This is a genomic window from Streptomyces sp. NPDC001415, from assembly GCF_053597395.1.
This window is the reverse complement of sequence record NZ_JBSFIE010000005.1, coordinates 57672-113870: the sequence shown is the minus strand read 5'-3', so window position 1 is coordinate 113870 and position 56199 is coordinate 57672. Positions and strand designations below refer to the sequence as shown.

Sequence of the window (56199 nt, the reverse complement as noted above, 5' to 3'; positions counted from 1 at the left end):
AGCAGGGGGAGGCCCTGGGTGACGCCGTGGACGTGGCCGAGCAGGCGGTGGGGGCGGAGGTGCGCGGCTTCAGCCTCTTCCTGCCCGCCTGGGTACGCACGCCGTCCCGGCGGCGCCTCGTCGCGGCGGTGGCCACCATCGACAGCGAGGTGCACCGGCTCATCAGGGAGCGGCAGGACCTGTCCCGCGCTGCCGAAAAAAAGCCCGACGACCTGCTCACCAGGCTCCTCGCGGCCCGCGACGAAGAGGGCCGTCCGCTCTCGCCCGGGGAAGTGCGCAACGAGGCCGTCACCCTCTGGGTGGCCGGCCACGAGACGACCTCCACGGCGTTGACCTGGACGTTCCACCTGCTCGCCCGTGCACCCGAGGCCCGCGCCCGCCTCGAATCCGAGCTGAGGGACGTGCTGGCCGGACGGCCGCCCACCATCGACGACTACGAGCGCCTCACCTGGACCCAGCAGATCGTCAAAGAAGCCCTGCGCCTCTATCCGCCGGTGTGGCTCATCCCCGCCGTCGCCCGCGAAGGCGCCACGCTGGGCGGCACTCGCATCCCGGCCGGAACCATCGTCTGGTGCAGCACGTGGACCACCCACAGGGACCCCCGCTGGTTTTCAGCGCCCGACCGGTTCCGCCCGGAACGCTGGGGCGCCGATGCCCCGGACCCGGTGCCCGACCACGCCTGGTACCCGTTCGGCGGCGGCCCGCGCACCTGCCTCGGCGCCCGCTTCGCCCAGGTCGAAGCCGCCCTGGTGCTCGCCACCCTCGCCCAGCGCTTCCACCTCGACCTGCCCGACACCGAGGTGCCACCACGCGTCGGCCTGCTGCTGCAACCCGCCACCCCGCTCCACGCGACCCTGCGAGGCATCAACCGGCGTACGGGCCTTGCCAGTTGACCTCGCCGGCGGAGGGGGTGCGCTGCGGGGATCGGGGCAGGGATTAATCGCGTGCCGCGCCGGGCTCGGTCCGGATACGGTGACGAGGCAGGGGCGCCCGGTGCGTAGGAGATGGGTACTTCGGGGTTCAGTGGTCCGGGTTCGAACCCCGGCGGCCGGGAGTGATCCCGGCGGTGGTGTAAGCAGCACGCTGGATTTATGCACCCATGGCCGAGCTTGATCTCGGGCGCCCCCTGCCCAGCACTGGCCACCCGTCCATTCTCTGACTATGGTCAGAGAATGGACGCAGGGCAGATCGAGCGCGTACGCCGTTTCAACCGCACCGTCACCGAACGCGTGGGGGTGCTCCACGACCGCTATCTGGGCCGCGACCGCCCCATCGGCGAGGCTCGGCTGCTCTGGGAGATCGGCGAGCAGGGGCAGGACGTACGAGGACTGCGCGAGCGCCTCGGGCTCGACTCCGGGTACGTCAGCCGGCTGCTGCGTTCCCTGGAGAGCGACGGCCTGGTGACGGTCGAGCCGCAGCCGCAGGACCGGCGTGTGCGTACCGTCCGGCTCACCGACGCGGGCCGCGCCGAACGGGCCGTGCTCGACCGGCGCAGCGACGAGCTGGCGGGCTCCCTCCTTGAGCCGCTCAACACCGCTCAGCGAGCCCGCCTGGTCGAGGCCATGGCCGAGGTCGACCGGTTGCTCACCGCCGCGACGGTCATGGTGGACGTCGTCGACCCGGACAGCCCCGACGCCAAGCACTGTCTGCGCTCGTACTTCACCGAATTGCAGGAGCGGTTCGACACGGGCTTCGACCCGAACCTGAGCCTGCTGCCCGACGCCGGTGAACTCCGGCCTCCGCACGGCCTGTTCCTCGTCGCCCGCATGCACGGCGAGCCCATCGGCTGTGCCGGTCTGAAGCTGCCGGCCGGTGCCCCGGCCGAGATCAAACGCATGTGGGTCGCGCCCGCCGCGCGGGGCCTCGGCCTCGGCCGCCGGTTCCTGACCGAGCTGGAGGCACGCGCCGCCGAGTACGGCCGTGACGTACTGCGCCTGGACACCAACAAGGCACTCAGCGCCGCGATCGGCCTGTACCACGCGTGCGGCTTCGAGGAGGTTCCCGCCTTCAACGACGAGCCCTACGCCCACCATTGGTTCGAGAAACACATCTCCGGGCCCTCCGCGCGGTGAGGTGGCGCCGGCCCTGTCCCTGTCCCGTCAAACGCTCTGGAGCACGGGGCATGAGCCGCTCCGGTGATGATCAGTACTGTGCCGCGACCAGCTCAGCCGCCTCCTCCTCGGTTGCCACCGAGGGCGGGGAACCCTCCAGCGGCTTGCGCGCCGTCTCCTTCATGGCGAGCGCGGCCACCAGCCCGACCAGTCCGGCCAGCATCGTGTAGAACGCGGGCATCAGGTCGTTGCCGGTGGCTCCGATCAGCCCCTGGACCACCAGCGGCGTCGTGCCGCCGAACAGCGACACCGAGATGTTGAACCCGATGGAGAGGGAGCCGTAGCGGATCGCGGTCGGGAAGAGCGCGGGCAGCGCCGAGGACATCGTGCCCAGGTAGCAGACCAGCGCGAGGCCGAGTGCGAGGAGCCCTGCGAAGACCGCGGCCGTACCGCCCTGCTTGATCAGCAGGAAGCTGGGCACCGCGAGCACGATGAAGCCGAGCGAGCCGCCGATGAGAACCGGCCTGCGGCCGACCCGGTCGGAGAGCCGCCCCACGGAGTTGATGAGCGCCATCAGCACGATCATCACGACCACGATGGACATCAGCCCGCCCGTCTCGTCGAAGCCGAGCGTCGAGAGGTATGTCGGCATGTACGAGAGCAGCATGTAGTCGGTGATGTTGAACGCGGCGACCAGCGCCAGGCACAGCAGCATCGCCCGCCCGTTGCCGAAGAGGATGCGCTTGAGCGGCACCTTCTCGTGTCCGGCGGTGGTGGAGCCCGCCTCCTCCAGCTTCTTGAACGCGGGTGACTCGTCGAGCCTCAGGCGCAGGTAGAGGCCGACGAGCCCGAGCGGCCCCGCCACCAGGAACGGGATCCGCCAGCCCCACTGCTGCATCGCGTCGTCGCTGAGCAGCAGGGTGAGAGCGGTCACGAGCGAGGCGGCCACGGTGTAGCCGATCAGCGTGCCGAACTCCAGGAAGGAGCCCCAGAACCCGCGCCGCTTGTCGGGCGCGTACTCCGCGATGAACGTGGCGGCCCCGCCGTACTCACCGCCGGTCGAGAAGCCCTGGACCATGCGGCACAGGATCAGCAGGACGGGCGCCCACACACCGATGGTCGCGTAGCTGGGGATCAGGCCGATGGACAGCGTCGCGGCAGCCATCATGATCATGGTGAGGGCCAGGATCTTCTTCCGGCCGACCCGGTCGCCGAGCGGTCCGAAGAACATGCCGCCGAGCGGCCTGACCAGGAACGCGGCGGCGAACGTCGCAAGGGACGCGATGACCTGCATGGTGTCGCCGGCGCCGGAGAAGAAGACCTTGCCGATGATCACGGCGAGGTAGGAGTACACGCCGAAGTCGAACCACTCCATGGCGTTGCCCAGCGCCGTGGCTTTGACCGCGCGTTTGACGGCGGCCTCGTCCGTGACGGTGATGTCCGAGCGCCGCAGTACGGGATTCCGTCTGCGGTGGACCGCCCGGAACAGCGAACGGTGCCTGGCGACTGCCTCGGGCGGATGATCCTCGGTGCTCAGCACGCAGCGACTCTTTCATCAGGGAACAGAAGGGTGCGCTCTACATGGAACTACCTCGGCGCGACGCGGTTGCGCGGTGAAAGTCCCCAGTCGCCGGACCTAAGCCCCGGAGCGGCCACGGGGCTTAGGTCCCCCATCGCAGCAAAAGGGACTCCAGGAGCTGGGGTGCCCCGGGAGGAGGTGGCCGAATCCACTGGATTCCCGGCCGAGTTGTCCATCGATCGCGTCGCCGGAGGCCGACGCGAATTCACAGCTCCGTGGTCGGATCCCTGCACGGCTTTCCAACTCCGGAAATGCGAGCGCGTTTTTCGGCCACTCAAAACGCGAGTGGCGGCCACAAGCGCGAGCGTGACGCGCACCTCCGCGCCACGCTCGTTGCGCTGGGCATTCATCAGCTCACAGCCTGCAGCCGATGGCTCAGTCCTCGAAGGCGTCCTTGGCCTTCTCCTTGGCCTGACGGGCGTCGCCCTTGGCCTGGTCGATACGCCCCTCCGCGGTGCGGCGCTCGTTGCCCACCATGCGGCCGAGCGCTTCCTTTGCCTTGCCCTTGGCCTGCTCGGCCTTTGCCTTGGCCTTCTCTTCGCTCGACATGGAAATACCTCCACATGCGGTCGATCGCGTAATCCGACATGGATACGCATCGCCGTTCCAGCGGATCTCAAACGGGTGGACTGAGTAAAAGATGGTGGCGGCTCGGACAATGCCCGCAGGGCCCGGGCGGTGAACTCGTCGAGCGGGTAGAACAGCTCTATGGCCAGTTCCGACAGTGTCACGTCGGCCGGGGCTCCGAACGTGGCCATGGTGCCGAACAGGGACAGCTCGCCGAACGGGGTGCGCACCCGCAGCGGCGCCTGGATCGGGCTCGGCCGCACCGCCGGATCCCCGGGCTCGGCCGCGTCCTCGCCCGGGAGTGCCGGGTACCCGCTCACCTCCTCGTACAGCGCGAGCGGATCCGCGTCGCCGGAGGCGTGCACCTGGCGCTGGAGCCGTTCGAGGAAGAGCGTCCGGACCTCACCGAGGTTGGCAAGACGTGCGGCGAGCCCCGTGGGGTGTCGGCGTTCCGCGACCTGAACTGCCTTGTGCCGAAGCCCACTTCGGCCCGTTCCGGCCGCTGACGAATGCGGCCGGGGTGGCGCATGCTGGTGGTGAGGACGGGGGAGGGGGATGGCCGCAGTGCGCGATACGGGCCGGGCGGGGCGCACCTCGATGTCGGCCGCGCTGTTCACGGTGAGCGGCTGGGTGCTGCGTGTCGTGGGGATCGTCTGCGCGGTCGTCGGCTACGGCCGCTGGAAGTCCGCGTCCCATCCCGGCCCCTTCTCCGTGCCCACCCCTTGGTGGCAGACATACCTGGTGTTTCCCCTCCTTCTGGCCGGTGGAGGCGTGCTCTTCCTGCTCGGCCAGCAGGCGGGGGTGCACGGCCGACGGCGACGCGCGGGACCCGTCCGTGCCGCTGACCTGGCGGCGGGGTCGTTCGTTCTGTATCTGCGCTCCTTCGAGGACGACCGTCGCCGAGCCGGCCTTGAGGAATCCCGTGTGCGGGGCATCGCGAGCCTCTTCTCCTTCGCGTACGTCTCCGGGCTGACGGAAGAGGAGCAGCTGACCCGGGTGCTGGCGCCGGTCGCCCCGGTCGTCGCGGTCGGCGAACCGGGTGAGCGCCTCCCTCTGGCGGGGGCCCGACGGCTCTACCTGCCGCTGGACGACTGGCAGGACACCGTGAGCCAACTCATGGGCAGATCAAGGCTCGTGGTGCTCACGGCCGGGCTGACCGCGGGGGTCCTGTGGGAGGTCGGCGAGGCCGCCCGCAAGCTGCCGCCGCAGCGCCTCGTCGTGCTGGTGCCGATGGACCCGGGTGAGTACGGGACGTTCCTCGACCGGGTCCGCGCGACGATGCCCAGGCGCCCGGACGGCACGCCGTGTCTCGAACTTCCCGACTGGCCGCCGGACCCCACCGGCAGACCCGTCCACGAGACGGTGTTCAAGGGGGCGATCTGGTACGGGCCCCAGGGCGAACCCCACTTCGCGCGCTTCGGCGCGTCGGGCAAGCGCCCACCCCTGCGATCCCGGATCCGTGCCGAACTCGGGGCCGGCCTGCGGCCTGTCGTCGACCGCGCCCGGCCTGGTGCGCACAGGTAGTTCCGTGGAGGGCGGGCTCCGTCCCCTCGCCGGCGTCCGAGCGGCAGGTCGCTGGAGCCGGCGGCGTCGGCTCCAGTGGCCAGGTGGAGCCGCTGCTCCTCGAACAGCCGGGCCGGGCTCAGACCGCTTGGAGCTGAGCCAACGTCCGGCGCAGCTCCTCCCGCAGAGTGCGTCCTGCCGCCTCGGCGTCGCCCTCGGCGATGGCGTCCACGAGGGCGGCATGCCCTGCCTCCCCGTGGTTCGGCTCGTCGGTCCTCAGGTCGAGGAGCTCCACCAGGTCGATCAGGCCCTGGCGCAGCGCGGGGACGAATTCGGTGAACAGGGCAGTGAGAACGGGGTTGTGCGCTGCGGCGACCACCGCGGCGTGCAGGGCGATGTCGGCGTCGACGAACTCCGCGTCGCTGCCGCTCACGGCGCTGCGACGCCCGGCCAGCGCCGATGCGAGGGCGCCGAGATCCTCATCTGTGCGCCGCCGGGCCGCCAGTTGAGCCGCCTCGACCTCCATGACCATACGGACCTCGTAGACATCGGCCACGGCCGCGCGGCGGAGCTGGGTGGCCCAGTCCTCCTTGGGCCTGGTGGCGATGACGAAGACGCCGGAGCCTTGGCGCGCCTGTACAAGACCCGCCCCGGCCAGTGCGCGCAGGGCCTCGCGCACCGTCGAGCGTCCCACGCCGAGCATCTGCGCGAGGGAGGTCTCGCCGGGGAGCTTCGTCCCGACGGGCCACTCCTCCCCGACGATCTGGTCGCGCAGCCGGTCAGTGGCCTGCTCGACCAAGGGAGTTGGCCGCAGAGCACCCAACGGCATCCGGGGTCACCTTCTTTCAGTTCTCAGGTTGTCTGAGGAGTTCAACTGTGGTTACTGTACCGGCATGTTGCTGCGCGAGCTCCTCCTCGGCCGCCGCTGCGGGGTCTGACACGACCGGCACCCCGCAGCGGGTGTCTGGCTGCGCCGGTCGCCACCTGGCCGACCGAAAGAAGCTCCGTCTCATGAATTCGTCCAGCACGAGGACGTTTCCCACGCTCCGCACGCCGTCCGGCGCCGTACCGCAGGGCGCTCCGGCCTGGAATCCGCAGCGCCCGAGCGCGATGCCGCACCACCGCTACCGGCCCGCGCACGACCGGGTCGCGCTGCCGCCGACCGATCGGACCTGGCCGTCGCGGCAGCTCCAGGCGGCCCCGCTGTGGGTGCCGGTCGACCTGCGCGACGGCAACCAGGCGCTCGCCGAACCAATGGACACCGAGCGCAAGCGCCGGATGTTCGACCTCCTGGTCACCATGGGGTTCAAGGAGATCGAGGTGGGCTACCCCTCGGCGAGCCGGACCGACTTCGACTTCGTACGCCATCTGGCAACGAGCGGCGCCGTACCCGAGGACGTGACCGTCTCCGTCTTCACCCCGGCCCGCCGCGACCTGATCGACCGCACCATCGACTCCGTCGAGGGGCTGCCCCGCACCCTGGTCCACCTCTACACCGCCACCGCGCCGGTATGGCGGGACGTGGTCCTCGGGCGCTCCCGGACCGAGGTGCACCAACTGATCCTGGACGCGGGCACCCACCTGATGCGGCGCGCCGAGCAACTGCCCGGCGCCGACGTCCGGTTCGAGTTCTCACCCGAGGTCTTCAACCTCACGGAGCCGGACTTCGTGCTGGAGGTCTGCGACAGCATGACCGAGCTGTGGGAGGCGAGCCCCGACCGGCCGGTGGTGCACAACCTGCCGGCCACGGTCGAGATCGCCACCCCCAACGTGTACGCGGACCAGATCGAGTACATGCACCGCCACCTGGCCCGGCGCGACTCGGTCATCCTCTCCGTGCACCCCCACAACGACCGCGGAACCGGTGTCGCCTGCGCCGAACTCGCCGTCCTGGCCGGGGCGCAGCGCGTGGAGGGCTGCCTGTTCGGCAACGGTGAGCGGACCGGGAACGTGGACCTGGTCACGCTGGCCCTGAACCTGTACGCGCAGGGCGTGAACCCGATGATCGACTTCTCGGACATCGACGCCGTGCGCGAGGTGGTCGAGCACTGCAACCGGCTCCCGGTCCACCCGCGCCACCCCTACGGCGGCGACCTCGTCCACACCGCCTTCTCCGGAACGCACCAGGACGCCATCTCCAAGGGCATGGCCCACCACACGAAGCGGGCGGTGGAGCTGGGTGTCCCGGAGCGGGAGGCACCGTGGGAGGTCCCGTATCTGCCCATCGACCCGAGCGACATCGGGCGTACGTATGAGGAAGTCATCCGCATCAACTCCCAGTCCGGCAAGGGCGGTATCGCCCATCTGCTCCGCACCCACCACGGCCTGGACCTGCCCAAGGCCATGCGTCCGGACTTCTCCCGCACGGTGCAGCGGGCCACCGACGCCGGCGGCCGGGAACTCTCCCACAAGGACCTGTGGGAACTGTTCCGAACCACCTACATCACACCCGGCGCGGACGGCTCCCTCACCCTGGCCTCCTGGGAAACGGGTGAAGTCCGGCCGGGCCGGCACGAGTTCACATGCGTCCTGCGCATGGACGGCGAGGAGCGCACGCTGCACGGAACGGGCAACGGCCCGCTGTCGGCCCTCGCCGATGCCCTCGCGACGGCCGGGATCGGCGTCGACATCCTCACCTACGCCGAGCACTCCACGGGCACCGGGCCGGGCAGCCCCGCCGTCAGCTACGCCGAGTGCCGGGTGGGCGACGACGTGTACTGGGGTGCGGGCTGGGACACCTCCATCCTGTCCGCTTCGGTGCATGCGGTCATGGCCGCCGTGAACCGCGCCGGGCGGAGCTGACCATGGGCGCGACCCCCGTGATCCGGGTGAACAACGTCGACGTCGTCCGCGACGGCAATCCGATTCTGCGCGACGTGTCGCTGACCGTACGGCCGGGAGAGCACTGGGCGCTGCTCGGCGCCAACGGCGCGGGCAAGAGCACCCTGCTCAGCCTGCTGGGTGCCCTCGTCCATCCCACCCGGGGCACGGTCGAGGTGCTGGGGCACGCACTGGGCCGAGTCGACCTGCGCCAACTGCGCACATACATCGGGCATGTCGACCCACGGCATCCGCTGCGCTCCGCGCTCAGCGTCCGTGACGTGGTGCTGACCGGGCTGACGAACACGAGCGAGTGGGTGCCGCGCTGGACGCCCACGGCGGAGCAGGCCGCGAGGGCCGGGGAACTGATCACCCTGCTCGGCCTCGGTGAACGCCGTGAGGCACGGTGGCCGACCCTGTCCCAGGGCGAGAGGGGCCGGGCGCTGATCGCGCGGGCGCTCATGCCCGGGCCGCGACTGCTCCTGCTCGACGAGCCCGCGACCGGCCTCGACGTCGCCGGACGGGAGCAGCTCATCGAGCGCGTCGACGCCCTCCAACTCGCGGACCAGGAGATGTCATCGGTCCTGGTCACCCACCATTTGGAGGAGCTCCCGCCGGGCACGACCCATGTGATGCTCCTGCGCGAGGGCCGCGCCCTGGCCTCCGGCCCGGCGGACGAAGTCCTGACCAGCGAGGGGGTGAGCACGTGCTTCGCCCATCCCATCCACCTCACCCGCGCGGCCGGCCGCTGGAACGTGCGGGCGGGCCGGGCGGCCCGGGAGCGAGTGGGCTGATGGGGGGGCGAGGGGTGCACGCTGGCGGGCGTGCGTGCACCCCTGTACGGAGGTGATCCCTGTCATCCCGGCGGCGTACGAGGCGGCACTGACAAGGAGCCTCGCCGCTGTTCCGCGACGCCCTCTCAGCCGCGGCCGAAGAGCCGCTTCAGGCGGCCCGGGCGGTCCGCGGCCGGTGCGGTGGGACGGTGCCGGTGGTCCGGTTCGGCGGTGCCGTTGTCGACCGGTCGCGGTTGTGCCGGTTCGAGCTCTCCGGTGATCCCCGCGTCTTCCTCGGCGTCGCGTGCGGCCATGACGCGGGCCAGGTCCAGTGCGGACGCGTCCATCCAGGGGCAGCAGAGCGTCAGCGCGCAGATCGACTGCAGGATCGTCACCTCGCGCTGTCGGGTGCTGGTGCCCACGTCCAGGAGTCGCTCCAGCAACTGCGTCCCGATGTCGGCACGCGTGTCGGGGTTGGTCCAGGCGATGGCGACCAGGGCGAAGGCGGCCGCCTCGTTGACCCAGTCCTCGGAGCCGAGGAGCAGGTCGAGCAGCACTTGGCGGCGCTCGGACTCCGCCCAGGGCTGGTCCGTGCGGTGGTGCGCGATGCCGAGGCAGGCGAAGGCCTGGACGGCGCGGACCCAGAGCTCGGGCTGATGGGCGAGGAGAGCGCGCCCCAACTCGTCCTCGCGCGGCGCGGGCGGGTGCGCGAGGGCGCCGAGGAGGTCGGCGAGCGGAAGGCCGGCGAGCCGGACCGCGTGGTCGTACGCCGCGGGCAGGGTGGGCCATCTGATCTCGGCGGTGGCTCGGATCAGTTCGGCCGCCTGTGCCGACGGGGCCGGGACGGCGGGGCGTGGGACGAGACCGTCGTACTCCCATATCCGTGTGCCGACTTCGCGCAGAGGCCGGCGCGGGTCGGGCTCGGGCAGCGACTGGTACTCGACCGTGGCGCGCGGGAAGGCGAGGCGCATCGCCAGCTGCGAGCTGGGCGGCTCCAACTGGGAGGCTGTACAGGCGAGTTCGCTGTCCCGGTTGCAGCTGGACGAGTTCAGGAACTGGTGGAGGACGTTGACGGTCGCCTCCATGGCGGGGTGGACCATGCCCAGCCAGGGCCGCTGTCGACTGAACCGGGCCAGCACGTCGGCCGCGTAGTCGTGGTCGGGGTGAGCGCGGTGATGGTCGGACAGAGCGAGCAGATGCGCCGTGTCGCCGTCGAGCTGGTGACGCAGGCCGTGCAGGGCGGGGGCCGCCTTGGGGTGGTCCGGATCGGCGGCCAGGGCTCGCTCCAGCCAGGGCAGTCCCTCGCCCGGGCGCCCGGTGGCGCCGTACACCTCGGCCACATCGACCGCCAGGTAGTGGTCGAACTCCCGAGCCAACTGCGCTTCCCAGACCGCGAGGGCCTCGTCGGGACGGTCGTCCGAGCGCAGTGCGTTGCCGAGCATCACGGAGGGCAGATATCCGGGACCGGTCCGCTGGGCGTGCTCGGCGAGCCGGACGGCCTCGGCCGTGTCGCCGAGCCGCCGGACGAGGCCGGAGGCCATCGCCGACAGCGGGACGTGGCCGGGGTGCCGGGCGGCGACGGCTCGTACCAGCTGCTCGAACGGCCGCACCGCGGGCCGCTGGTCCTTGGGCAGGGGGTCCGGCAGATGACCCGCGACCCGCGTCACCGACTGCGCCAGCGCGTCCGGGTCGAGCAGTTCCGCCAGTTCGGGATCGGTGAGCCACGCCGTGTCGGCCCACGGCGTGCCCGGGGCGAAGCCGATGGCCGAGGCGATGAGCCCGACCGCGGTGTCCCGGTCCCCGGCGGCCGCCTCGACATGGGCCCGGCACACCAGCGTGCCCAGGTACATCTCCCCTTCGAGCGGGAAGAGGTCCCGGGCCGCGGCCGCGCCGCCCGCCTTCGCGCACAGCTCGGCCAGGGCCTCGTGCAACTCGGGCAGTTGCGGCTCGCCGAGCATGGCGTCCGCCAGGTGCTTTGCCGCATGGGGCAGGTCATCGCTGTGCAGGGCGAGCCGAGCGACGGACACCTCTCCCTCCGCCGCCAGCCGTTCGTCGCCGCACTCCGGGTGCTGCATGCCCCACTCCCCACCTGAAAGCCTGTGTCCGAAACCAGGACCGTGTCGAGCGCAGAGGCTATCCGTAGGGTCCGAACCGCCCGGACCAGGGCCCCACCGTCGCAAAACGGTTTGACCGCGGGCCGCATCCGGCGGTGGGATGGCGGGCCATGAGCGCAGCACAGATGCACCCCGGCCAACACGCCCCGGACGACGACCTCGTACGACGGCTTGTCGCCGGGCAGATGCCGCAGTGGGCCGGGCTCGCGGTGCGGCGGGTTCCGTCCGGTGGGACCGTCAACGCCATGTACCGGCTGGGCGACGACATGGTCGTACGGCTGCCGCTGATCAAGGGCGGAGCCTCGGACGTACTGCTGGAACAGGAGTGGCTGCCGCGCCTCGCGCCCCTGCTGCCCACCGCGCTTCCCGAGGTGGTCGGCGTCGGGGAGCCCGCCGAGGGGTATCCCTGGCCGTGGTCGGTGTATCGGTGGCTGAGAGGAAAGAACCCCGAGGCGGGGGCGCTCACCGAGCCCGTGCCGCTCGCCAGGGATCTCGCCGGGTTCGTGACGGCGATGCGGCGCATCGACCTGTCGGGGGCGCCAACAGCCCATCGTGGAGGGCCACTTGGCTTGCTCGACACCGATACTCGTGCGGCGATCGGCCAACTGCGTGACATCCCGGCGGAAGGCGTCGACTGCGATGCGGTGACGGCCGTATGGGAGGACGCCATGCGGGCCCCCGCCTGGGACGGCCCGCCGGTGTGGCTGCACGCCGATCTCATGCCGGGCAACCTTCTGGTGGACGCCGGCCGGCTCACCGGAGTGATCGACTTCGGGTGCCTGGGGATGGGCGACCCGGCCTGCGATCTGTTCCCCGCATGGAACCTGCTCCCGGCCGAGGCGAGGGAAGTCTTCCGTGAGGCGGTCGGCGTGGACGACGCGACCTGGAACCGCGGCCGGGCGCGGACACTGTCGCAGGCCGTCGTCGCGCTGCCCTACTACCGCACGACGAACCCGGCGATGGCGCACAACGCCCGCCATGTGATCCGCGAGGTGCTGGGTGACCAACAGGCGCTCTGTATACGGTAGTTGAGGGTTCGTGGCTGTGCCCCGGCCGGGCCGTCGACCTCTCCAGGGCACAGTACGGCGGCTCAGCCGAGCGGCTTCTCCAGTACGGACTTGCGGTGGCTGAACGTCTCGATCGAGTAGCGGCCGTGGTAGCTGCCCATGCCGCTCTCGCCGACCCCGCCGAACGGCAGGTCGGAGACCGTCAGATGGGCGAGCGGCAGGCCGAACCCGAGCCCTCCCGACGACGTCTCGGCGGCCAGGCGCTCACGCGTGGTGTCCGAGTCGGTGAAGGCGTACAGGGCCAGCGGCTTGTCGCGGTCGTTGATGAACCCGATGGCCTCGTCCAGGCCCGCCACGGTGACGATCGGCAGGATCGGGCCGAAGATCTCCTCCCTCATGACCGGGGACGTGGGGTCGACGTCGGCCAGGACGGTGGGCGCGATGTACTTGGTGGCCCGGTCGGCGGCGCCGCCGGTCACGGCGCGGCCCGAGTCGAGCAGCGAGCCGAGCCGGTCGAAGTGCCGCTCGTTGACGATCCGGCCGTACTCCTTGGAACTCTGCGGCTCGGGGCCGAAGAGGGCCTCGACCGCGCGGACGAACTCCGGCTCCAGGGCGCGGGCGGTTTCCGGGTCGGTCAGGACGTAGTCGGGTGCGACACAGGTCTGGCCGGCGTTGAGGAACTTGCCCCGGGCCAGCCGGTCGGCGACGACGGCCAGGTCGGCGCCGCGGTCGATGAACGCCGGGGACTTGCCGCCCAGTTCGAGGGTGATCGGGGTGAGGTTTTCGGCGGCGGCTCGCATCACGATGCGGCCGACCGTGCCGTTGCCGGTGTAGAAGATGTGGTCGAAGCGCTCGGCGAGCAGCGCGGTGGTCTCGGGTACGGCGCCCTCGGCGACGGCGACCGCGGCGGTGTCGAGGTACTGCGGCAGCAGCCGGGCGATGGCCGCGGAGGCGGCGGGGGCCAGCTCGCTGGGCTTGACGACGACCGCGTTGCCGGAGGCCAGCGCGCCGAGCATCGGCGTCAGCAGGAGCTGGACCGGATAGTTCCAGGGGGCGATGACGAGGACCACGCCCAGCGGGTCGTACTGCGTCCAGGCCGTCGCGTCCGCTCCGAGGTGCGCGGGAACCGGCGCGGACTCCGGGCGCAGCCACTCGGCGAGGTGCTCCAGGGTGTGGTCGATCTCGCGGACGGTGAAGTCGATCTCGGTACGGAAGGCTTCGGTCGAGCTCTTGCCGAGGTCGGCGTGCAGGGCCTGCGCGAGGTCGGCACCGTGGATCGTGAGCATCTCGCGCAGTCGGCGCAGCTGGGTGGTGCGCCACTCGACGGGCTTGGTGCGGCCGGATCGGAAGGTGGCGCGCAGCCGGGCGACGATCTCGGCGGGCTGCTCGGGGGTGTGGTGGTTCACGGTGCCTCGCTGGTCAGTGCCGGCCTGACTGCCCGGGAGGGCGGGCAGGTCGAGCCGTGCCGAATAGTTCGATGCATACACCAACCATTGAGGTTCGCCAATAATTCCGTGAATTCCGTGCCGGCGGAAAATACTTTCGGTGAGCGTCCGCGTGCGGACGGCTCCCGTCATTCACGGTCCCCGGTGCTGGGGGCGGAACCGGCTCGCTCGGCTACATGCGGGGCTGGCCGTAGTACCGCGCGAACTGTTCGAGGTAGGAGGGCTCGCCGGCGTGCTTGGCCGCGTCGTACTCGGGAGCGCTTCTGATCTGGTCCTGCGTCCGGGCCACGTAGACCGTCTCCGTGGTGGCGTCGATGCGCTCGATGGTCCCGACGGGCAGGAGTACGTGTCTGCCGAAGATCCAGACTCCGGTGTCGACCACCAGGTGCGCGGCACCGACCGCGTCGGAGTGCTTGTCGATCTTCCCGATGTGACCGTCGGTGGCTTCCACCCGGTAGCCGACGAGGTCAACTCCCGCCCTGTATCCGGCAGTTGGCCGGTATTCCCAGATCTCGTCGCTCACCATGTCGCCTCTCCGCCGCGCGGGTACGGGCCGTCGCCGATTGCCGTGAACGTACGTCGGTGGCGGGAGCGCTGCACCTCGGCGCGCCTACCGGTAACTCCGTGTGATGCTCCGGGGTGCGGATGGCGGGGCGTCGGGTCACGATGGGAGCCGCTCCCGGGCCGGGCCACCCTCCGACGGTGACACCGGCGCCCGGAGGGGCGTCGACACCGCCACACCCCCTCGTCCTTCGTCCGATCCCGGAGCAGATGATGCTGTCGCCCCACCGTTACGTCGTCCATGAACTCCTGGCCCTCCTGCGCAGCCGGGAACGCAGGGCCGCCCAGTCGCCGGGGGACACCCGTGCGCGACAGGCGCGGGACGACGCGGCGTACACGCTGTGCGTCCTGATGGGGGAGCGGAGCATGCCCGCCGCGGTGGAGGCGGCCGAGCGCTACCTCGCACACAGCCGCGGCGTGGCGCTGCCGGCCGTCGCCCTGGCCCCCGACGGGGCTCGCTGACGAGCGAGGCCCACGCCCCGGTCTGAAATTCCTGACCGTTGGTGGAGGCCGGGGCCCGCGCTCACGGTCGTCGAGCAGGGAAGACAGCACCTGCCAGAACCGGTCAGGAATGGAGAAGCGCGGCTACCGGGCCGCAATTAGCGTGGTCGTCATGAGGCACACCGGGGCGGTGTGACCCACGAATCCAGGAGCGATCATGACCACCACCGGCTCTTCCACCCAGGGCATCAAGACCGTGCTGCACCCCGTCTCCGACCTCGCGGCGGCCAAGGCCGTGTACACCGCTCTGCTCGGCGTCGCGCCGCAGAGCGACGAGCCGTACTACGTCGGATACGAGGCCGAGGGCCAGCAGATCGGACTGGTACCGGGCGGCGCGGAGCAGGGAATGGCCGGGCCGGTGGCGTACTGGCACGTGCCGGACATCGAGGCGAAGCTCGCCGAGGTGACGGCCGCCGGCGCGAAGCTGAAGGACCCCACGCGCGATGTGGGCGGCGGCCGCCTGGTGGCCACCTTCACCGACCCCGACGGCAACGTCCTCGGGCTGCTCCAGGACCGATGAGCGCGGACCGCACGCCGGCCGGAGAGGCACCGCGCCGCCCCGGCCGGTCCCGCGGATCACGTCGGACCATTGCCGCGGCCGCGGCGACGAAGTAGAACCGTACGTACCGCTCGCAGCTGCGCGCAGCGCCGGGCGGGCCGAGTCGGGCGACACCGGCGGAGACCGCGCAGGCGGCCCGTCCCACAGATGGAGAACGCGATCAGCATGGCCAAGAGGACGGACATACAGTCGCCCGCGCCGCACGCCGCCGACAGCCACGACATGATCCGTGTGCACGGCGCGCGTGAGAACAACCTCAAGGACGTCAGCATCCAGATCCCCAAGCGCCGCCTCACGGTGTTCACCGGGGTCTCCGGCTCGGGCAAGAGCTCGCTGGTGTTCAACACGATCGCCGCCGAGTCGCAGCGGCTGATCAACGAGACGTACAGCGCCTTCGTGCAGGGCTTCATGCCGACCCTCGCACGGCCCGAGGTCGACGTCCTCGACGGCCTGACCACCGTGATCACCGTCGACCAGCAGCGGATGGGCGCCGACCCGCGCTCCACGGTCGGCACCGCCACCGACGCCAACGCGATGCTGCGCATCCTCTTCAGCCGCCTCGGTAAGCCGCACATCGGCCCGCCCAGCGCGTACTCCTTCAACACCGCGTCGGTGAAGGCGAGCGGTGCGATCACCGTCGAGCGCGGCAACAAGACCAAGGCGCGGAAGGCGACCTTCAGCCGCACCGGAGGCATGTGTACGCGCTGCGAGGGCCGGGGCGCGGTCTCCGACATCGACCTCACCCAGCTGTACGACGACTCGAAGTCGCTCTCCGAGGGCGCGTTCACCATCCCCGGCTGGAAGTCGGACAGCCAGTGGACCGTGCAGGTCTACGCCCAGTCCGGCTTCGTCGACCCCGACAAGCCGATCCGCGAGTACACCAAGAAGGAGCTGCGGGACTTCCTCTACGGGGAGCCGGTCAAGGTGAAGGTCAACGGGGTGAACCTCACCTACGAAGGGCTCATCCCCAAGATCCAGAAGTCGTTCCTGGCCAAGGACAAGGAGGCGCTGCAACCGCACATCCGGGCCTTCGTGGAGCGCGCGGTCACCTTCACCGTCTGCCCCGAGTGCGACGGCACCCGGCTCAGCGAGGGTGCCAGGTCGTCGAAGATCAAGCGGATCAGCATCGCGGACGCCTGCGCGATGGAGATCCGCGACCTGGCCGAGTGGGTACGCGGCCTCAAGGAGCCTTCCCCAAGCTCTTCGAGCAGGGGATACCCCATGGTCGCGCCGCTGCTCAGCGCGCTTCAGCAGACCCTCGACTCGTTCGTCGAGATCGGCCTCGGCTACCTGGCGCTCGACCGGCCCGCGGGCACCCTGTCGGGCGGTGAGGCGCAGCGCGTCAAGATGATCCGCCACCTCGGATCCTCGCTCACCGATGTCACGTACGTCTTCGACGAGCCCACCGCGGGCCTGCACCCGCATGACATCCAGCGGATGAACGAGCTGCTGCTCCGCCTGCGGGACAAGGGCAACACGGTGCTCGTCGTGGAGCACAAGCCGGAGATGATCGCCATCGCCGACCATGTCGTGGACCTCGGACCCGGCGCCGGTACGGCGGGAGGCGCCGTCTGCTTCGAGGGCACCGTCGAAGGGTTGCGGGCCGGTGGCACCATCACCGGGCGGCACCTCGACGACCGGACCACCGTCAAGGAGACGGTGCGCGAGTTCAGCCACGCGCTGAAGATCCGGGGCGCGACGGCGAACAACCTGCGTGACGTGGACATCGACATCCCGCTCGGCGTGCTGACGGTCGTCACCGGTGTCGCCGGTTCCGGCAAGAGCTCGCTCGTGCACGGTTCGATCCCCGCCGGCGAAGGGGTGATCTCGGTCGACCAGAGCCCGATCAAGGGCTCGCGGCGCAGTAACCCGGCCACGTACACCGGACTGCTCGACCCGATCCGCAAGGCGTTCGCCAAGGTCAACGGCGTGAAGCCGGCGCTGTTCAGCGCCAACTCCGAGGGCGCCTGCCCCACCTGCAACGGCGCGGGGGTCATCTATACCGACCTCGGCATGATGGCGGGCACGGCCACCACGTGCGAGGACTGCGAGGGAAAGCGGTTCGACGCCTCGGTGCTCGACTACCACCTCGGCGGCCGCGACATCAGCGAGGTGCTCGCGATGTCGGTGACCGAGGCCGAGGAGTTCTTCGGCGCGGGCGAGGCGCACACCCCGGCCGCACACCGCATCCTCGAACGGCTCGTGGACGTCGGGCTCGGCTACCTCACCATCGGCCAGCCGCTGACCACCCTGTCCGGCGGCGAGCGGCAGCGGCTCAAGCTGGCGACCCACATGGGCGACAAAGGCGGTGTGTACGTCCTGGACGAGCCGACCACGGGCCTGCACCTCGCCGACGTCGAGCAACTCCTCGGGCTGCTCGACCGGTTGGTGGACTCCGGCAAGTCGGTCATCGTCGTCGAGCACCACCAGGCGGTCATGGCCCACGCGGACTGGATCATCGACCTCGGCCCCGGCGCGGGCCACGACGGCGGCCAAGTCGTCTTCGAGGGAACCCCGGCCGAGCTGGTCGCCGCCCGCTCCACGCTCACGGGGGAGCACCTGGCGGCGTATGTGGGTGGGTGACGCGATCAGAGCATGCCCCCTGTGGACCCTGTGCCCTCTGTGCCCCCTATGCGACGAGGCCGAGGTTCGGGTCGATGTCCGCCAAGTCGCAACTGGCGTCCCAGAGTTGAGCTGCGACCGCCGTGTCGGTGAGATGGCTCCACAGGGGCTCGCGCCGCGGTTCGCCGCGTAGGCCGAAGACGCGCGGGCCCCAGAGTTCGCCGCCCTCGATCCGCGGATCGAGGACGGCTCTCACCGCGGGCCACGCCCCGGCGTGCTTGCCCTGGACGACGAGACCCGCGGGCAGGCCGCGCAGCCGCTCGCCGGAAGTCCGCACCTGAACAGGTGGCCGCGAGGGGGTGAGCGAGTCCAGTGCGCCACCGGGGTGGACCACCACGCTGGTCACCGGGCTGCCGACCGCGCGCAGACGGCGGTCGAGTTCGAGGCCGAAGTGCATCTGGGCCAGCTTCGACCGTCCATATGTGCGCTTGGGCCGGTAGCCCTCGGTGGATTGGAGGTCGTCCAGGTCGAGTCGTTCGGACTTCGCCGCGAAGCTGCCCACCGTCACGATGCGGGCGGCCGGCGCCGCCGACAGCAGAGGTGCGAGCCATCGGGTCAGTGCGAGGTGCCCGAGGTGGTTGGTGGCGAACATGAGCTCGTGGCCGTCCCGGGTCTCGCGGCGCGGCGGATCGTCGAGAGCCACCCCGGCGTTGTGGACCACCGCGTCGAGACGGTCCAGCTTCAGCGCCTCCACGGAGCGCCGCAGGGACGCCAACTCGGCCAGATCCAGGCGCACTTGGAGGATCCGCGCACCAGGAACCCGGGATTGGATCGAGGCCGCGGCGGCCTCTGCCTTCGCCGGGTTCCGGCTGCCGAGGACGACGGTGGCCCCGGTTCCGGCGAGCTGCTCCGCGACGAAGTAACCGATGCCGGCGTTTCCACCGGTCACCAGGAAGTTCTTGCCCTCGGCGCGCGGCGGTCGACGCACGTCCCATGGTTGGTGCCGGGGTGCTGTGGCCTTCATGAACGCTCCTTGAGTCCGGGTCTTGGGGCGCGGACGGACGGGTTCCCCCTCGGCCGCGGGCCCTCAACCTCACACTCCCGACCGACATCTCACCGATAGCTCGCCGATACGCACCCACGTGCCGGGCGCCGAAACGCCGGGCAGCCGGCGCCGACCGGGGAGAAACGCGACATACCTATACGATCTCGGCCGCACAGGGTGCCGCGAGTTCGGGCCCCTCCACAAGCCGCCGCGTTGCGCGGGATGCGGAAGGAACTCTCCAGTGATGAGAACACGGCTCGCTCGGTCGGTGACCACGCTCGCGTCCGCTGTCGCGCTGGTCGCCGGAAGCGCGGTCTCCGCTTCCGGCGAGCCGGCACGGCCCCAGCCGGACATGGCCGGAGTGCGCGCCGCGTTGCAACGCGTGACGGAGGCGGGGGCGCCGGGCGCGTTCGCCGTGATCCGGGATCATCGCCACCCACGGTCCGATCGGACGCTGGACGTCGGCGAGGCCGACCTGGACGGCACGCCCATGAGGGCCGACGCGCGGTTCAGGGTCGGCAGCAACACCAAGATGTTCACCTCGGTCATCGTGATGCGTCTCGCCGAACAGGGCCGCATCGACCTGGACAAGCCTTTGCGCGACTACCTGCCGACCGGCACACTGCCGGGGAATTGGCCGATCACCGCCCGCCAGGTGTTGGAACACCGTGCCGGGGTGTACGACCACATCAACGACCTCCTTGAGCAGAGCGGCGAGGAAACCACGGCCGCCTTCGAGAAGCGCATCCGGAACACCGTGTACGAGCCCCGGGATCTCGTCGCGCTCTCGGTGAAGCACGGGTTGCAGTACGCCCCGGGGACCGCGTACGCGTACTCGAACACCGGCTTCGTCCTGTTGGCGCTGGCCGCCGAGCACCTCACCGGACGTCCCTACGCCGAGCTGTTGCGCGAGCAGATCTTCGCGCCGCTCGGGCTGCGCCGGACGTCCTTCACCGTGCCCGGGAAGCGCATCACCGGCCGGCACATCACGGGCTACCTGACCCATGACGACCGCGGCAAGCCGCTCCTCGACTCGACCGAGCAGACCGCGTCGTGGATCTGGAGCGCGGGCGGCATCGTCTCCTCCGCCCCCGACCTCGACCGCTTCCTGACCACTCTGCTCGCCGGGAGCGCCGGAGGACTGGTCTCCGACGACTCGCTGCGGCAGATGACCAGGGTGCTCCCCACGAGCACGGCGAAGATCAGCTACGGGCTCGGGGTGCGGGAGATCTCGCTGTCCTGCGGCAGGGTGCTCGGGCACGGGGGAATCGTCCAGGGCTATCAGTCGCAGGCGTTCTCCACGCCGGATGGAGCACGTACGGTCGTCGTCTTCGCCAACGCCTCCAACAACGGTGCGGTGACGGAGGGGTTGATGGACACCCTTGAGCCCGCGTTCTGCGGCGAGCCTCCGGCCGCCGCCCCCCACCGCTCACGCGTCGGTAACGCGGGCGACGCTCCTGTGATCCCGGCTGTCGAGGATCCGCGCATCTGAGAAGCAAGGGGCCCGGCCTCGGCGGAGCCGGCACCGAAGGGGCTGACATCGCGGAGGCGGCCTCCAGGTGGCGAGGGGCGGGGGGAGCCCTAGCGGGCCTTGGGATCGGCTCCCGCCGGGACTTCGTAGATCTTTCCGTCGACGCCGGACCGGTAGAGCCTGCCCGCCGAGAAGCCGCGGTCGCCGTGTCCGTACGTGATCTGGGTGGACAGGTACAGGCCCGACTGCACGGAGCAGAGCGTGCCCTGTTCGGCCCGCCAGATCTGACCGGCTGCATGGGTGGCGATGAGGGGGCGGCCCTGGCTGTCGAGGGTGAGGCCGTCGGGGAGGCCGAGGACGTCGGACGGGCCGGCGGGGATCCAGCGTTCGGGGTGCGCCGGGTCGTCGGCGGGGATGCGGTACAGCGCCGGGGCCGGGGTCGTCTGGATGACGTACACCTGGTCGCCCTCAGGGGAGACGGCGATGCCGTTCGGCATCAGGACGTGGGCCCAGGCCGGGTCGACCCGGCCGTCGGGTGTGACGCGGCCGATGTTCCGGCCGCCCACGGTGGTGGTGTAGACGGTGCCGTCGGGCGCGAGGGCGACGCCGTCGATGCCGCCGAGTCCCGAGGCGTACGTGCTGACCTGGCCGGAGTCCGGGTCCACCAGGAGGAGCTTCGAGACCGGGAGGAGGTCGCCGGTGAGCGAATGGCCGAGGTCGTTCCCGGTGCCGACGAGGAGTCGGCCGTCGTCGCGGACGACGATGCCGCCGTTGGCGCCTATGTTCCCGGTGAGGGCCACGGGCGTGCTGCCCGGCGCGTCGATGCGATAGACGCGGCCGGTGAAGTAGGCCGTGGCGAACATCCGGCCCTGCTTGTCGACGATGATCGACTCGGCCCAGTCGGGTACTTGCGCGACCTGGACGGGGGGCGCGGCCGCGGTGGCCCCGCAGGCGGGCGCCGCATGGGCGGGGGCCGGTGACATCAGAGCCGCGGCTGCGGCCAGCGCGACCGAGAGCAGGGCGCGCGGACCTCGTATCGCGGTGCGGGGCATGTTCGTCGGCCTCATCAATTCCCTTCCCTGTACGGGCTGTTGGGGCCCGGGGTGTTGGGCGGCACTCCGGCTCCGGGATCTTCCGGCACTGTAAGAGTGTGCGTCAACAGGGGGCAGAGGTGAGGGAGTTCCACCGACTGGCTGATGGGTAACTGATGTGTGGCTGAGACGTGCTGCCCGGGGTCGGGGGAGCCTCAGTGGCGGCTGCGGTTGCCGATGAGGAGGCGGTAGAGGGCGAGCACGATGACCGAACCGACGATGGCGGCGATCCACGTCGAGAGGTGGAAGAACCCGTTGATGGAGTGGACGTGGAAGATGACCTTCCCCAGCCATCCACCGAGGAGCCCGCCCACGATGCCGATGACCATCGTGACGAGGCAGCCGCCCGGGTCCCTGCCGGGCATGATTGCTTTGGCGATGGCGCCGGCGAGAAGGCCGATGAGGATCCAGGCAATGATGCTCATGGTGAGTCCGTCCCAGGGTCGGGGTGCCCGCGCCATCACGGAGCGGCGCGGGCGATGAGCTGTTCCGGGGGGCCGAGGGCCTTGTCTGGAAGAGTGCCCAGACCGGCCATCGGTAAGCCGGCCGCATCGGCCATTGGGGTGCCATCGGGAGTGCATGGGGGCAGCCGCGCCCGACGGGCGGTGCCGCTCCGGGCAGTGCGCCCGCACCTGGCACCCGCTCGCCGTGCTCGTCCGTACGGACCTTCCCGCGGAGCAGTGGCTGGACGGGCGCTCGCGTAGTCAGCTGTGCGCGACGGTGAGCTTGTAGAAGGCGACACGGGCGCCGTTGGTCGTGCTGTTGGAGGACGACTGGTTGTAGGAGCCCGCTTTGAAGTACTGCTGGTAGCTGTTGAAGGAGGACGGGATCGCGTAGTGGGTGGTACTTCCGTTGACCGTCAGGTCGATGGTGTGGCCCCCGGAGACGCCGATCGTGTAGCTCCATGTCGTGCCGACGGGCACATGCCCCACCGGGTGCGTGGTCTGCCCGCCCGAAGGCGATTTCTCCGTGCCCAGGACGATGTCGCCGTTGGAGCGGTAGTAGAGCTCGACCAGCGGTTTGGTGGACGGGCCGCCCTTGCCGAGGTGGATCTGGCCGACGCAGACGTTGGACGTCACCGATACCACGCGCAGCGTCGCGTTCAGCCGGTGGGTTCCGCCGAGCGGCCAGTTCGCGGCGCTGCCGTCGCGGTTCATCTCGCGCAGTTCGGAGCGGGCGTAGTGGGAGTTCGGCGTGGTGACACCCTTCTCCGGCGCCCAGAACGTCATCGCGCCGTCGTGGGAGTCGCTGTAGAAGTACGCGTCCTGGAACCCGTTGGCGCCCTGGAGCCGGGACGACGGGATCGTGGTCGGCGACCCGGGGGAGCCCACCGGCTCCTGGAGTTCCCACACCGACAGGTCGAAGTTGCCGCCGGGCGCGACCGGCGCGGTCGGGAGAGCGCCGGTGTCGCTTTGCAGGGCAACTTGCTTGACATCAGGGGCGGTTGAGGGCGATGAGGTCGCCAAGGCCAGGGTGGCGATGGCGGCAGCGGCAGTGGCAGTGGCGAGGGGGAGGAGCAGGGGGCGTATGCGCATCGGGGGACCTTCTTGTGGGGGCGGCGGTGACTCGCTGGCCGGTCGGCGGTCGGCGAGCGCGGGACTTCTCCGTGGCGTGCGCGTGAGTTCAGCATGATGAACGTCATGCTTGGATATGAACGGAAACCGTAGGACCCTGGCGTGGGCGCGTCAATAGAAGTGCCGCCCGCCGTTCGGTGAACCGCGAACGGGGTACCCGGCGTGACATGGCATCAGGACCTCGGCTCCAGCGGCGTACCTGGCGAGCGGCGGTGGCTCGTGCGGCCGTGCTGATCGTGGGCTTCGTCTGCATGGTCGCCTTCGCGGTGGTGCTGGCCCGGGCCACCCTGGTGCCGTCACCCGCGTCCGTCCGGCTGACGCACACCAACCTGCACCCGGGTGACTCGATACGGGCCTATCTCGCGCAGCCCCACTGGCGGGACGCGGTCAAGCAGGTCGGCGGCAACGTGCTGCTCGGCATGCCTTTCGGGGTGCTGCTGCCGGTGCTCTTTCCCAGGACGCGCGGTCTCGTACGCGTGGTCCTGATGACCGCGTTCGTGATGTTGACCGTCGAGGCGGCCCAGGGCCTGTTGGTCACCGGCCGAGCCTTCGACATCGACGATGTCATCCTCAACTCGCTCGGCTCCTTTGCCGGTTACCTGCTTCTTGGCCGCCGGCTCGGCCGCGCGCTGCACCCCCGGCGCCACCATTGGTGGCAACGCGCTCCCGCCGAGGTCGCTCGTGATCCCGACGGGTCGAAGCCGCATCTGCCCGCGATTCCGAGGGCGGTGCGGAAGCCGGTCCGGTGAGTGCGGGCTACCGGACCGGACCCCGCGCTCACCCCGTACTTCTCACTCCGTGGTGATCCCCGTGATGACCGCGTCGCCCAGGGGGGCCTCGTCCTCGTCGTAGCCCGCCGTTCGCAGGGCGGCGGTGACCGTCCGGCGGGCCTCCTGCTCGGCGGCCTCGGTGTCGTCGGCCTCCACCTCCAGGCGGATGCTGAAGGCGGACGATCCGCTGTAGAAGGTGAGCATCTCCAGATGCTCCTCCTCGCCGACGCGGGTTCCGCGCGGATCGGCGGGGCGCAGCGCGCGTTCGAGGGCCTCCGTGGTCGCCTCGGTGCGCTCCGCGAGCAGGGTTCCGGGGATCGTTACGACGTAAGTGGTCATAGACCTACGGGGTTCCCAGCGGGCTCCCCTCGTACACCCCGGCGTACCGCGAACGGGGTGCGGCACTGTGATGGGCGGGCGGCCCACAGGCTCTCAGGCCGGGTGGTGGGACGGTGTGACCTGGGCGATGAGCAGGGCGATGTCGTCGTGGCCCTGGGGTGGGGGCAGTGCGGCGAGGAGCCGTTCGCAGGTCGCTTCGAGGGGCAGACGATGGTGGGTGAGCGCGTCGAGCAGGGCGCGCAGCCGGTCGTCGATGGGCTGGTCGCGGGTTTCGACGAGGCCGTCGGTGTACAGGACGAGCCGGTCGCCGGGCGCGCAGTCGACCGTGGTCGCCTGGAAGGGGACGCCACCGACGCCCAGCGGCGCGCCGGTGGGGAGCCGCAGGAAGCGGGGAGCGCGGCCCGGGCGGTCCCAGATGGGCGGCAGGTGGCCGGCGAGGGCGATGCGGCAGTGCGTGCGGTGCGGGTCGTAGACGGCGTACACGCAGGTGGCGGTCGTCTCGTCCAGCTCGCCGGTGATGCGGTCGAGGTGGTGCAGGACATCGGCGGGGTCGAGGTCGAGGCCGGCCAAGGTCCGGGTGGCGGTCCGCAACTGGCCCATCGTCGCTGCCGCGTTGATGCCGTGTCCCATCACGTCACCGACGACCAGCGCGGTCTTGTCGCCGGCCACGGGAATGGCGTCGAACCAGTCGCCGCCGGCCTCGCCGATGGCGGCCGCGGGCTGGTAGCGGTAGGCGACGTCGAGCCCCGTGGGCTGGGGCGGCTGGCGCGGCAGGAGGTGGCGTTGGAGCGAGAGGGCGGCGTGGCGCTGCTGCTGGTACCAGCGGGCGTTGTCGATGGAGACGGCGGCCCGGGTGGCCAGTTCGAGGGCCAGGACCGCGTCGTCATGGGTGAAGGGCTGCGGGTTGCGGGCCCGTTTGAGGTCGAGAGCGCCGAGGACTTCTCCGCGCGCGATCAGCGGGACCGCCAGGTAGGAGTGCAGTCCGGCGCGGGCGAGCAGGGCGGCGGCCTCGTCGTCACGGGCTATGTTCGCCAGGTCTCCCGGCCCGACCTGGCTGATCAGAACGGGCCGGGCCGTGGTGACGCACCGGGTGACCAGGCGTTCCGCGTTGTACTTCGCGATGTGGCCCGGGGGGTCGGCCGCCTGGAGTGCGTCGGTGGGATAGGCGGACGCGACGGCCAGGGCGCGGATGGACACGGGCCCCGTCGAAGGATCCTTGGCGGCGCCGTGGCCTTCCAGGACGGAGTCGAGGAGGTCGACGGCCGCGATGTCGGCGAGGTCGGTCACCACCAGGTCCGCCAGCTCGTGGGCGGTGCGGTTCAGGTCGAGGGTGGTGCCGACGCGCACCGACGCGCGCGCGATGAGGTCGAGGCGTCTACGGGCCTCGGCCGCCTCGTTCGCCGCGTGGTACTGCTCGCTGACGTCCACGATCGACGTCGCGACGCCGAGGACCCGGCCGGCCGGGTCCTCCAGGCGGTAGTACGACACGTTCCAGGCGTGCTCGCTCGGGTCGCCCGGGGTCTGCCCGATGGCCGTCTGGTCGAGCAGCGGCACGCCCGTCTCCAGGACCCGGCGCATCGCGGCCTCGATGTGCGTGGTCTCCAGGAACGGCAGGGCGTCACGGACGGTGCGGCCCATGTGCTCGGCGGCGGGAACCCCGTTGATCCGTGCCAGCGCAGGGTTGACCAGCACGTAACGCAGCTCGGTGTCGAGCACCGCGAGCCCGATCGGCGACTGCGTCACGAGGCGTACCGAAAGGGCCAGGTCGCGCTCCACCGCGCGCAGCGTCGGCTCGTCGGTGGCGATCCCCAGCGCGTACAGGCCGCCGTGCTCGTCCTGGAGCCGCATGTTGCGGAACTCCACCATCCGCGTACGGCCGTCCTTGTGCCGGATCGGGAAGACGCCCGCCCACGTCCCGCCGCCGCTCATCACCTGGGCGAACAGGTCGAGGACCAGGGGGCGGTGCTCCTCGGCGATCATGAGATTCGCGGCGGAACGGCCGAGCGCCTCCTGCGCGTCCCAGCCGAACAGTTCATGGGCCTGCGGGCTCCACAGGGCGATCCGGCCGGCCTCGTCGAGGACGATCGCGGCGACGCCCAGCACGTCGAGGAGGCCGCCCGGTTCCGTTGTGGCGACGCGCAGGGGACCGAGCCGCTCCCCGAAGACCTCGGATGCGTTCATGGTCGGCCCTTCGTCAGCCCGCCGGGCACCTCACTGCTGTCTCTCTCGGCACCTTCACCATCTTCTCCCGGCGCGGGGAGATCGGCAGAGCAGATACGGGAAGAGGATCAGGGCGCACACGCTGAGTGACCTCGGGAGTGACCTCGGCCGTCGACCCTGCTCGATCCTGGTGGACGGGTCAGCGCGACCGGTCGGGCTGCGCCTCCCGGTCCTGCGCACGGGGCTTTCCGCGCTGCTCGTCGTGCTGGGCCAGGACCGCGAGGAGGCTGGCCACCGTCAGTCCAGCCTCGGCCGGGTGTCTCAGGGGAGTGCCCGCTTCGATGTGGTACGTGTTGGAGCGTCCGCGCCGGGTGTGGGAGAGGTATCCGGCCTCCTCCAGATCGGCGATGATCCGCTGGACGGCGCGCTCGGTGAGCCGGCAGTGCGCGGCGATGTCGCGTATGCGGGTCGAGGGGTCGTCGGCGATCGCGGCCAGCACGCGGGCGTGGTTGGTGAGGAACGTCCAGCCTGCATGCGGTTCAGGTACGGCACCCATCCCTTCAGGGTAGGACGGGGCTTTCGCGCAAACAATCAGGCGAAACACATTTCACGAATTACCTGGCACTGTTACCTGCCGCTTCGAGCTTTGGAGTCTCGGGCCACGCACTTCGGGCCCGCCGTTGTGAAGCGAATCACATGGGTGGACGGTCACGTTTGGTCGGGGCGAGGTGTCTCGATGGGCATGCGTGGACAGGTGGCCTTGGTGAACAAGTGGCCTCGGTGAACAGGTGGCCTGGGTGAACAGGGAAGAGAGGTCTGGCGTGATGCCGGGGTATTCATGCGCGTCGGTGGGGGAGGCGGGCCGTGACTGAGGATGCCTTCAGCGAGCACCGCCCGCTGCTGTTCACCATCGCCTACGAGATGCTGGGCAGCGCGGCCGACGCCGAGGACGTGCTTCAGGAGAGCTATCTGCGGTGGAGCGCGGTCGATCCGGCCGAGGTCGAGCATCCGCGCGCCTACCTGGTGCGCGTGGTGACCCGGCAGGCGCTCAACCATCTGCGTGCGGTCAAGGCGCGACGCGAGGAGTACATCGGCACCTGGCTTCCCGAGCCGATCCGTACCGGACCCGCGGTGAGCGAGGACGCGATCCTGGCCGAGTCGGTGTCGATGGCCCTGATGCTCGTGCTGGAGACGCTGAACCCGACCGAGCGCGCGGTGTTCGTGCTGCACGACGTGTTCGGCTACAGCCACGGCGAGATCGCCGCCTCGGTCGGCAAAACCGAAGTGACGGTACGTCAGATCGCCCACCGGGCACGGCAGCACGTCCAAGCGCGGCGCCGTCGCTTCGAGCCCGACTCCGAGGCCACCCGGGAGATCGTCCAGCGGTTCCTCCTCGCCACGTCGACCGGTGAGATCCAGGGGCTGATGGATCTGATGGCGCCCGACGTCGTCCAGATCGCCGACGGCGGCGGGAAGGTGACCGCCGCGCGCCGCCCGATCACCGGCAGCGAAGAGGTCGCCCGGTTCGTCCTCGGTGTGGCCCGCACCAGCATCACCCCCGACACCCGGATCGAGCACGCCACGTACAACGGCATGCCCGCGGCACGGTTCCTGACCGACGGCGAACTCGACTGGCTGGTCGCCTTCGAGATCCACGACGGACGGATCACCGGCCTGTATGCCATGCGCAACCCGGACAAGTTGCACCGGGACGACGCGGTGCGCCTGCTCGACCGAGGAGTGCGCTGACGGGGGAGACCGTGATGGTTGAGCGAGTACGGAAAGGAGGAGCGTGCCCGCGCCCACGGCCGGCGCCGCCGTCGTCCGTTCCGGCATCCGTACGGCACCCTCGCCGCCACCGTGTTCGGCCCGGCCCGCCTCCCGGCGCCCACGAGGGCGGCGGTCTGCCTCCGGGCCTGCCGCAACGACCGATCTACGGGATGACGTTGGGGCTCGGTGCGGCGTTGGGGCCCGGCGAGCACTCCAACTGCTTCTGGCTCGGGATGGCCCCGCAGATCGTCACGGACTCCGCCGGTGCGTCGTCGGTGACCGCGAGCATCTGCGTGTATGTGTCCCGGTCGGTCCGGATCGTGGCCTGGAGTTCCAGGCCGGTCCGGTCCCGGATCTTGACGACGTCCCCGACCGCGCCGTTCTCGATCCGCCCCCACACCGCATGGCAGGCGGGGCTGTACCGCAGCTCGATGTGCATGCCACGCAGCCACGTGTCGTGCGATGTGCTCGCGTCCCACTGGCAGTCCATGGCCTGCGGATCACGCCGTAGGCAGGTGTCTCCGGAACAGCGCGCGTCGACCTTCCCGCCCGCGGGCACCGGAGCCCCCTGGCCGGTCCCGGAACCCGAGGCCTGGGCGCCGGGCGTCTTGGCGGCTCCACCTGCGCCGGACGCGGTCCCCATGACCAGAACTGTGGCGACCGCACCCATGACCGCGCCCGACGCTATGTAGCCCACGGCCCCGAGTCTTCGCCGCCAGGACGACCGGCCGAGGAACCGACGCCGGGCGGGCGCCGGTTCGGATGGGCGGGGCGAGCCCTGCGGCGGCTCGGCGGTCAGGGGTTCCAGGGACTCCGAAGTCGCGGAGCCGGGCTCAGGCGCTGCGGGCCCGGGCGCCAACGCCTCATCGGCAACCGGCTCCTGGCCGGGCGGCTGCGTCTGCCCCGCCGCCCCGAGGAGATCGAGCAGCGGACGCGGGTCGGCTCTCGTGGCCGCCGCGAACTGCTCGACGGCCACCTTGGAAGGGAGCTGCTTGCCGTTCAGGAAGCGCTCCCAGGAGGAGCGGCTGTAGTGCGTCCGGTCGGCCAACTGCCCGTAGCTGAAGCCGGATGCCAACTTGATGCGGCGCAGTTCCCCGAAGAGCTGTTCCTGCGTCCCCGCCGGTGCATCGGTCCGGTCCGACACGTGGTTCCCCCGTCATCACTCGCGGCGGACGGCAACTCTCCTGGCCATCACGCGGACCACAGAGTAACCGGACCTTTCGTCCGCGGCCGTCCATGTGGGCCTCGCACATGTCGCAAGGTGGGACAGTGTGTGCATCGCCACATTTCGAGGTCGCTCGGCGTTCCGTCGAAAGGCGGCGCGGTAGTCCCCGGGGGCGCCGACCGGTCTGTCTGGCGAAACAGTCCGGACAGGCCAGGACACCGATCCGCGCTGAAACCTGCCCGGCGAGGTCCGCCGCGGAGGACCGACGGGTCCTGCGCGGCGAACCGATGGGCCCTGGGTGTCAGCCGTCGATGCGGTGCTGGGTCCAGAAGGAGCTCAGGTCCGTGGTTGTGGCGGCCTGCGCGGCCGCCTTGAACTCGGCCGTCGTCGAGACGCCGTACCAGTGCGAAGTGGCGTAATCCTTCAGCAACTTGGCCATGACGCTGTCACCGAGGACGCGCCGCAGGTCGTGCAGCGCGCACTTGCCGTAGCCGTAGACGACGGTCGAGTACCGGGAGGAATGGGCGTCCCAGTAGGCCATCGAGTTGGTGATCTTCTCGGCGGACGACGCCCACGACACGCTGTTCCAGCAGTTGGCACCGGTCTTGTTCAGCGCCAGATCGGTGGAGTAGTCGGCGAACGCCTCGTCCAGCCACGGGTTGTTGTACTCGTCGTCGCCGACGATGCCGTACCACCACTGGTGTCCGATTTCGTGGGTGAGCGCCGTGGTGGAGACCAGGTCGAGGACGAAGCCGGGGTACTCCATGCCGCCGAACCAGTAGTTGTTGTCGATCACCGCGTCCAGTTCGCCGTATGGATAGGCCCCGAAGCGGGCCGCATGTGTGTCCACGGCGGACTTGGCGGTGGCCAGCATCGACTGGGCGTCGGAGGAGCTGATGTCTGAGACCGAGTAGATGTTGATGGCGGTGCCGGCGGGCGAGGTGCCGGAGATCTTGCTGAACGGGCCGGCCGCCCAGGCGAAGTCGCGGACCTTGGACGCGGTGGCCGTGGTGACGGTGCGTCCGCTGGAGCCGGGGGTGTCGACCGAGGTGCCGGTGGCCGGGACCAGCAGGCCGGTGGGGTGGTCGAGGGTCACCTTGAAGTCGGCGGCCAGCGAGTAGAAGGACTCGCCGTTGTTGGTGTACGGGTCCAGATGCCAGCCGGCCGCGTCGCGGATGGCCAGGACGGGCAGGGCGTTGCCTATGTTGTTGAACGCCCCGTCGGCGCCGAAGCGGTCGGCGCCGTTCGGCACGGTGATGCCCAGGTCGAAGCCGATCGTGGCGCTCTGCCCCTGCGTCAGCGGCGTCGGCAGGTCGATCTTGAGTGCCGTGCAGCCGACCGAGAGGGCGCCCGCGGTTCCCCCGGTGACGTTGCTGACCGTGATCGGCATCGCCGAGCAGGTGCCGTGGTAGTTGTCCCACAGCCTCAGATACACCTCGCTGAGCGCGGTGGACGAGGCGTTGGTGAAGGTCGCACTCTCGTGCCCGGTCCAACTGTTGCCGCTCGTGTTGCTGGTCAGACTGACGTTGTACGAGGGCGCGGCAGGCGTACGGGTCGAGTCGGCGGGCGGGGTCGAGCCGCCGGAGGTGTTCAGGGCGATGTCGTCCAGGACGAAGCTCGTCTGGAGGCTGTAGTCCTCCGTGCCGGTGAAGGCGACGTTGACTGTCTGCCCTGCGAAGCCCGACACGTCGAGCGACTTCTGCACGTACCCGGTGTTCTTGTCGAGGTTCGAGTACGTCGCCAGCGTCGTACTGCCGATCTTCGCCGTCAGCTTGTCGTACGCGGTCGACGAGGTCGTCTCGTCGGTGTCGATGTGCAGCCAGAACGTGAGGGTGGCGGTGCTGCATCCCGACGGGATGGTGACGCTCTGGGAGAGCGTGTCGGTGTGTGTGCTGCCCACACCGTTCAGCCAGGCGAAGTGGGTGCCGCCGTGGGCGCTCTCACCGGTGCGGTTGGTGATCACACTCGTGGACGACTGGCTCCAGGGTGAAGTACCGCTCTCGAAACCGCCGTTGGCGACCACCTGCGTCGGCGTGCAGGCATCCGCGCGCGGCGCCTGGGCCGACGCGGGGGTGGCGGGAAGGGAGACGGCAGCCAGCGCGGCGACGGCGCATGCGGCCGCCGCGAGGGACTTGTGGGGGGTCGATCTCACACGGAACTCCTTTGAGACGGCCGGGATTCCGGCCTGCTCGATGGCCGTCCGGACCGGCTTGGGTGCGCCGGAGGACGACCGCGGACTGTGCGCGGCACGTGCACGATCACTGAGGTGAGACTTGTGCTGCTGCCTTCCTGGGGTCAGGGCGACAACTGGGGGGAAGCTTGGCAGGTCTGATCAGGGCATGCCAAGAGAAGTGCTGGAGGTGTTTATGGCCAGTCACGGACCATCATTTCCATGCGCCACCCGCGTGGTGCGGGCACTCGCGCACCGCGGGACGCAGAGGCGGCTCAGCCGGACCTCGACCCGGAGTCCCCGCTCCCTTGCCGGGGTGGGGCGGCGGTCTCGGCGACCGCGGCGGACAGGTGCTTGCGTACGGGTTCGGGCAGCGGCGTACCCCTCGTGGAGACCACCACCTGCTCGGCCAGGCAGCGCAGTTTGGTGTTGGTGTGCTGGGAGGTGGCGACGAGCACCCTCCAGGCGTCGTCCGGAGTGAGGGCGAAGGCGGCCATGAGGATGCCGCGGGCCAGATCGATGGTCCCCCGGCTCTCCATCGCCCGTCGCAGCTGTCCGAGTTCGAGGCGGAGATCCGCGTCGGGGTCCCGCTCCAGGTCCCGATCGGCCGATGGTGGCGGGGAAGCGCCGGGGGATGAGGCGTCGCCGAGTTCCGGGGCCGGGGCAGGTTGGTCCACAGGGCCCAGAGTCCGCTGCCTGATGCGCAGCAGGATGTTGACGGCGGAGCAGTCGCAGAACTCGACGCCGCTGAGGTCCAGTTGGACGCGGCCGTCCGCCCCGGAGGGGTCCGAGCGCAGAGCCTGTAGCAGTTGTTGGTCCGTGGCGAGGTCGAGCTCGCCGCACACGTGGACAACGGTTCCGTCGCTGTCGGGGCGGCTGAAGACCGTCAGCCCGGACAGCCGATGCGTGCTGGTCGAGCCGGCCAGCCTCGTACACGTGCCGACCTGCCCGGACCCGGACTGTTCACAGTGCGGCATGGCCATCTCCCCTGCGCGCTCCAGCAGTTCCTCCCTGACCAGATTTGCGCTCAAGGGCAACACACGTCAAGAGATACATGAAGCCAAATTCGGGTATTACACAACATGAACCGGCGGGCCTACGATTGGTTCATGGATGGAGTGCCGGAACCGCACACGGGATGGACGTTCATCACCAACCACGCGCGTGTGCTCGCGACCGTCGCCGAGGACCGCAACGCGCGGATCCGGGATATCGCCGCCCGTTGCAGACTCACGGAGCGGGCCGTCCAGAAGATCATTTCCGACCTTGAGCGGAGCGGCTTCCTCTCCCACGCCCGTGAGGGACGCGGCAACACCTACCGGATCGAGCCGGGAAAGGTCCTGCGCCACCCCGCCGAGGCCGAGATGGGCCTCACCGTGGCCTCCCTGCTCGGCCTCCTGGCCCAGGACGAGGCCCACCGCGCCGCGCCGTCCGGCAGCGGCGCGCACCCCGACCGCGACCACCCCTGACGGTGTGACCTACGGGTCGATTCAAGCCGTATCGCATCGGTGACGCGACTCCGCATGGTGCAGGGGGCGACGCGGATCCGTCGCCAACTCTCCCTGTTGCCCTGCCACTTGACCAATCGCGAACCGGGGGACGCGTACCGCGGCTGGTTCTCGCGGGCGACGCTGGCCGGTTGCGAGCTGTTCGTGGGCGTCGTGCGTCGAGAGGATGCTCCCCTGCTGGGTGGGGCGACCAAGAGGGGCGGGGAGCGCATGAGTCTACGACGAAGAACCGTGAGGCACAGGAGAGTTGGGGCGCTGATGCGGGGCGTGGTCGCGGTGGCGATCGCGTGCGCCGGAGCAGCCGCGGCACCGGCGGTGGCGCAGGCGGCACCTGTCGCTTCGGCTACGGCAACGGCAACCGCGACCACGTCCGCATGCGGTACGGATCCCGGGGCCAAGGGCCTGGCGAGCTCGCCGGTCTCCGACAGCCTGGTGTCCGTGGACCGCGCGGACGGCCGGATCGCGCAGTTCCAGCTGTTCTACGACACCACGGCGACCAGGGGCCTGCCCTTCGTCTGGCACCGGGAACAGGACATGCCGGGCGGCGCGTACGGCGCCTGGCAGCGCGTGAGCGCGGCGACCGTGGGCCCGAAGAGCTACTACATCACGGCGATGGAGAACTCGGCGGGCGACCTGGAGCTGCTGTTCTCCACCTACGGCACCTTCTGCCACGCCGTGGAGAACGACAGCGCCGTCGGCTGGAGCAGCCCGGACGCGTTCGGGCTCGCCCCGACCCCGTACCACGGCGGAGTCGTCCTGTTCAAAGAGCGTGACGGCAGCATCGACGCCTTCGCCTCCGGGTCGAGCACCGGCAGCACGATGCAGGTGCGCCACCAGCAGAACGCCGAATCCGGCTGGGGTCCGGTGCTGTCCATGGGCCTGGTCCCTGGCCAGGACGTGGGGCTGAGCCAGCCGAGCACGGTGGAGCAACTGCCGGACGGAAGGCTCCACTTGACGGTGCGAGAGTGGAACCGCGACCGCATGTGGGAGATCTACCAGTCGCTTCCCGGCGGAGGCTGGGGCCCGTGGCAGCTGATGTCTCCGACCGCGACGGCGACAGCGGCATCAGCCGCGCCGGCCGCCACCGCCGGTCCGCAGCTGAACGTGAACCGCACCACCGGCCTCCGGGACGGCGACATCGTCAAGTTCACCATCGCGGGCGGGCCGCCCAAGGACCGCGTCTGGGTCAAGATGTGCGGCCCCTCGGCGTCCACGACCACCTGTGACGACGACACGGGCCGCCAGTTCCGCGTGTACCCGGACGGCACCTACCAGCTCTCCCCGAAGAAGTTGTACGCCCAACTGAGCACCACGGCTGGGAAGTTCGACTGCCGCATGGTCGCGTCGAGCAACCCGTGCTCGCTCGCCCTCACCGACAACACCGGGGCGCTGCTCACCACCGTGCCCCTGAGGTTCGCCCCGCACGGGCCCCTGGAGGCACCGCCCACGTTGCAGGTGGACCCCGACTCGGGGCTGGTGGACGGCCAGGCGGTGCGGGCGACGGGCAAGCGCTACGAACCCCAGTACCACGTGCTGATCATGGAGTGCGCCACCGGCGCCACCGACACCTTCGGCTGCCGCCCCCGCTCCAGGCCGCCGGCCACCAGCGACAGCGGCCGGGTGGACGAGACGGTCACCTTGTCGGCGACGTTCACCGCCATCGACGGCCGTACCATCGACTGCCGCGCCCCGGGCGCGTGCGAGCTGGTGGTCTTCGGCACGCGGGTCCGCGGCCCGGAAACGGTCCGCCACCCACTCGGCTTCGTACCGGCGCCCACGTCGGGAGGGTGAGCACGGTTCAGACACAGGCTCTCAGGTCGCTTTCCGCCTCTGAGGGCGGGAGCGGGTACCGACGAAAGGGCGGCGACCGTGGCCGGACCGAGGGCGAAGGCTCAGCTCTGGTCCAGGTCGCCCGCGCCTACCGCGCACTCCCGGCGGGCTCGCTCTCACGCTGACAGCGGTGTCGGGCTCGGCCGATGCGGCTACTCCTTCGCTTCGCCGAGACCCGTGCCGGTCAGTCGTAGTGCCTCGTCCAGGAGCGTGTCGACGATCCTCGACTCCGGTACGGTGCGCACGACTTGGCCCCGGACGAAGATCTGTCCCTTCCCGTTGCCGCACGAGACCCCGAGGTCGGCTTCGCGGGATTCGCCGGGGCCGTTGACGACGCAGCCCATGACGGCGACGCGCAACGGGTGCGGGAAGCCGTCAAAGGCCGCCGCCACCCGTCGCGCGAGCGTATGGAGGTCGACCTGGAGGCGCCCGCACCCCGGGCAGGACACGATCTCCAGGCTGCGCGGCCGCAGGCCCAGGCAGGCCAGGATGTGAATACCGGCCTTGACCTGCTCGACCGGGTCGTCACTGATCGAGACGCGAAGGGTGTCTCCGATCCCCTCGCTCAGCAGGATCGCGAAGGCGACGGCCGACTTGATCGAGCCCTGCAACGCCGGGCCCGCTTCGGTGACGCCGAGGTGGAGGGGGTAGTCGCAGCGTGCGGCGAGCAGACGGTTGGCGGCCACCACGACCAGCGGGTCGTGATGCTTGACCGCGATCTTCAGATCCCGGAAGCCGTGCTCCTCGAACAGCGAGCACTCCCACAACGCCGACTCCACCAGCGCCTCGGGGGTGGCGCCTCCGTACTTTGCGAGCATCCGCCCGTCCAGGCTCCCGGCATTCACACCGATCCGGATGGGCACCCCGGCCGCCGCCGCGGCCCGCGCGATCTCGCCCACGCGGTCGTCGAACCGCTTGATGTTCCCCGGGTTCACCCGCACCCCGGCACACCCCGCGTCGAGGGCGGCGAACACGTACCGGGGCTGGAAGTGGATGTCGGCGACCACCGGGATGCGGGATTTCGCCACGACGGTGGGGAGGGCGGCGGCGTCGTCCTGGGACGGCACGGCCACCCGCACGATGTCGCACCCGGCCGCGGTGATGGCGGCGATCTGCCGCAACGTGCCCTCGACATCCGCGGTGTTGGTGGTGGTCATCGTCTGCACACTGACCGGCGCGCCGCCACCCACGAGGACTTCGCCGACCCTGACCTGCCGCGTTCGGCGGCGCACCGGCACCTTCGGGCCGTCGGGAAGGCGGGCGGACAACGGGTCGGGAAGGCGGCCGGGCAACGGGGAGGACGGGGAAGGAGTGGTCGGGGACATGACGCACCTCGTCTCCCCTGTGCCGGGCTGTGCCGTGCCGGACTTGGACGTGCCTCGCGCGCGCAGGATTCACGATCAGTCAACCCGCTCCTGCCCGGTGCGACAACACCCCCAGGACGGCGCACGGAGTCGGGCCGATGCAAGCCCGCCGGGCGGCGCGCGACAGCGCCCGGCCATGCCCACAACAGCGCTGTGAGTACCTGTGTGCCGGGCGTACGGAGCTGATGGGCCCGCAGTGCTGCGGGCGAGCCCGTGGGTCAACACCCTTGGTCCGACGGGTCTTCGTCAGCCCAGCGCCGCCTCCCGGTACGGCCGGAAGAAGGCGCGCAGTTCCTCGGCGTACAGCTCGGGCTCCTCGAACGGCGCGAAATGGCCGCCGCGTACCGGCTCGGTCACGTACGCGACGTTCGCCGTCCGTTCGAGCCAAGCCCGCGGCGGCCGGACGACGTCGCCGGCGAAGAGCGAGAAGCCGGAGGGCACTTCGACGCGCCGGGCGTGCTGCGCGGGTGGGATCGCGGCGTTCGCGCGGTACATGCGCATCGACGAACCGATCGTCTCCGTGAGCCAGTAGAGCGTGACGTTCGTGAGGATCTCGTCCTTGGTGAAGCTGCGCTCCACGTCGCCGTCGCAGTCGCTCCATGCCCTCAGCTTCTCGACGATCCACGCGGCGAGCCCGGCCGGCGAGTCGGTGAGTCCGAAGGCGGCGGTCTGCGGCTTCGTACGGTGCATGGCGGCGTACGCGCCCTCGGCGCCGCCCCAGGCCACGGCCTCTTCCAGCCAGGCGCGCTCCTCTGGCGCGAGCTCCGCCGGGTCGCCGGAGAAGACGGGCAGGCCCGCGTCGGTGCGGTGGACGGCCACGACCCGGTCCGGGTGGTCGAGAGCGAGATAGCGGCTGACGTGACTGCCGACGTCCCCGCCCGCCGCGCCGAACCGCTCGTAGCCCAGGACGCCCATGAGCTCGGCCCACAGCCCGGCGACGGCGATGGAGTCCAGAGGCGGGCCGGTGGGCCGGTCGGAGTATCCGTATCCCGGCATGTCGGGCACGACCACGTCGAACGCGTCGGCGGGATCGCCGCCGTGTGCGGCGGGGGCGGTGAGGAGCGGGATGACCTTCGAGTAGCGCCAGAACGAGTCCGGCCAGCCGTGGCTGAGAACCAGCGGTATTACGGGCCCGGTAGGCGCGACGGCCCGGGCGTGCACGAAGTGGATCCCGAGCCCGTCGAGCGGCACGCGGAAGTGCGGGAGCCGGGCGAGCGCGGCCTCCCGCGCCGGCCAGTCGAACCCGTCCACCCAGTACGCGACGAGTTCTCGCAGATAGTCGAGATCGGCCCCGAGTGCCCAACCCGCGTCCTCGGGCGCGTCCGGCCAGCGCGTCGCGCGTAGCCGCGCGCGGAGATCCGCGAGCGCCGCGGGGGTGGTCTGCGGGATGAACGACTCGGGGCGGGGCAGGGCGGCATCAGGCATGGGGCGCACCCTATCGACCGGCGTACGGCTGCTCCGCGAACGACTCGTTCCGGGCGGCGGCTTGGGCCTTCCGCGCCGAGTGGACGGTCCACAGGGCGAGCGGCCCGTAGACCCCGATCATCAGGATTTGCGACACGGTGGCCGCGGGCCCGATCGGCAGCAGGTACACGGCCGCGATCCGCAGCCCGGCGTCGACGAGGAGCGAGATCCCCCAGACCAGGGAGACGCGGAACCAACGGGCCCGCATGGTCGCGGAGTTCGCGGAGCTTCGGAACTCGTCGTGCTGCGCGGAACCGGCCGAGCGGGCGAATCGCAGGGCCGCGTAGTAGGCGAGCGGGCGGCCGATGAGACAGCTGCCGACGAAGACGAGCCCCGCGGTGAAGGACCCTGCCGCGTCCTTGGCGAGGACGAACCGGGCGTCGCCCGTGGTGAAGCTCAGCGCGAGCCCGGCTCCGAACAGGGCGAGCAGGAACAGAGCGAACGGATCGAGCCTGCGCTGACGTAAGGCCACCCAGACGGTGCGCAGCCCGGCGACAACGGTGGCCAGGAGCAGGGCGAGGTAGTTGCTCGCGCCGAACAGTCCGGAGACGAAGTAGGTGATCACCGAGAGGCCGATGTCGTAGAAGAGGGTGGAGATCATCGCCCGCATGGAAGGGTCGAGCGGCCTGCGGGGTCGCGCGGCAGGGGAGTTGGTGGTCGGATCGGAAGAGGTCGGTTGCATGTCGACTCCAGTTGGTCGAGTGGGTGAAATCGGTTTGAGAGCGTTCCCGGATTCGTGGATGAAGTGGACGAATTCCGGAACGCATCCGTGGGTTGCTTCGGTGAATCGAATTCACTGAGAGGGGGTGTGGAATGCGTTCCATGACGTTCGTCCGGGAATGCGTTTGTCTCGATCGCAACCGACATTAACTTGCACGTGCTGAAAGCGTCTTGGGCCGCTGGGTGCATATTCGGGTGCTCGTCTGCACCGCTGGGTGGAGATGGGTGGAGCCGGAAGATACGGCGCTCGTCTCAGGGCAATGGTCTCGGTCGGCGGCAATTTTTCATGGCGCCGAACGGTGCCGGGGGAGGCCAGGGCAAACGAGCGGGCGACCGAAACCCGCGCGGTAGGAGGGTGAACAAGCAGGCGGGATGCCTGAAGTGCGAGGTAACTGGGCTGTTATCGCGTTGCGGGGCGAGGGACATGACCATAAGGTCGCCGACATGTCTCTCCATGCCCGTATGCGTCAAGCCCTGCCCGATGCGATGCGCGCCCGCGACAAGGTGGCCGTGCGCGCGCTGCGCGCGACACTCGCGGCGCTGGACAACGCGGAGGCGGTGTCGGTCGGTGCGGCCGAACTGCGCGGTGTGGCCCTCGAAGCATCACCGGTCGGGGCGGGCGCCACCGAGGCGGTGCGGCGCGAGCTGAGCGAGGACGAGATGGCGGACATCGTGCGTGCCGAGATCACCGAACGGCTGGACGCCGCAGAGAAGTTGACCACCCCCGCGCATGCCGACCGGGCCGCACAACTCCACGAGGAAGTCGTCGTGCTGCGGCGCTTCCTCGACGCTCCGAGTGCTGAGTAGTCCCATGCGGTGGCGATCGTGCTGCTGATCGGCTGCTTCGCCGTCTCCCGACTGTCACGCTCCAGGGGCCGGCACGGCGCATGACCCCCCGATCGCCGAGCGGCTCCACGTGTCGCAGAGCGCCGTCGAAAAGCACAGCAACGCGATCTTCGACAAGTTGGACCTACCGCAGGCAGCAGGCTACAGCCGTCGCGTGCTCGCGGTGCTGCGCTATCTGAAGTCTTGAGGTCATGTGCCGGGGTGGTGCCTGCTGCCCGTCGGTCTTTTCGCGGTGATGGACGGCGTCGAAGCCTCCCTCAGTGAACGTGAAGAGGAGCCCAGCCTTCACCGCTCCGGGTTCGGTGACTGCCAAGTCGCCATCTGCGCCCGGAACTTGGGGCACTTCACGATGTCTTCCTCACTGCACTGAAGGGCATGGGTCAGGAGCTGGTGGGCGTGGTCCAGGTCGATCATGCGTTGCTCGATCTCGACGACCTTGGCACGCATCATCGCCTGTCTGCGCGGCTGGTCCTGCTGGAGTTCGCTGATCTCCACGAGGGTCAGACCGGCCTGCTGGCACTTGCGCAGCACCTTGATCCGCTCGGCGTCCTCCGGAACGTAGCGCCGCTGGCCTCCCTGCCGTTCGGGCGTGGGCAGCAGGCCGTGGCGTTCCCAGTACCGGATCGCCGAAGCCGGAACGCCGGTCGTCTCGGAGAGTTGGCCGATCGTCATCCGCATGTCGCACTCCTCGTCCCGGCGCCCCGATTCCCCTCTTGACTTAAACCTTAGTTCAAGTTGAAGAGTGGTCCGCACATGGACAGCGGCGAAAATCAGCGGCCGCTGCGGCAGAGCAGACCTGGGAGATGCCTCATGGCTATGACTGGCACGGACGTGGTGAAGGGCGAGCGGGCTCAGCAGTTGGTCGACGCCGCCGAGGGGCTTTTCGCCGCGGGGGTGATGTCCCACTCCGGGCACGCCAACCTGAGCGCACGGCTCGACGGGGAGCGGCTTCTGCTGACGCCGGGGTTCGTCCGCGGACTGCGGCCCGAACAGCTCGCGACCGTCGGTTTCGACGGGCAGGTCCTCGAAGGCGAGCTGCAGTCCGTGAGCGCCGAGATCATCGCCATGCACAGCACCGTCTACAAGGCCCGCCCACACGTGGGCGCGATCATCCACACCCACTCGCCGTCCGCGACCGCCTTCGCCGTGGCCAACCGGCCGTTGCCGTGCCGGACCGAGCCGATGCTGCGGTTCGGGCAGGCCGAGGACGTGCCGGTCGTTCCGTGGGGGCCGCGCGGGTCGGACGTATCGGTGCGCGGCATGGCCGAGGTTCTGGAGCGGCGTCCGACGACGGCCGCCGTCCTGCTGGCCAACCACGGCCTGCTGGTGTTCGGCCCGGATTCGGCCGCCACCGCCCACCTCGTGGTGGCGATCGAGGAGAGCGCCGAGGCGGAGATCGCGGCGGCGGCGATCGGGGGTGCCGTGGACTTTCCCCCGGGCGCTCAGGAGGCCGTACGCGCCTCGATCGCGCGGGCCTCGTCATGACGGACGACACCTTCGCCCACCGGGTGGAAGCCGTTCGGGACCGCTACCGCACCACGCTCGGAACCGTTCCGAACGGTGTGCGGCAGCGACTGCGCCTGGCTCAGGACTTCGACCGCCTCCCCACCGAAGAGGCCATCGCGGCACTGCGGCACATTGTGCTGACCGACAGCCCGCTGGGGGCGCGGGTGCAGCAGCTCGTCCACTTCGGACAACTGCTCGCGCTCGGCCACGCACACCCCGCCCGGATCCATGCCCAGGGCGCCCTCCACGCCGGAGCCCGCGTCCCCGAGCTCATCGGGGTCGCCGAGACCGCGCTGATCACGGCGGGCGTGCCGGCCTACGCACTCGGTACCGGGATCATCGCCGAACTGCTGTCGACCGAAAGCCCGGGGGAAGTCTGACGGTCAACTCGTCGACGCCGCCGGAGCCCAGGCGAGAGGGGCCCCGGCCGGCCTCCGCGGGCCCGTCGGCCGGCCCGGGCCCACGCACCCCACCCGGTCAGGCGACCAGACGCAGCCAGGCCGCCGTGAGTGCGGCGTGGCCGGCCGGCGACGGATGTACGCCGTCCGCGGACCAATGCCCCCGCTCGGTCGTCGCCGCCAGCTCGGCGAACATGCCGTCGGCGGCCAGCAGATGCGCCCCCGTAGGTGCGGGCGAGTTCGCGTACGACCCGGATCTTCGGGTCCAGGTCCGTACGCCACTCCTTGCGCTCCTTGTCGCCGACGAGTGCGGCTCCGGCCTCGATGACGCCGTCGATAGGGAGGAGGAACGGCTCGACGAGGACGAGCTGGGTGCCAACCTCGGCGAGCGGGGCGAGCAGCCGCTCATAGCCCGCCGCGAACTCCTCGGCCGTGATCACGTAGCCATGGGGATCCAGCGTGTGCCAGCCCATGTCGTTCACGCCGACGAGGATCGACACGACGTCGGGGCGTACGTCGAGCACGTCCGTCTGCCAGCGTGCTTCGAGGTCACTCACCTTGTGGCCGCCGATCCCGGTGTTCAGCCAGGTCACGGGGCGGTCCGGGTGGCGGAGTCCCCACTGGCCCGCGATGTGCAGCGGATAGCCGAACCCGAGACCGTCCTCGCTCTCCCGGCGTCGGCAGTCGGTGATCGAGTCGCCGGTGAACATGACGGTGCTGCCCGGCCGCAGGGTGATGGTCATGCGTGCTCCCTCAGGGTGGTCACGGAAAGGCGGGGCGGGGGAAGGGCAGGCGGGCCTCTCAGAGCTGCGGGCGGCCGAACCACCGGGAGGCTGCCCGTTCGAACTCGTCGGCGGTGAAGTCATGGTCGTCGGCCCACGCGACGGTGCCGTCCGGGCGGACCAGTACGGCACCCAGTCCGAGGTCGTCCACCGGCGTCCCGGTCACGTGACGCAGCCGGGTCCGCCAGGCCGCTGCCGAGCCGTCGAGGCGGCGCTCGGCACTGAAGTCGAGGACGACGCCCAGTCCGTCCCGCATCAGCTCGCCGAGGCAAGTCCCGTCATCCAGGCGGAAGTTGGGGGCATTGCGGCCCACCAGCGGGTGCGCACTGTCGAGGTCGTAGCGGATCGACGACCCCGACACCTTCCCGAAGACATACGTGGTCCCGTCCCGCGTGCCGAGCAGGTCGCGGACCACGCCCTGGATCGCCTGCGCGTGCCTGTCCGGCCTCATGATCGACACTTGGGCCCGTGACCAGTCGAGCACCTGGGCGCCGATCGGGTGGCGCTCCTGGTCGTACGTGTCGAGGAGTCCGTCCGGCGCGTGCCCCCGCACGGTCGCCGCGAGTTTCCAGCCCAGGTTCACCGCGTCGCCGATGCCGGTGTTCAGGCCCTGTCCGCCGAGCGGCGAGTGGATGTGAGCCGCGTCGCCCGCGAGGAGGACGCGGCCCTGCCGGTAGGTCGTCGCCTGCTTGGCCCGGTCGGTGAAGGTGGAGGTGAGCTGGACGTCGCTCAGGGTGACGTCGGTGCCCGACACGCGGCGCAGCACGGTCTGGAGATGCTCGCGGGTCGGCTGTCGCGAGCGGTCGAACGCGCCGCCGTCGAAGTCCATCATGGCGATGTGCCCCTCGATGGCCATCCGGACGTACATGCCCGTCGGCGTCAGATTGATACCGGGGCGCAGCTTCTCCGGATCGGCGAGCGTGCCGAACACGGTGTATCCGGTGAACTCCGGCTCGGTGCCTGCGAATTCGAAGCCGGCGAGCCGTCGCACCACGCTCCGCCCCCCGTCGCAGCCGACGACCCAGCGCGCCTCGAAGTCGACTTCACCCGCGGACACGACCACGTGGTCCTCGTCCTGCGCGACCGCGTCCACGGTGACGCCGCGCCGGATGTCGACGCCCAGCTTGACCGCTCGCTCGGACAGCAGCGTCTCGACCGCCTGAAGGCTGATCATCGTGAAGTCCGGAGCCGGGCTGGGCAGCCGGAAGGGCAGGGCGGTCATGTCGACCTTCGCCGGATCGAGCACCATACCGGCGAAATGGCCCACCGCACGCGGGGGTGACGGATCGTCAGATTCCGTGCGGGAGTCGCGTGCCTCGACGTCAAGTCCGTCGACGTCAAGTCCGTCGACCTCAGGTGGGGCGAAAGTGAAAGATGCCGCCACCAACGCGTCCAGCAGACCGCGACGGTAGAACGCCCCGACCGAGAAGCCGAACAGGCCGCGCGTTCCGAGCGGTTCCGTCCGCCATGGTGAGTCCGGCTCCGACTCCTTCTCCAGTACCAGCACGGAGCAGCCCGCGAGGCCGAGTTCGCAGGCGAGGAAGAGACCGACCGGGCCCGCGCCCACGATCACTACGTCGTGCATGAGACATCCCCTTTTCGAAGTCGCCGCCGGGCGGTCACCCGGCCGGACCTGTCGAAAGGTGTCAGGCCCCGCCGACACCGGACCGATACGGTGCCGACAACCACCGACAGGTCACCGACACCGTGGTGCCCGCCTCCACGGAGAGCGGCCGGGGTGGTTCGGGCGGCCGAACCGGCGTCAGGGATCTTTCTAAATAACTTGCTGCAAGTTTCAGCATCATTTTGCGTCAATCCCTTGACGGGGTATCGGCCACGGCGGGATCGTCTTCCTCGCGCAACCGAGCCCGACCGCCCCGGCGGGCCGTGTGCCGAACCCCGGTGTTCCCGGCCGACGTTCGGTACGGGACACCTGTGCGCCGGGTCTCGGGACGGATCCGGTACGGGTGGTGCAGTGGGCGGTTGGACGGGTTGTGCAGAGCCGTGGTGTCGGCCGACGCCACGGAGCACCTCCCCGCAGCGTGTTCGCGTCGGGCGGCCACCCAATCCCCAGGCCGCTCATGGGCGCGGAACAACGCTGCCCCCACCAGTCCAGGGAGCCGCCATGTCCGCACCATCACGCCCAAGAACGTCCGCCGCGCTGCCGGTCACGCGCCGCCAGGCCTCGGCCGGGTTCCTGGCCGCGGGCGCCCTGCTCGCCGGGGCGGTCCTGCCCGTCGCGTTCCAGGGCACCGCGCAGGCGGCCGCCACCGCCAACGGCGGCGATGTCATCGCCAACCTCTTCGAGTGGAACTGGAAGTCGGTCGGCCAGGAGTGCACCACCGTGCTCGGCCCCAAGGGGTATGGAGCCGTACAGGTCGCCCCGCCCGAAGACTCGATCCGGCTCACCAACGGCACCCACCCCTGGTGGGACGTGTACCAGCCGGTGGGCTACGACCTGAACAGCCGGATGGGCACGGAGGCGCAGTTCGCCGCCATGGTGACGGCCTGTCACAACGCGGGCGTCAAGGTCTACGCCGACGCCGTGATCAACCACACCGCCGGTGCCAACCAGACCAGCACCGACTCCTACGGCGGCGCCAGTTTCAACCCGGCGACGTACACCTACGGCAGCATCGGCTACGACCGCTCCAGCTTCCACGACTACCCGGCCAACTGCCCCAACGCCGGGAACGGGATCAACGACTGGAACAGCGTGCAGCAGGTCCAGGAGTGCCAGCTCGTGTCGCTGTCCGACCTGTACACGGAGAAGGACGACGTCCGTACCAAGATCGCCGGATACCTGAACAACCTGGAAAGCCATGGCGTGGACGGCTTCCGGGTGGACGCCGCCAAGCACATCGCCCAGGCCGACATGGCCGCCATCCTAGCCAAGGTCAACGACACCCAGTGGGGCGGCCGACCGTACGTCTACCAGGAGGTCGTCCCGGGCGGCAGCGGTCAGCTCGCGCCCAGTGCGTTCGAGGGCAACGGCAGCGTGCTGGAGTTCACGTACGCGCACAAGCTCAAGGACCAGTTCAACGGCAGCATCGCCAACTTGAGGACGTTCGGGCAGAGTTGGGGCCTGGAGCCGAGCGACAAATCCGCGGTCATGGTGACCAACCACGACCTTGAGCGCGACAACAGCACGCTCACCTACAAGGACGGCTCGAAGTACGCCCTGGCCCACATCTTCGAACTCGCCTGGGGCTACGGCACCCCGCAGGTCTACTCCGGATTCGGCTTCGCCAACGGCGACGACTCTCCGCCGGCCGACGCGAACGGCTTCGTGACCGACACCGACTGCTCCTCCACCGCCTGGACCTGCACCGACCGCAACCAGGGCATCGCCAACATGGTCGGCTGGCACAACGCCGCCAAGGGGCAGAGCGTGGCCAACTGGTGGGACAACGGCGGCAACGCCATCGCCTTCAGCCGCGGCAGCGCCGCCTGGGTGGCCCTGAACAACAGTGGCAGCGCGGTCACCCAGACCTTCACCACCGGCCTCGCGGCGGGGACGTACTGCGACGTCATCCACGGCGCCCCGCCCGCGAACGGTGCCTGCGCCGGTCCCGCGGTGACGGTCGACTCCTCGGGCCGGGCCACCGTCACGGTCAACGCGGGCGACGCCGTGGCCCTGTACGCGGCGGGCGCCCCCTGCACCGCGGGCTGCCCGACGGCCTCGCCGTCGCCGACCACGTCCGGCACCGTCAGCGAGATCTTCCACGAGAACAAGACCACGGTCTGGGGCCAGAACGTGTACGTGGTCGGCTCGATCCCGGCCCTGGGCAACTGGGACCCGGCCGCCGCGGTTCCCCTCTCCTCGGCGTCCTACCCCGTCTGGTCCGCCGCCGTCAGCACCCCGGCGAACACCCGCTTCGAGTACAAGTACATCGTCAAGGACGGCTCCGGGAACGTCACTTGGGAGTCCGGCGGCAACCGCGTCCACACGTCGGCCGCCTCGGGCTCCGAGACATTGAACGACACCTGGAAGTAAGTGGCTCGTGCCCACCCGGAGGGCGGCGGCCCTTCGGGTGGGCACGGCTGTCCTGTCGGGTGCCGGGGCCCGCTTACCGGACCGGCACGGAAAGTGCCAGGTCAACCGTCACCGAGCCCTCGCCCCCATGGTGTGTGGCCGACGACGCAAGGGGTGCGTGGCCCGCGGCCGTCGCGGCCAGGACGTATGCGCCGCCGCGTGGGACCGGCACCGCGTACCGGCCGGTCTCGTCGGTGTGGGCGGAGCCCGCCTGCCGGCCGTGGTGGTCGATCAGGGTGACCTTGGCGTGGGGCACGGGTGCGCCGGACGCGGCGACCACCCGGCCGTGGAACGCGGCGAGAACCTCCGCGGCCCGCTCCAGGGCAGCGTCCTCCTCGCTGCTGGCCCGCAGCTGCGGCTTCGCGGCGGGACGGCCCTTGGGGAGAAAGACGGCGAGCAGCAGCCCGCCCGCCACCGCGGCCGTCGCGATCAGGAACGAGACGCGGAAGCCGTGCATGGTCGGCACCTGGACCGGGCCGAAGGGCTGCGCTGTGTTCGCGAGCACCATGCCGATGACGGCGCTCGACACCGACGTACCGATCGAGCGCATCAGCGTGTTGAGGCCGTTGGCCGCGCCCGTCTCGGACGGGTCGACCGCGCCGATGATCAGCGCGGGGAGTGACGAATAGGCGAGGCCGATGCCCGCGCCGACGACCACCGAGATGACGATGGTCTGCCAGGCCTCGTTCATCAGGCCGAGCCCCGCCCCGTACCCGATCGCGATGATCAGCATGCCGAGGATGAGGGTGGTCTTCGGGCCGTACTTGGCCGAGAGGCGGGCGTAGACCGGCGCGGTCAGCATCATCGTCAGGCCGAGCGGCGCGACGCACAGACCCGCGACGACCATCGACTGGCCGAGGCCGTACCCGGTGGCCTTGGGCAGTTGGAGCAGCTGGGGCAGCACGAGCGAGATCGCGTAGAAGGCGACGCCGACCATCGTCGAGGCGAGGTTGGTCAGCAGCACCTCGCGCCGGGCGGTGGTGCGGAGGTTCACCAGCGGCGCCTTCACACGCAGCTCCATCACGCCCCACAGGACGAGGACGAGCAGCGCCGCACCGAGCAGGCCGAGCGTGGTGGTCGACCCCCATCCCCAGTCGCTGCCCTTGGTGATCGGAAGCAGAAGCAGGACCAGGCCCGAGGAGAGTCCGAGCGCCCCGAGTACGTCGAAGGTGCCCTCCGCCTTGACCTTGCTTTCCGGTACGAAGAGGAGGGTGAGGAGGATCGCCACCACGCCCAGGCCCGCCGAGCCGAAGAACAGGGCGTGCCAGTCGGCGTGTTGGGCGACCAGGGCCGCGAGCGGCAGGGCGAGTCCGCCCCCGACGCCGATGGACGAACTCATCAGGGCCATGGCCGAACCGAGCTTCTCGCGGGGCAGCTCGTCCCGCATCAGGCCGATGCCGAGCGGGATGGCGCCCATGGCGAAGCCCTGCAGGGCACGGCCGACGATCATCACGAGGAGCTGGCTGGTGAAGCCGGCGATCAGCGAGCCGACCACCATGATGGCGAGGCTGGCGAGGAGCATGCGGCGCTTGCCGTACAGATCGCCGAGCCGCCCCATGATCGGGGTGGCCACGGCGCCGGCGAGCAGGGTCGAGGTCATGACCCAGGTGGCGTCGGAGGGCGAGGCGCTGAGCAGCGTCGGCAGGTCCTTGATGACCGGGACGAGCAGCGTCTGCATCACCGCGACCGTGATACCGGCGAAGGCGAGCACGGGGACGACACCGCGTATGCCGCGAGGTGCGGCCTGCGGGTTGGTCGTCGGCTGGGACATTACGGGGCCTCCGGAGGCGGGGAGAGGTCGGCGGCGGCACCTGGGCGGGGTACGTGCAGCTTGAACCAGTTTCCCCGGGCGACTATTCCAGGGAACCTGGCCGAGTCTCGTACGAGCGTGAATCTTGACCTGGACAGGAGACGCTTGACCCTTTCATTGCCCTGGGTGTCGAGGGGGTTCCGGCATGCCCTGGGTGTCCAGGAGGTGCTGGCCGAGACCGCGCCACCTCCCGCCGGCTCCCTTCGACGACGGCGTCCGGGCGCCTCCGTTCGGCGCAGTACCGCTCGTCATGTGAGCGATCGCGGGCGCTTCCTTGAGGGGGGGAGCGCCTCCGCAGGGAGAGGGACCGATGACTGAACAACAGCGACCCGAGCAGGAACCGGGCGCAGGCGCGGCAGCGGGCGGGCAGGGTGGCCGCGGCCAGGGATGGGGGCAGGGATGGGGGCCGCAACCGCCACCCGGACAACCGCCGTATGGTTCACCGCCGCCGAGTTGGAGCCGGCCGCCCCCACCTCCTCGGCGTCGCTTCGGCCGAGGTGTTCTCGTCGGTTGCATCAGCGCCGTCGTGTTGCTGATCGTCATTGTGGTGGTGATCGTCCTGGTCTTCGCCGGAGAGAGTGGAAAGACCCCCAAGAACCCCACGCCCACCAGCAGTGGCGTGCACTCGACAGGAGGGGCGCACCCGCCTGCGGCGGATGTGTCGATCACGTCCTGCGATGTGGACTCGGCCATTTCCTCCCCCCACGCCAAGTTGGAGATCGTGAATCACAGCTCGAAGCCTTCCGACTACGTCATCGGTGTGGAGTTCGTCGATGCGAAAGGCACACGGGTGGCTGAAGGTACGGCGACTCAGAACCACGTAGCGCCGGGAGAGAAGGTCGAGGACACAGCCGAAGGATTTACTCAAGCGAGTGGCAGGGTCACCTGCAAGGTGACCTCTGTGGACCGGTTCTCATCCGTGGGATGAGCGCGGTGTCAGCGAGGCAGATGGTTGAGCGCGCCGAAGCCACTGCTCGGACAGCGATGATCTCTTCGCCGGCGGTCTCGACGACGGTGTATGCGCGGCTCACGGATCGCATCTGCAGGGGCCGGGTCACCGCCCGGCGGAGGATCGGTCCAGCCTCCGCCGGGGTCGCCCTTTCGGGGGTGGGGTGTCAGGCGGTCGCGCCCGCCATCGCGGGGTCGGTGACGCTCGGGGTGCCCGTCTCGATGTGGCCGGCCAGACGGCGCAGGAAGCCGTCCGTGGTGGTGGCGGTGACCGTCAGGTCGTACCAGCCGCTCGTCGTCGCGAAGGACGCCGTGACCGGGGCGGCGGCTGTGGTGTGGGCCGGGACCAAGTAGGTCCAGGGGCCACCGGTCGCGTACGCGTTGTCCTTGACCGTCACCGTGGCCGCGCTCCCGCCGCTGTTGGTGAGGGCGAGGCGCAGTTCGTTACGGGTCGTGTCGTAGGCGGCCGCGACCTCCACCGAGGCGGCGGAGCCGGCACACGCCGTGACGCGGTTGCCGGCGAAGCGGCGGTGGAAGCCGTTGGGGCCGTACAGCGACAAGTCGTACGCGCCCGTGGGGGTGCCCGCGACCCAGTAGTCCGACACCGTGGCCCCGCCGTCGACCGTGTACAGCCAGGGGCCGTCGGTGCGGTGGGCGTTGGGGTAGACGTAGTACGTCACGCCCGCGGTGCCGGTGTTGGTCATGTCGATCCAGAACCGGCCGCCCGCGCAGTCGGTCCTGCCGCTCGCGTTCGGCTGCCAGGGCAGCGCCCGCGCCGGTTTGGTCCCCGACTCCTGTACGGGCACGGACTGCTGGGCGGGGATCCTGGGCACGGGCAGGGTGGAGCACTGGGTGTCGGCGCCGGAGACGTAACCACTGGTGTCGGGCAGCGACGGCCAGGACGCGTCGGCCGTGCCGAAGCCGAAGGCGGACGTCAGGTCGCCGCTCACCGCCCGGCGCCAGGCGCTGATGTTGGGCTCGTGGACACCGAAGCGCTGCTCCAGGAAGCGGATCACCGAGGTGTGGTCGAAGACCTGGGAGCACACGTGACCTCCCCGCGTCCAGGGCGAGACGACGATCAGGGGGACTCGCGGGCCCATGCCGATCGCCTTGCCGCCGGAGATCTCGCCCGCCGTGCTGACGGAGCTGATGCCCTGGCTGGAGGACGCGGGCGGGACGGGCGGCGGTACGTGGTCGAAGAAGCCGCCGTTCTCGTCGTAGTTGAGGATGAACGCGGTCTTCGACCAGACGTCCTGGTTGGCGGCCAGGGCCGCAAGCAGCCGAGCCGACAGGTCCTCTCCCCAGGCGGGCTTGTAGTTGGCATGCTCGGACAGTGACGCCGGCGCGATGATCCACGACACCTGGGGCAGCGTGCCCGCGTCGATGTCGTGCCGGAAGGCGGCGACCAGGTCCGGGACGGTCGCCATGCCCTTGTCGTGCAGGGCCGAACCGGGCTTGGCGTTCTTGAAGTTGGCGAACCAGGCCAGAGCGTTGTCGTCGAAGTTGTCGCTCTGCTGGTAGATCTTCCAGCTGATCCCGGCCGCCTCCAGACGCTCCGCGTACGTGGTCCAGGTGAACCCCGCCGACGGCTCGGTGTTGTCGAGGACGGCGCTCTTGCCCACGGACAGGCCGTTCGAGCCGGTGAACAGATGCAGCCGGTTCGGGTTCGTCTGGGTCAGCGTCGAGCAGAAGTAGTGGTCGCAGACGGTGAACGCATCCGCGAGCGCGTAGTAGAACGGCAGGTCCGCGCGCTGGAAGTAGCCCATGCCGAGGCCGGGGGTGCGCGCGGTGTTCCAGGCGTCGTACTTGCCGTTGTTCCAGATCGCCGTGTCCACCGGGTAGCTCATCGCGGGCGCGTCGGCGCAGATGGCGCTGGTCGTGGCGGTGTCCATGTGGAACGGCAGGATGTAGCCGTCGGAGTTGGAGTACGGCTGGTGGAACGCCGACCTGCCGCCCGGCAGACTGATGGCGTTGCGGTCGGCGAAGCCCCGGACGCCCTTCATCGACCCGTAGTAGTGGTCGAACGCCCGGTTCTCCTGCATGAAGACGACCACGTGCTGGATGTCGCCGATACCGCCGCCGGTGGTGGCGGGCGCGGCCAGCGCCTGCTGGAGGGAGTCCGGCAGGGCGGACAGCACGGCGGCGCTGCCGGTGGCGCCTGCCGCCATGCTGATGAATCTGCGCCGGGACACGGGACTCATGGGCACTCCTTGAGGCCGGGGAAGCTGACCCACGCTCGGTGAACTGGCGCGTGGGGGAGGGGACTTGGCGAGGCGGGCCCGGGTGCGGAGTCGTACGTCCGGCGGGCCGCCCGGCTTGGCATGAGCCTGGCGGCACCGGGTGGCCACAGGTCGCGGGTTGCCTTTCCAGCGTTCTAACAGGTGCTGAAGTTTGGACTAGTCCCGTTATGGCTTCGTTATGTAGTGGGTATCCCTCGATGGAATGGGGGAGTCCCTCATGCCTGCCGGCCGACCCGCGCGACAGCGCACCTTCAGGAGCGGCGAAGTCCCGTGCGGCATCGCCTTGTTGAGGTGTGGTGGCGATGTATGACCTGTGGGTCCCTACTCGTCGTCCCAGGACAGTGAACTCATCTTCCAGCCGACGGGTGTCCGTACGAACTGCGTCGTCTTGTGGCCGGAGCCCTCGAACCATTCGCCGTTGAGGTATCCGGACTTGCGGTACTGGCTGAACCGGTGCGCGATCGAGCCGAAGATCTCGGTCCGCTCGGAGACCTCCCACTCGGAGAACTCGGTCAGAGTGCCGTCGTTAAGGATCTTCTCGCGGGGCGCCACGAACGAGTCGAGGTCGTAGATCACGGGCTCGGCCCCGACGTTGCTGATGATCATCCCCTGCGGAATGAAGACCTCCCGGACGGCGCCGACGTTCGGGCGGCCGCCTCCGGTGTTGGTGAACGCGCCGAGGAAGGTGTCCATCAGCTGGTCGAGCTCGGCCTTGACGTCGGCCGCGGGCCCTTCCGTCGGCGGCCACTCATCGGCGAGGACCGCCCAGACCTCGGAGTCGTGCCGCGTGCCCCGGTACGGGTAGCGTCCGCGCAGTACGCCTTCGCGGGTCATCCCGAGCCGGCGGGCGGCCTCGATGCTGCGGGTGTTGCCGGCCGCGACCCACCATTCGACGCGGCTCATCTCCCGTTCCGCGAAGGCCCAGTCGATCAGCACCCGGCACGCCCGGGTCACCAGGCCGCGCCCCGCGCCCTTCTCCTCCAGCCAGCAGCCGATCTCGCACACGCCGGAAGCGGTGTCGAAGCTCGTGAACATGACCCCGCCCACCAGTGTCCCGTCGAGCCAGATGCCATAGATCCGGCGCGAGTCCTCGGCCTGCCGGTCCGCGTAACGCTGAAGGGTTGCCTCGGCGGTGGCGAGGTCGGTGCTGTACGTCGCCCACGGTATCCAGGGGTCGACGAACGGGCGGGCGCGGTCCATGTGCTCAAGGAACTCCCGCGCCTGCCAGGGTTCCAGGGGGCGGAGCTGAGCGTCGTCGCCGAGCGGCAGTGCGAACACGGATCCCTCGTTTCCATGGGTACGTAACAAGCGTTCGGTATGTAAGGTAGCAGCATGCCACCCGCGCCAGGAGACCGTGAAGCACGCCGTGACGACGTGAGCCAGGCGGTGTGGGAAGTCCTCGCCGACCGGGGGTTCGGGGGGCTCACCCTGCGCGCCGTCGCCGCCGCCATGGGCGTTTCGACCGGCATGCTCATGCACTATTTCCCGACCAAACGAGCCCTGGTCGCCCACGCACTGGACCTTCTGGAGACCCGCACGGCGCAACGGCCCCGCCGGGAACGCCCCGCCGAGGGAATCGCGGCGCTGCGGGCGATGCTGCTCGACATCCTGCCGCTGACCGCCGGCGACACGGCCCGCAACCGGATCTGGGTCAGCTCTTGGGACCTGGCCCTCGCCGACGACGGGCTCGGCCGGGAACAGGCCGACCGCTACACCCGGCTGCGCTCATCGATCACCCCGCACCTCGAAGCCGCCCGCGCCGCCGGTGAACTGCCGGAATCGGCCGACCCCGAGCAACTCGCCGCCACCGCCGTGGCGTTCACCCATGGACTCGTGGTCCAGGCCCTCTTCGATCCGGGCCGGTTCACCGAGGAGGTGCAGGTCGCGATGCTCGACGGCTTCCTCGCGTCGATCTCGGACCGGGCGGGGCGGCGCCGGCAGCGCTGAGCCCCCTGGGGCGGCGGTGTCGGCAGCCCGCACGGGCGGGTCGGGCGGGCCTCGGTAATTGGCTGGCGCGGCACGCGGACACGGTGGATGCTCCGGAGGGTGCGGAGAGTTCGGGGGCCGTGAGCCCGCCGCCTTCCTGAGATCTCTGAAGGTCTTGGCGTTCTTGGCGTTCCTGAGGTTTCTCAGGCTCCTGGTGTTCCTCAGGTTCCTGACGCTTCCGAAGTTCTTGAGGGGAAGTCGCGATGACTGTCGCAGGGTCCGAGGCGGCCGGTTCACGGCCCGAAGTCCATGCTGTGGCCGGGGCGTTGAGGGGCAGCTGGGAGGCGGGGGCGGCGGTCTTCCGCGGTGTCCCGTTCGCCGAGCCTCCGGTCGGCGCGTTGCGGTTCGCCGCGCCGCGGCCCGTACGGGGATGGAGCGGAGTGCGGGATGCGGACGGGTACGGTCCGCCGCCCCCGCAGGGTGGTCACTTCGGCATGGACGCGCTGGTGCAGGACACGGGCGACCACGACTGGCTGACGGTCAACGTCTGGTCGCCGGAACCCGGCCACGGTGCGGGGCTGCCGGTGATGGTGTGGATCCATGGCGGCGCGTACACCATCGGTATGTCCGGCCTCCCGGAGTACGACGGTGGCAGGCTCGCGCGGGACGGCGCCGTCGTCGTGGTGACGTTCAACTACCGCGTGGGGCCTGAGGGTTTCGCACAGCTCCAAGGCGCTCCCGCCAACCGGGGGCTGCTCGACCAGGTCGCCGCGCTGGAGTGGGTGCGCGACAACATCGAGGCCTTCGGCGGGGACCCGGACCGGGTCACGGTCTTCGGCCAGTCGGCGGGCGGGGGATCGATCGCCGCCCTGCTTGCGATGGACCGTGCGGGCGGGCTCTTCCACCGGGCCGTCGTGCAGAGCGCACCGGGCACGTTCTTCGCACCGGAGCTCGCCGCGGACATCACGACCGCCTGCGCCGCCGAGCTGGGGCTGAGCCCCACGCCGGCCGACCTGGCCGGTGTCGCCCCGGACCGGCTGTCCGCCGCCGGTGACGCGGTCGCCGCGAAGATCGGCCAATGGGCGCACCGCTGGGGCCGGCCCGCGCACCGGTCGATCCTCTTCGCGCCCGTCGTCGACGGCGACGTCCTGCCCGCCACACCGTGGCAGGCCCTGGCCGACGGGGCGGGCCGTGACATCGACCTTCTCGTCGGCCACACCCGCGAGGAGCAGCGCCTGTTCACCGCGCTCGAAGGCCTGCTCGGCCAGGTCACCGAGGAGCAGGCGGCCACCGCCCTCCGCACCTTCGCCCCGGCCCCGGACGGCGAGCGCCACTACCGGCAGGCGTTCCCGACGGCTGGTCCGGACGAGCTGTACGAACTGGTCCACTCCGACTGGCTGTTCCGCATGCCGACCCTCCACCTCGCCGAGTCCCAGGTCACCGCCGGCGGCCGAGCGCACGTCTACGAGCTGACCTGGCCGGCTCCGGGCATGGGTGCTGCCTTCGGTGCCTGCCACGGCCTGGACGTACCCCTGGTCTTCGGCAACCTGGACCGTGGCCAGCCCGCCGTACTGATCGGCACCGAGCCCACCTCGGAGGCGGAGGCCCTGTCCGCCCGCATGCGTACGGCATGGACATCGTTCGCCGCCCACGGCGACCCCGGCTGGCCCGCGTACGACACCGACCGACGCCGAACCCAGCTCTTCGACGCCTCGCCCGCAGTCACCGCGTACCCGGAGGAGCCCTCACGCCTGATCTGGCAGAACCACACGTTCCCGGTGCTGCCGCTGATCAGCCGGTAGCCTCCGGCCCCGCCGCCCGGTCACGGCGTGACTGATGAACGCGTGCGGTCAGCCGGGACAGAGAGGCCACCCCGACCCGTCTAAAGCGGCGGGACCAACTTGAAATAGCGTTCCAGGAGTGCGGCATCGCCCCGGACCTCCAGGCCCTCGGAGGGGATGCGGTGCCACAGGAACAGCATCAACTCCGATGCGGTGGCGGTCAGTTCGACGTCGCAGCATCCGGTGCCCCCGTTCAGCAGGACGCCGTCGGGATCCAGCTGGACGACCCAGAGGCCGGAGCCGTCGGACTGCCGGAACCGGAGCCGTTCGCCCTGCCCTGCCGGAGCGTTCTGGCGGGCGCGGCGGGCGGGGGCCATGACCTCGAAGGTGTGGCTCACGGCGTCGGCGGCCAGCTGTCGGTCCACCGGCCGGTCCGTGCCCAGGGCGTGCTCGATGTCCCAGCGGTGTACGGCCGCCTCGATGGTCTGCATACGCTGCCAGAACCCCACGGACTGCTCGTCCGACCAGGACCACACCCGCTCGGCGGGATCACGCTCGGCGAACAGCGACGCCAGGTGTGAGGCCCCCTCGTGGAACCAGTCGACGAGTCCGGCGGGCAACGGGCCGCGGTTCGGGGCGAGTTGAGGATCCGGCCAGCCCTCCATGTGCGCGGGCAAGGACAGGAACGCGAAGTCGTCGTCCTTGGGACGATCCAGCAGACCCTCACCGATCACGTGGATCACATAGCGGTGCACGGCGCCCAGATGAAATACGAGATCGGCCACCGACCAGCCCGGGCACGAGGGGACGAGCGCCGTCCCATCGCCACCCTCCTCCCGCGACACCGCGCGAGCCGCGCCCTCGAATGCCTCGACATCGCGACGGAACCGGGCGACGTAGTCCATGGTCTTCAGCACTCCTGGATGCTCCTAGATGTGAAGCCAGTCGTGGCGCCCCCCAACTGACCAGTGAACAGGCCGCGTTCAAGCAACGTCTCGTGGATCCTGCCCTCCTGGTGGAGGCGCGGGCGGCCCAACCAGTGCAACACCGCGATTGCCTGGTTCGCAACCCGCGCCTCGCCGCTCAATGGCGTACGGATCTCAGAACGTCACCAGGTCACAGGGATCTCCGCCGGCATGATGGCCATGCGATTCGGGTGCCAGGGGACTCGCGCCGGCGGTACGGCCAGGCGGAGCTCGGGCAGGCGGTCCAGGAGGGTGCGGAAGGCCACGTCGGACTGGCGGCGGACCAGGTGGGCGCCGGGGCAGTGGTGACGGCCGTAGCCGAAGCGGAGATGCGGGTTGGGGGAACGGGCCGGGTCGAACGTGTCGGGGTCGGGGAACGCGGCCGGGTCGAAGTTCACCGCGTCCAGGGAGAGCAGGATCATCTCGCCCTGCTTCACCTCGGCGGAGCCGAGCCGCGCGTCCTGCGTGACGAAGCGCG

Annotated in this window: 48 protein-coding genes and 1 pseudogene (2 of these 49 running past the window's edge); 22 read left to right on the top strand and 27 right to left on the bottom strand. The window is 70.2% G+C overall.

What is annotated here, in order from left to right; all coding sequences use genetic code 11:
- Both ACWC2B_RS08355 and ACWC2B_RS08350 read left to right on the top strand, forming a co-directional pair.
- Positions 1 to 893, top strand: partial view of a cytochrome P450 gene (locus tag ACWC2B_RS08355; protein WP_450715670.1) — the 3' portion only. 490 nt of this gene lie to the left of the window's left edge; the window shows 893 of its 1383 coding nt (coding positions 491-1383); the start codon falls outside the window, past its left edge; the stop codon is at positions 891 to 893.
- 279 nt (positions 894 to 1172) lie between these two features.
- The gene (locus ACWC2B_RS08350; RefSeq protein ID WP_450715669.1) at positions 1173 to 2072 is read left to right on the top strand and encodes a bifunctional helix-turn-helix transcriptional regulator/GNAT family N-acetyltransferase; all 900 of its coding nucleotides are present in this window, start codon (positions 1173 to 1175) and stop codon (positions 2070 to 2072) included.
- A 70-nt stretch (positions 2073 to 2142) separates the two neighbouring features.
- Here ACWC2B_RS08350 and ACWC2B_RS08345 read toward each other — a convergent pair whose 3' ends face one another.
- Together ACWC2B_RS08345 and ACWC2B_RS08340 are read right to left on the bottom strand one after the other, a co-directional pair.
- Positions 2143 to 3591, bottom strand: a complete 1449-nt coding sequence (locus ACWC2B_RS08345) for an MFS transporter (protein WP_450715668.1) — start codon at positions 3589 to 3591, stop codon at positions 2143 to 2145.
- A gap of 414 nt (positions 3592 to 4005) precedes the next feature.
- A complete protein-coding gene (locus ACWC2B_RS08340) occupies positions 4006 to 4179 on the bottom strand; it encodes a CsbD family protein (protein WP_450715667.1) in 174 nt (57 codons plus the stop codon).
- Positions 4180 to 4752: 573 nt separating this feature from the next.
- On the opposite strand from ACWC2B_RS08340, the gene ACWC2B_RS08335 reads away from it, so the two are divergent.
- Entirely contained in the window at positions 4753 to 5721 is a 969-nt protein-coding gene (locus ACWC2B_RS08335; RefSeq protein WP_450715666.1) for a hypothetical protein, read from the top strand.
- Between the two features lie 118 nt (positions 5722 to 5839).
- Here ACWC2B_RS08335 and ACWC2B_RS08330 read toward each other — a convergent pair whose 3' ends face one another.
- Complete coding sequence (locus ACWC2B_RS08330) at positions 5840 to 6529, bottom strand: FadR/GntR family transcriptional regulator (protein WP_450715665.1); 690 nt, start codon at positions 6527 to 6529, stop codon at positions 5840 to 5842.
- Positions 6530 to 6711: 182 nt separating this feature from the next.
- Between ACWC2B_RS08330 and leuA the strand changes: the two genes are divergently transcribed.
- Together leuA and ACWC2B_RS08320 are read left to right on the top strand one after the other, a co-directional pair.
- Positions 6712 to 8502, top strand: coding sequence for a 2-isopropylmalate synthase (gene leuA / locus ACWC2B_RS08325; RefSeq protein ID WP_450715664.1), 1791 nt, complete (start codon positions 6712 to 6714; stop codon positions 8500 to 8502).
- Positions 8503 to 8504: 2 nt separating this feature from the next.
- Positions 8505 to 9314 (top strand): ABC transporter ATP-binding protein, encoded by an 810-nt coding sequence (locus tag ACWC2B_RS08320; RefSeq protein ID WP_450715663.1) that lies wholly within the window; start codon positions 8505 to 8507, stop codon positions 9312 to 9314.
- Positions 9315 to 9439: 125 nt separating this feature from the next.
- Here the strand turns inward: ACWC2B_RS08320 and ACWC2B_RS08315 are convergent, their stop codons facing one another.
- Complete coding sequence (locus tag ACWC2B_RS08315; RefSeq protein ID WP_450715662.1) at positions 9440 to 11368, bottom strand: hypothetical protein; 1929 nt, start codon at positions 11366 to 11368, stop codon at positions 9440 to 9442.
- A 149-nt stretch (positions 11369 to 11517) separates the two neighbouring features.
- Here ACWC2B_RS08315 and ACWC2B_RS08310 point away from each other — a divergent pair, with 149 nt between their 5' ends.
- Positions 11518 to 12435, top strand: coding sequence for an aminoglycoside phosphotransferase family protein (locus ACWC2B_RS08310; RefSeq protein WP_450715661.1), 918 nt, complete (start codon positions 11518 to 11520; stop codon positions 12433 to 12435).
- Positions 12436 to 12497: 62 nt separating this feature from the next.
- Here ACWC2B_RS08310 and ACWC2B_RS08305 read toward each other — a convergent pair whose 3' ends face one another.
- Positions 12498 to 13820, bottom strand: a complete 1323-nt coding sequence (locus ACWC2B_RS08305; RefSeq protein ID WP_450715887.1) for an aldehyde dehydrogenase family protein — start codon at positions 13818 to 13820, stop codon at positions 12498 to 12500.
- Between the two features lie 211 nt (positions 13821 to 14031).
- Complete coding sequence (locus tag ACWC2B_RS08300) at positions 14032 to 14385, bottom strand: PRC-barrel domain containing protein (protein ID WP_450715660.1); 354 nt, start codon at positions 14383 to 14385, stop codon at positions 14032 to 14034.
- Positions 14386 to 14630: 245 nt separating this feature from the next.
- Here ACWC2B_RS08300 and ACWC2B_RS08295 point away from each other — a divergent pair, with 245 nt between their 5' ends.
- The 3 genes from ACWC2B_RS08295 (at position 14631) to ACWC2B_RS08285 (ending at position 18063) form a co-directional block, all read left to right on the top strand.
- The gene (locus tag ACWC2B_RS08295; RefSeq protein WP_450715659.1) at positions 14631 to 14882 is read left to right on the top strand and encodes a DUF5133 domain-containing protein; all 252 of its coding nucleotides are present in this window, start codon (positions 14631 to 14633) and stop codon (positions 14880 to 14882) included.
- 196 nt (positions 14883 to 15078) lie between these two features.
- The gene (locus ACWC2B_RS08290; protein WP_450715658.1) at positions 15079 to 15441 is read left to right on the top strand and encodes a VOC family protein; all 363 of its coding nucleotides are present in this window, start codon (positions 15079 to 15081) and stop codon (positions 15439 to 15441) included.
- Positions 15442 to 15639: 198 nt separating this feature from the next.
- Complete coding sequence (locus ACWC2B_RS08285; RefSeq protein WP_450715886.1) at positions 15640 to 18063, top strand: ATP-binding cassette domain-containing protein; 2424 nt, start codon at positions 15640 to 15642, stop codon at positions 18061 to 18063.
- 46 nt (positions 18064 to 18109) lie between these two features.
- On the opposite strand, the gene ACWC2B_RS08280 is transcribed toward ACWC2B_RS08285, so the two are convergent.
- Complete coding sequence (locus ACWC2B_RS08280; protein WP_450715657.1) at positions 18110 to 19066, bottom strand: SDR family NAD(P)-dependent oxidoreductase; 957 nt, start codon at positions 19064 to 19066, stop codon at positions 18110 to 18112.
- Positions 19067 to 19331: 265 nt separating this feature from the next.
- Here ACWC2B_RS08280 and ACWC2B_RS08275 point away from each other — a divergent pair, with 265 nt between their 5' ends.
- Positions 19332 to 20579 (top strand): serine hydrolase domain-containing protein, encoded by a 1248-nt coding sequence (locus ACWC2B_RS08275; protein ID WP_450715656.1) that lies wholly within the window; start codon positions 19332 to 19334, stop codon positions 20577 to 20579.
- An 89-nt stretch (positions 20580 to 20668) separates the two neighbouring features.
- Here the strand turns inward: ACWC2B_RS08275 and ACWC2B_RS08270 are convergent, their stop codons facing one another.
- The 3 genes from ACWC2B_RS08270 to ACWC2B_RS08260 form a co-directional block, all read right to left on the bottom strand.
- The gene (locus ACWC2B_RS08270; RefSeq protein ID WP_450715655.1) at positions 20669 to 21625 is read right to left on the bottom strand and encodes an SMP-30/gluconolactonase/LRE family protein; all 957 of its coding nucleotides are present in this window, start codon (positions 21623 to 21625) and stop codon (positions 20669 to 20671) included.
- 179 nt (positions 21626 to 21804) lie between these two features.
- The gene (locus tag ACWC2B_RS08265; RefSeq protein WP_450715654.1) at positions 21805 to 22074 is read right to left on the bottom strand and encodes a GlsB/YeaQ/YmgE family stress response membrane protein; all 270 of its coding nucleotides are present in this window, start codon (positions 22072 to 22074) and stop codon (positions 21805 to 21807) included.
- A 279-nt stretch (positions 22075 to 22353) separates the two neighbouring features.
- Positions 22354 to 23184, bottom strand: coding sequence for a polysaccharide lyase family 7 protein (locus ACWC2B_RS08260; RefSeq protein ID WP_450715653.1), 831 nt, complete (start codon positions 23182 to 23184; stop codon positions 22354 to 22356).
- Between the two features lie 206 nt (positions 23185 to 23390).
- Here ACWC2B_RS08260 and ACWC2B_RS08255 point away from each other — a divergent pair, with 206 nt between their 5' ends.
- Positions 23391 to 23972: a VanZ family protein gene (locus ACWC2B_RS08255; protein WP_450715652.1), complete on the top strand. Its 582-nt coding sequence runs from the start codon at positions 23391 to 23393 to the stop codon at positions 23970 to 23972.
- Between the two features lie 42 nt (positions 23973 to 24014).
- Here ACWC2B_RS08255 and ACWC2B_RS08250 read toward each other — a convergent pair whose 3' ends face one another.
- The 3 genes from ACWC2B_RS08250 to ACWC2B_RS08240 form a co-directional block, all read right to left on the bottom strand.
- On the bottom strand, positions 24015 to 24332 hold the full coding sequence (locus tag ACWC2B_RS08250; RefSeq protein WP_450715651.1) for a hypothetical protein: 318 nt from the start codon (positions 24330 to 24332) through the stop codon (positions 24015 to 24017).
- A gap of 93 nt (positions 24333 to 24425) precedes the next feature.
- On the bottom strand, positions 24426 to 26513 hold the full coding sequence (locus tag ACWC2B_RS08245; RefSeq protein WP_450715650.1) for a SpoIIE family protein phosphatase: 2088 nt from the start codon (positions 26511 to 26513) through the stop codon (positions 24426 to 24428).
- A 178-nt stretch (positions 26514 to 26691) separates the two neighbouring features.
- Positions 26692 to 27048 (bottom strand): helix-turn-helix transcriptional regulator, encoded by a 357-nt coding sequence (locus ACWC2B_RS08240; protein ID WP_450715649.1) that lies wholly within the window; start codon positions 27046 to 27048, stop codon positions 26692 to 26694.
- Positions 27049 to 27356: 308 nt separating this feature from the next.
- On the opposite strand from ACWC2B_RS08240, the gene ACWC2B_RS08235 reads away from it, so the two are divergent.
- On the top strand, positions 27357 to 28241 hold the full coding sequence (locus ACWC2B_RS08235) for an RNA polymerase sigma-70 factor (RefSeq protein ID WP_450715648.1): 885 nt from the start codon (positions 27357 to 27359) through the stop codon (positions 28239 to 28241).
- Positions 28242 to 28425: 184 nt separating this feature from the next.
- On the opposite strand, the gene ACWC2B_RS08230 is transcribed toward ACWC2B_RS08235, so the two are convergent.
- From ACWC2B_RS08230 to ACWC2B_RS08220, 3 genes are all read right to left on the bottom strand, one after another.
- On the bottom strand, positions 28426 to 29406 hold the full coding sequence (locus tag ACWC2B_RS08230; protein WP_450715647.1) for a helix-turn-helix domain-containing protein: 981 nt from the start codon (positions 29404 to 29406) through the stop codon (positions 28426 to 28428).
- A gap of 322 nt (positions 29407 to 29728) precedes the next feature.
- Positions 29729 to 31579, bottom strand: a complete 1851-nt coding sequence (locus ACWC2B_RS08225) for a M1 family aminopeptidase (RefSeq protein ID WP_450715646.1) — start codon at positions 31577 to 31579, stop codon at positions 29729 to 29731.
- 293 nt (positions 31580 to 31872) lie between these two features.
- Positions 31873 to 32574, bottom strand: coding sequence for an ANTAR domain-containing protein (locus ACWC2B_RS08220; protein ID WP_450715645.1), 702 nt, complete (start codon positions 32572 to 32574; stop codon positions 31873 to 31875).
- A 132-nt stretch (positions 32575 to 32706) separates the two neighbouring features.
- On the opposite strand from ACWC2B_RS08220, the gene ACWC2B_RS08215 reads away from it, so the two are divergent.
- Positions 32707 to 33066 carry a MarR family transcriptional regulator gene (locus ACWC2B_RS08215; RefSeq protein ID WP_450715644.1) on the top strand — a complete coding sequence of 120 codons (360 nt, stop codon included), beginning with the start codon at positions 32707 to 32709 and terminating at the stop codon, positions 33064 to 33066.
- 477 nt (positions 33067 to 33543) lie between these two features.
- Positions 33544 to 34896 carry a neocarzinostatin apoprotein domain-containing protein gene (locus ACWC2B_RS08210; RefSeq protein ID WP_450715643.1) on the top strand — a complete coding sequence of 451 codons (1353 nt, stop codon included), beginning with the start codon at positions 33544 to 33546 and terminating at the stop codon, positions 34894 to 34896.
- Positions 34897 to 35087: 191 nt separating this feature from the next.
- Here ACWC2B_RS08210 and ispG read toward each other — a convergent pair whose 3' ends face one another.
- The 3 genes from ispG to ACWC2B_RS08195 all read right to left on the bottom strand — a co-directional run bounded on the left by ispG (position 35088) and on the right by ACWC2B_RS08195 (position 38445).
- Positions 35088 to 36260, bottom strand: coding sequence for a flavodoxin-dependent (E)-4-hydroxy-3-methylbut-2-enyl-diphosphate synthase (gene ispG / locus ACWC2B_RS08205; protein ID WP_450715642.1), 1173 nt, complete (start codon positions 36258 to 36260; stop codon positions 35088 to 35090).
- Between the two features lie 285 nt (positions 36261 to 36545).
- On the bottom strand, positions 36546 to 37724 hold the full coding sequence (locus tag ACWC2B_RS08200; RefSeq protein WP_450715641.1) for an epoxide hydrolase family protein: 1179 nt from the start codon (positions 37722 to 37724) through the stop codon (positions 36546 to 36548).
- A gap of 10 nt (positions 37725 to 37734) precedes the next feature.
- Positions 37735 to 38445: a VC0807 family protein gene (locus ACWC2B_RS08195; RefSeq protein ID WP_450715640.1), complete on the bottom strand. Its 711-nt coding sequence runs from the start codon at positions 38443 to 38445 to the stop codon at positions 37735 to 37737.
- Positions 38446 to 38969: 524 nt separating this feature from the next.
- On the opposite strand from ACWC2B_RS08195, the gene ACWC2B_RS08190 reads away from it, so the two are divergent.
- Positions 38970 to 39290, top strand: coding sequence for a hypothetical protein (locus tag ACWC2B_RS08190; protein ID WP_450715885.1), 321 nt, complete (start codon positions 38970 to 38972; stop codon positions 39288 to 39290).
- Positions 39291 to 39381: 91 nt separating this feature from the next.
- Positions 39382 to 39516 (top strand): annotated as a pseudogene (locus ACWC2B_RS08185) (DNA-binding response regulator); the annotation flags it as partial.
- 98 nt (positions 39517 to 39614) lie between these two features.
- Here ACWC2B_RS08185 and ACWC2B_RS08180 read toward each other — a convergent pair.
- Positions 39615 to 40007 carry a MerR family transcriptional regulator gene (locus ACWC2B_RS08180; RefSeq protein ID WP_450715639.1) on the bottom strand — a complete coding sequence of 131 codons (393 nt, stop codon included), beginning with the start codon at positions 40005 to 40007 and terminating at the stop codon, positions 39615 to 39617.
- Positions 40008 to 40139: 132 nt separating this feature from the next.
- On the opposite strand from ACWC2B_RS08180, the gene ACWC2B_RS08175 reads away from it, so the two are divergent.
- Positions 40140 to 40814, top strand: coding sequence for a class II aldolase/adducin family protein (locus tag ACWC2B_RS08175; RefSeq protein WP_450715638.1), 675 nt, complete (start codon positions 40140 to 40142; stop codon positions 40812 to 40814).
- Positions 40811 to 41215 carry a carboxymuconolactone decarboxylase family protein gene (locus ACWC2B_RS08170; RefSeq protein WP_450715637.1) on the top strand — a complete coding sequence of 135 codons (405 nt, stop codon included), beginning with the start codon at positions 40811 to 40813 and terminating at the stop codon, positions 41213 to 41215. The genes ACWC2B_RS08175 and ACWC2B_RS08170 overlap by 4 nt, the downstream gene beginning before the upstream one ends.
- Here ACWC2B_RS08170 and ACWC2B_RS08165 read toward each other — a convergent pair.
- Together ACWC2B_RS08165 and ACWC2B_RS08160 are read right to left on the bottom strand one after the other, a co-directional pair.
- Positions 41152 to 41976, bottom strand: coding sequence for a GDSL-type esterase/lipase family protein (locus ACWC2B_RS08165; RefSeq protein WP_450715636.1), 825 nt, complete (start codon positions 41974 to 41976; stop codon positions 41152 to 41154). The two genes, ACWC2B_RS08170 and ACWC2B_RS08165, sit on opposite strands and share 64 nt — an antisense overlap.
- Positions 41977 to 42034: 58 nt before the next feature.
- Positions 42035 to 43600: an FAD-dependent monooxygenase gene (locus ACWC2B_RS08160; protein ID WP_450715635.1), complete on the bottom strand. Its 1566-nt coding sequence runs from the start codon at positions 43598 to 43600 to the stop codon at positions 42035 to 42037.
- Between the two features lie 540 nt (positions 43601 to 44140).
- Between ACWC2B_RS08160 and ACWC2B_RS08155 the strand changes: the two genes are divergently transcribed.
- Positions 44141 to 46012, top strand: a complete 1872-nt coding sequence (locus ACWC2B_RS08155) for a carbohydrate-binding module family 20 domain-containing protein (protein WP_450715634.1) — start codon at positions 44141 to 44143, stop codon at positions 46010 to 46012.
- Positions 46013 to 46085: 73 nt separating this feature from the next.
- On the opposite strand, the gene ACWC2B_RS08150 is transcribed toward ACWC2B_RS08155, so the two are convergent.
- Positions 46086 to 47822, bottom strand: a complete 1737-nt coding sequence (locus ACWC2B_RS08150; RefSeq protein WP_450715633.1) for an MFS transporter — start codon at positions 47820 to 47822, stop codon at positions 46086 to 46088.
- Between the two features lie 565 nt (positions 47823 to 48387).
- On the opposite strand from ACWC2B_RS08150, the gene ACWC2B_RS08145 reads away from it, so the two are divergent.
- Positions 48388 to 48789, top strand: coding sequence for an FxLYD domain-containing protein (locus ACWC2B_RS08145; protein ID WP_450715632.1), 402 nt, complete (start codon positions 48388 to 48390; stop codon positions 48787 to 48789).
- Positions 48790 to 48976: 187 nt separating this feature from the next.
- On the opposite strand, the gene ACWC2B_RS08140 is transcribed toward ACWC2B_RS08145, so the two are convergent.
- Positions 48977 to 51010, bottom strand: coding sequence for a phosphocholine-specific phospholipase C (locus ACWC2B_RS08140; RefSeq protein ID WP_450715631.1), 2034 nt, complete (start codon positions 51008 to 51010; stop codon positions 48977 to 48979).
- Between the two features lie 360 nt (positions 51011 to 51370).
- On the bottom strand, positions 51371 to 52327 hold the full coding sequence (locus tag ACWC2B_RS08135; protein WP_450715630.1) for a GNAT family N-acetyltransferase: 957 nt from the start codon (positions 52325 to 52327) through the stop codon (positions 51371 to 51373).
- 54 nt (positions 52328 to 52381) lie between these two features.
- Here ACWC2B_RS08135 and ACWC2B_RS08130 point away from each other — a divergent pair, with 54 nt between their 5' ends.
- Together ACWC2B_RS08130 and ACWC2B_RS08125 are read left to right on the top strand one after the other, a co-directional pair.
- Positions 52382 to 52996, top strand: coding sequence for a TetR/AcrR family transcriptional regulator (locus ACWC2B_RS08130; protein WP_450715629.1), 615 nt, complete (start codon positions 52382 to 52384; stop codon positions 52994 to 52996).
- Positions 52997 to 53238: 242 nt separating this feature from the next.
- Positions 53239 to 54777, top strand: a complete 1539-nt coding sequence (locus ACWC2B_RS08125) for a carboxylesterase/lipase family protein (protein WP_450715628.1) — start codon at positions 53239 to 53241, stop codon at positions 54775 to 54777.
- Positions 54778 to 54857: 80 nt separating this feature from the next.
- On the opposite strand, the gene ACWC2B_RS08120 is transcribed toward ACWC2B_RS08125, so the two are convergent.
- Both ACWC2B_RS08120 and ACWC2B_RS08115 read right to left on the bottom strand, forming a co-directional pair.
- The gene (locus tag ACWC2B_RS08120) at positions 54858 to 55673 is read right to left on the bottom strand and encodes a maleylpyruvate isomerase family mycothiol-dependent enzyme (protein ID WP_450715627.1); all 816 of its coding nucleotides are present in this window, start codon (positions 55671 to 55673) and stop codon (positions 54858 to 54860) included.
- Between the two features lie 191 nt (positions 55674 to 55864).
- On the bottom strand, positions 55865 to 56199 hold the 3' portion of the coding sequence (locus ACWC2B_RS08115) for a cytochrome P450 (RefSeq protein WP_450715626.1). 889 nt of this gene lie beyond the right edge of the window; 335 of the gene's 1224 nt are visible here — the last part of the coding sequence; its start codon lies off the right edge, out of view; the stop codon is at positions 55865 to 55867.

Coding starts and splice junctions, on each gene's coding strand:
- ACWC2B_RS08280 (WP_450715657.1), bottom strand. CDS start 19,066: ATGAAGGCCACAGCACCCCGGCACCAACCATGGGACGTGCGTCGACCG.
- ACWC2B_RS08170 (WP_450715637.1), top strand. CDS start 40,811: ATGACGGACGACACCTTCGCCCACCGGGTGGAAGCCGTTCGGGACCGC.
- ACWC2B_RS08255 (WP_450715652.1), top strand. CDS start 23,391: ATGGCATCAGGACCTCGGCTCCAGCGGCGTACCTGGCGAGCGGCGGTG.
- ACWC2B_RS08290 (WP_450715658.1), top strand. CDS start 15,079: ATGACCACCACCGGCTCTTCCACCCAGGGCATCAAGACCGTGCTGCAC.
- ACWC2B_RS08350 (WP_450715669.1), top strand. CDS start 1,173: ATGGACGCAGGGCAGATCGAGCGCGTACGCCGTTTCAACCGCACCGTC.
- ispG (WP_450715642.1), bottom strand. CDS start 36,260: ATGTCCCCGACCACTCCTTCCCCGTCCTCCCCGTTGCCCGGCCGCCTT.
- ACWC2B_RS08245 (WP_450715650.1), bottom strand. CDS start 26,513: ATGAACGCATCCGAGGTCTTCGGGGAGCGGCTCGGTCCCCTGCGCGTC.
- ACWC2B_RS08125 (WP_450715628.1), top strand. CDS start 53,239: ATGACTGTCGCAGGGTCCGAGGCGGCCGGTTCACGGCCCGAAGTCCAT.
- ACWC2B_RS08195 (WP_450715640.1), bottom strand. CDS start 38,445: ATGCAACCGACCTCTTCCGATCCGACCACCAACTCCCCTGCCGCGCGA.
- leuA (WP_450715664.1), top strand. CDS start 6,712: ATGAATTCGTCCAGCACGAGGACGTTTCCCACGCTCCGCACGCCGTCC.
- ACWC2B_RS08130 (WP_450715629.1), top strand. CDS start 52,382: ATGCCACCCGCGCCAGGAGACCGTGAAGCACGCCGTGACGACGTGAGC.
- ACWC2B_RS08270 (WP_450715655.1), bottom strand. CDS start 21,625: ATGAGGCCGACGAACATGCCCCGCACCGCGATACGAGGTCCGCGCGCC.
- ACWC2B_RS08340 (WP_450715667.1), bottom strand. CDS start 4,179: ATGTCGAGCGAAGAGAAGGCCAAGGCAAAGGCCGAGCAGGCCAAGGGC.
- ACWC2B_RS08155 (WP_450715634.1), top strand. CDS start 44,141: ATGTCCGCACCATCACGCCCAAGAACGTCCGCCGCGCTGCCGGTCACG.
- ACWC2B_RS08295 (WP_450715659.1), top strand. CDS start 14,631: ATGATGCTGTCGCCCCACCGTTACGTCGTCCATGAACTCCTGGCCCTC.
- ACWC2B_RS08220 (WP_450715645.1), bottom strand. CDS start 32,574: ATGCCGCACTGTGAACAGTCCGGGTCCGGGCAGGTCGGCACGTGTACG.
- ACWC2B_RS08215 (WP_450715644.1), top strand. CDS start 32,707: ATGGATGGAGTGCCGGAACCGCACACGGGATGGACGTTCATCACCAAC.
- ACWC2B_RS08240 (WP_450715649.1), bottom strand. CDS start 27,048: ATGGGTGCCGTACCTGAACCGCATGCAGGCTGGACGTTCCTCACCAAC.
- ACWC2B_RS08140 (WP_450715631.1), bottom strand. CDS start 51,010: ATGAGTCCCGTGTCCCGGCGCAGATTCATCAGCATGGCGGCAGGCGCC.
- ACWC2B_RS08320 (WP_450715663.1), top strand. CDS start 8,505: ATGGGCGCGACCCCCGTGATCCGGGTGAACAACGTCGACGTCGTCCGC.
- ACWC2B_RS08150 (WP_450715633.1), bottom strand. CDS start 47,822: ATGTCCCAGCCGACGACCAACCCGCAGGCCGCACCTCGCGGCATACGC.
- ACWC2B_RS08190 (WP_450715885.1), top strand. CDS start 38,970: ATGCGCGCCCGCGACAAGGTGGCCGTGCGCGCGCTGCGCGCGACACTC.
- ACWC2B_RS08275 (WP_450715656.1), top strand. CDS start 19,332: ATGAGAACACGGCTCGCTCGGTCGGTGACCACGCTCGCGTCCGCTGTC.
- ACWC2B_RS08200 (WP_450715641.1), bottom strand. CDS start 37,724: ATGCCTGATGCCGCCCTGCCCCGCCCCGAGTCGTTCATCCCGCAGACC.
- ACWC2B_RS08260 (WP_450715653.1), bottom strand. CDS start 23,184: ATGCGCATACGCCCCCTGCTCCTCCCCCTCGCCACTGCCACTGCCGCT.
- ACWC2B_RS08265 (WP_450715654.1), bottom strand. CDS start 22,074: ATGAGCATCATTGCCTGGATCCTCATCGGCCTTCTCGCCGGCGCCATC.
- ACWC2B_RS08160 (WP_450715635.1), bottom strand. CDS start 43,600: ATGCACGACGTAGTGATCGTGGGCGCGGGCCCGGTCGGTCTCTTCCTC.
- ACWC2B_RS08310 (WP_450715661.1), top strand. CDS start 11,518: ATGAGCGCAGCACAGATGCACCCCGGCCAACACGCCCCGGACGACGAC.
- ACWC2B_RS08300 (WP_450715660.1), bottom strand. CDS start 14,385: ATGGTGAGCGACGAGATCTGGGAATACCGGCCAACTGCCGGATACAGG.
- ACWC2B_RS08335 (WP_450715666.1), top strand. CDS start 4,753: ATGGCCGCAGTGCGCGATACGGGCCGGGCGGGGCGCACCTCGATGTCG.
- ACWC2B_RS08175 (WP_450715638.1), top strand. CDS start 40,140: ATGGCTATGACTGGCACGGACGTGGTGAAGGGCGAGCGGGCTCAGCAG.
- ACWC2B_RS08250 (WP_450715651.1), bottom strand. CDS start 24,332: ATGACCACTTACGTCGTAACGATCCCCGGAACCCTGCTCGCGGAGCGC.
- ACWC2B_RS08180 (WP_450715639.1), bottom strand. CDS start 40,007: ATGCGGATGACGATCGGCCAACTCTCCGAGACGACCGGCGTTCCGGCT.
- ACWC2B_RS08315 (WP_450715662.1), bottom strand. CDS start 11,368: ATGCAGCACCCGGAGTGCGGCGACGAACGGCTGGCGGCGGAGGGAGAG.
- ACWC2B_RS08330 (WP_450715665.1), bottom strand. CDS start 6,529: ATGCCGTTGGGTGCTCTGCGGCCAACTCCCTTGGTCGAGCAGGCCACT.
- ACWC2B_RS08165 (WP_450715636.1), bottom strand. CDS start 41,976: ATGACCATCACCCTGCGGCCGGGCAGCACCGTCATGTTCACCGGCGAC.